The following is a 45,193-nucleotide window of genomic DNA, read 5'->3' on the forward strand; positions in this document are numbered from 1 at the left end:
TAAGGGTAGGTAGTTAGTTTAGTTCGACTACGTCCGAACTTAAGTTTGGTTAAGGGTAAAAAGGTTAAAAAGTTTAAAAGTTTTAAGTTTTGGTAGGACGTAACCTTAACCTACCGTAACGGTACGGACCGGACCGGTCCGTACCCGGACCCGGGCCGACCAACCAAAACCCAAAACCCCACCCTAGTCGTCGGGTGGGTTGTTTTTTTTGTCCGTGCCGTTTGCAAACATCGGCTTGAGGCAGCGATGGCCTGGTGTGCCGATGGCGGAAGACGCTGCGCTTTTCCGCCCTACTGACTACCCCGCGACCCAATCCCCGGACTTGCCGCCGTGCTTTTCCAGCACCCGCACATCGGTCATCACCATGCCGCGATCGACCGCCTTGCACATGTCATAGATAGTCAACAGGCCGACCTGGACTGCGGTCAGCGCTTCCATTTCGACCCCGGTCTTGCCGCAGGTTTCAACTTGCGCGCGGCAGTGGACGCTGGCGGCTGCGGCGTCGATGCTGAATTCGACCGCGACGCGGGTCAGCGCCAGCGGGTGGCACAGCGGGATCAGGTCGCTGGTGCGCTTGGCGGCCATGATGGCGGCGATGCGGGCGATGCCGAGCACGTCGCCTTTCTTGGCATTGCCGCCCTGGATGATGGCCAGCGTGGCCGGCTGCATGCGGATGGTGCCGGCGGCGACGGCGATGCGGTGGGTTGCATCCTTGGCGCCGACATCGACCATGTGGGCCTGGCCGGCGGCATCGAAATGGGTCAGGCCGGCGGGGGTGTCTGGTATGCGGTTCATGGGCGTGGAACGATTGTTGGGAGCGGGTATCATAGCATCGTGAAAACAAAACACCATGGCCCGAAAATGAAGCTGCTGCCACGCTTATTGACGCTGGCGCTGATCGCCGCCACCTGCGCCGCGCCCCTTGCGCCGCTGCCGCTTGCCGCGCAAGGCTTGCCGACGCTGGGCGATGCCGATAGCGATGCGCTGTCGCCGCTGATGGAGCGCAAGCTGGGCGAGGAAATCATGCGCGATATCCGGCGCGATCCCGATTACCTGGACGATGCGCCGGTGCTGGAGTATCTGAATGCGTTCGGCTCCAGCCTGGTGGCGGCGCGGCCGGAAGTGCGCGGCGAGGCCGGTTTTGACTTTTCCTTTTTCGCGGTGCGCGATGCCACGCTGAATGCGTTTGCCTTGCCGGGCGGCTTTGTCGCGGTGCATTCCGGCCTGGTGCTGGCGGCGCAGAGCGAGTCGGAGCTGGCGTCGGTGATGGCGCACGAGATCGGCCATGTGGCGCAGCGTCATATCGCCCGCATGCTGGGGCAGCAAAAACAGGATGCGCTGATCCCGCTGGCGGCGATTCTGCTGGGCGTGCTGGCTGCGCGCAGCCACAACGCGGGCGATGCGCCGATGGCGCTGGCGGTGGGCGGCCAGGGCTTGGCGATCCAGCGCCAGTTGAGTTTTAGCCGGAATGCCGAGCGCGAGGCGGATCGGATCGGTTTGCAGATCTTGCAGGCGACCAACTTCGATACCAGCGGCATGGTGGCCTTTTTCGGCCGCATGCAAAAGGCTACACACGGGTATTCCGATGCGGTGCCGGCGTTCTTGCTGACCCATCCGCTGACTACCGAGCGCATCGCCGATATCGAGGCGCGCATCCGCGACCAGCCGCACGTGCCGCGCCCCGACAGCCTGGCTTTTCATTTGATCAAGGCGCGCCTGCGGGTGCTGCAGGACGGCAGCGCGCAGGGCTTGCGCGAGGCCGGCGAATGGTTCGATAAGCAGTTGCAGCAAAAGGCGCGGATGCAAACCGCCGCCGCCAGATACGGCCTGGCCTTGATTGCGCTGAAACAGGGCGCACCGGCCAGGGCGAAAGCATTGCTGGCCGAGGCGCGGGTGGCGTCGCTGGCGCCGCAGGACGCGATCATGGCCAGTCTGGAAACCGACATCGCGCTGGCGTCCAAGGCGTCGCCGGAAATGGCGCAACCGGCGCAGCAGGCAGTCAAGCTGGCCGCTGCGGCGCGCGCGCAATTCCCGCTGTCGCGCGGGATTGCGCGCCAGTATGCGCAGGCGCTGATCGCGGCGGCGCGCTTCGATGATGCGGTGGCTTACCTGCGCGACCAGGCGCAACTGTATCGCAGCGAGCCGCAGTTGCAGCAAGTGCTGGCCGAGGCTTATGCGGCGCAGGGCAGGCAGGCGCTGCAGCATATCGCGCTGGCCGAATCGTATGCGCTGAACGGCAGCCTGCCGGACGCACTGCAGCAACTGACGATTGCGCGCCGGGCGCCGGATGCGTCGTTCTACGACCAGGCCGTGATCGACGCCCGCGAGCGCGAACTGCAGGCGCGCTGGCGCGATGTGTTGAAGGAGCAGGGCAAGAAGCCGCAGTAGTACAAATGCAAGCTAAGCCGCCTGCGGCGCGCTGACGAAGCCGAAGTGCTGCGCCAGCGCAGCCTGGGCAATGCGCTGCACCGGCAACTGCCGGCCATCGTGCAGCAGATGCAACGGCCGCGCTGTTGCACCGGTTTGGTTGTCGATCCAGTCCAGCAACGCGCTGTCGCTGACAATGCTATCGTCGATGCGCAATCGTTCGATGCACTGGGCCAGATCGCGGTCGTCGAGCGCGGCGATCTTGCCTTGGCTGCGCAGGATCAGGCATCCGCTGTCGGTCAGCCAGACCGCATCGATGCCGGCCAGCGGCTCGTCGGTCTGGGTGACGAAACCGCGCTGCGGATCGCTGCGCACGATGTAGGGCGTCAGTTCCAGGTTGACGTATACCCGTTGCGGCCCGTTCTGGAAGAACCAGCGGCCGCGCTCGTCGGCCAGGTAGTTGCGGCGGATGAAGCCGAGCAGGGCCGGATGCGCGATGCGCTCGCCAGGCAAGTCCTGCTGCTGCGCGCGCTCGTCGCGCATGCGCCAGGCGCCGCGCGCATCCAGCGCCAGCCAGCCGTAGCAATGCGGTACGTCCGGCCATTTGGCGATGGCCTGCTTGACGATTTCGTCCATTTCTATATCCAATTTATTGGAGTATGTTGAAAAATATGCTGTTCCCGCATTTATTTATTGTGGTAGCACTTTATACGGTAGCAAGTATATATCTGCCTGACGAAGCTGGTCAGGCCGTCCCATCAAGAAAACCCAGCATCCGTTGCGGCAGCCAGTCGATGTTGCCGGGCAGCGCGCCGGCGGCAAAGCCGATGTGGCCGCCCTGTTCCGGATATTCCAGCACCACCGCTGCCGCCGCCTGCTGCGGCAGGTGCTGCGCCGGCAGGAAGGGGTCGTTGCGGGCGTTGAGTACCAGCGTCGGCAGCGTGATGTCGCCCAGCACATGCCTGGCGCTGGCGCGATCCCAGTAATCGTCGGTGTCGCGGTAGCCGTGCAAGGGCGCTGTAACGATATTGTCGAAGTCGTACAGATTGTTTGCCCGCAGCATTTTTTCGCGGTCGAACAGACCGGGGAACTGCTCCAGCTTTTGCAGGCATTTCGGCTTCATGGTCTTGAGGAACATGCGCGTGTAGATGCGGTTGATGCCGTGCGACAGCGCTGCGCCGCCCTGCGCCAAGTCGAGCGGCGCCGATACCGCGCAGGCGGCGTCGATGATTTCGGCCTGATGCTGCGATTCGCCCAGCCAGCGCAGCAGCACGTTGCCGCCCAGCGATGCGCCGGCGGCGTAGAAACGGCTGGCTTGCTGCTTTTCTGCGTGCAGGCGGCGGATGATCCAGTCCAGTTCGGCGGTGTCGCCTGAATGATAGAAGCGCGGCGTCCGGTTCGGCTCGCCCGAGCAGCCGCGGAAATGCGGCACCGCACCCGACCAGCCGCGCGCCGCGACCTGCGCCATCAGCGCACGCGCGTAGTGGCTGTCGGATGAACTTTCCAGTCCGTGAAACAGCACCACGAACGGCTGGCCGGGCGATCCATCGACGAAATCGATATCGATGAAGTCGCCGTCCGGCGCATCCCAGCGCTGGCGGCGGTAGGCCACCGGCGGCTTGGCGATGCAAGTCGCGGGGTAGATGGTTTGCAGGTGGCCGTTCGGCAACCATGACGGCGCGGAGTATTTCATGCAGATTATTCTGTACCCGATTGCCGCGTGATTGTCTGCGCAAGCGCAATAATTTTAATAATCTAACAAGCTTTTCCGGGAAATGCGCCACGCTAACCGATCCAGGCTATTTCCTTGAAACGGGTTTTAATGTCCCTTGATCACGGCGCCCGGCTTGAGCCGGTACACGGTGCCGCAATACGGGCAGGTTGCGCTGCCGCCGTGCGACAGGTCGAGGAAGATGCGCGGGTGGGACGACCAGAGCGGCATCGCTACGTTGGGGCAATGCGCGGGCAAATCGTTGCCGTCGAGTTCCACGATGGCGCCGACCTTGGCTGGATTTGTTGCTTTCGTTGCTTGCATGTGATTCTCCGTTGCCGGGCGGCACCGGCCGCCCGAAATTGATTCTGAAATTGATTCAGAAGGATTAACTGAATTACACCAGCGTCAGCCAGTGCTGATATTGCGGTGCGCGTCCGGCGACCACTTCAAAGAACAGCGCTTGCAGTTTTTCGGTGATCGGCCCACGCTGGCCGGCGCCGATCTGGCGGTTGTCGAGCTCGCGGATCGGCGTGACTTCGGCGGCGGTGCCGGTGAAGAAGGCTTCGTCGCAACAATACATCTCGTCGCGGGTGATGCGTTTTTCGATCACTTCAATGCCAAGGTCGCGCGCCATGACGACCACCGAATCGCGCGTGATGCCGTCCAGGCAGGATGCCAGGTCGGGAGTGTAAAGCTTGCCGTTCTTGACGATGAAGACGTTTTCGCCCGAGCCTTCGGAGACGTAGCCTTCGGTGTCCAGCAGCAGCGCTTCGTCGTAGCCGTCGGTCAGCGCCTCCTGGTTGGCCAGGATCGAGTTGATGTAATAGCCGGAAGCCTTGGCGCGCACCATCGAGACATTCACGTGGTGGCGGGTGAAGGACGAAGTCTTGACGCGGATGCCCTTGGCGATGCCTTCCTCGCCCAGATACGCGCCCCACGGCCAGGCGGCGATGGCGGTGTGGATGGTGTTGCCGCGGGCCGAGATGCCGAGCTTTTCGGAGCCGATCCAGATCAGCGGGCGCAGATAGCAGGATTCGAGCTGATTCTCGCGCACCACCTGTTTTTGCGCGTCCATCAGGGTTGCCAGATCGTACGGGACCTTCATCTGGAAAATCTTGGCCGAGTTCAGCAGGCGCTGGGTATGTTCCTTCAGCCGGAAAATCGCCGTGCCCTGCTGCGTGTTGTAGGCGCGCACGCCTTCGAATACGGCCATGCCGTAGTGCAGCGAGTGGGTCAGCACGTGGATCTTGGCAGCGCGCCAGTCGATCAGTGTGCCGTCTTGCCAAATCTTGCCGTCGCGGTCGTCCATGGACATGGCGCAATCTCCCAAAATGTCAAAGCAATCAAAGTTATTAACCGGAATAAACCACGATTTTAACGGATTCGGGCAGCCCGGAAGCGGTATCGGTAGAATGGCCGGTTGATATATTTGCAGCCAACGCACCCATAATCGCATCCGGACCGGTATGCAGTGCCAACAAGGTGAAATAAAGCAGTATGGAAAACACAGGCGCCAATGGCGCGCATGCGCTGCCGCCGGAACAGGCCGCATTCCGTGAGGGTTTCAGGACTTCTTTGGCCAGCATGCCGGGCATCTTGGCCTGGGGGCTGGTGTCCGGCATGGCGATGATCAAGGCCGGCCTGACGCTGTGGCAGGCGCTCGGCATGACGTTTCTGGTGTTTGCCGGTTCGGCGCAGCTGGCGGCGCTGCCGTTGATGATGGCCAATGCGCCGGTGATCGTGATATTCGCCACCGCGATGGTGGTGAACTTGCGTTTCGTGATTTTCGGCGCCGCTCTCGGCCCGCATTTTTCGCATTTGCCGTGGTATCAACGTCTCTGGTACGGTTATTTCAATGGCGATATTGCGGCGGGATTGTTCCCGCTGCGGTTTCCTGCGGAAACGTTGTACCGGCCAGCCGGCAAAGCGGGTTTTTACATGGGCATCGGCTACAGCAACTGGCTGGCATGGCAGGTCGGTGCGGTAGCCGGAATTTTTCTGGCGGGCCGGATTCCCGAGTCCTGGAACATCGGTTTTGCCGGTACTCTGGCCTTGCTGGCGATCATGATTCCATTGATTATCAACGCGGCGGCACTGGGCGGCGTGGTAATTTCCGGTATCGTCGCGGTAATTGCGGCCAACTTGCCCTATCGGCTTGGATTGCTGCTGGCGATGGTGCTCGGCATGGCGGCCGCGATGCTGATCGATGCCTGGCTCGAAAAGAAAAAAACATGAGCGACTTTGACACCTGGGTCACCATCATCCTGCTGACCGTTGCCACCATTTTGACGCGCAGTTCATTCTTTTTGCTTGGCAATGCGATCAAGTTCCCACCCGCAGTCCAGCATGCGCTGCGCTACGCGCCGGCGGCCGCGCTGGCTGCGATCGTGGTGCCGGACTTGCTGCTGTCGGGCGGCGCCGTTACCGTTTCGCTGGTCAATCCGAAGCTGCTGGCCGGTATCGGCGCCGCGGTATTTTTTGTGGCGACCGGGCGCCTGCTGGGAACGATCGTGGTCGGCATGGGGCTATTTACCCTGGTTCGTTTTCTGCTCTGAAATTTGCCGTCAATCGTGCCAGCGTCTCCGTTGGTATAAAACGGTTTTGGATCGCGTTCGCTGCGGTAAAATAACGGCTTTTCCTTCGACCGCATCAGGACAGACATGCAATTCAATCGATTGAGCGACCTTATCGCCGCCAATGCGCTGGCAGGCAAGCGCGTATTTATCCGCGCAGATATGAACGTGCCGCAGGACGATGCAGGCAAGATCACAGAAGATACCCGCATTCGCGCGTCGGTACCGGCGATTCGGCAGGTGCTCGATGCCGGTGCGGCGGTGATGGTCACGTCGCACCTCGGCCGCCCGACCGAGGGCGAATTCAAGCCGGCGGATTCGCTGGCGCCGGTCGCGCAGCGCCTGTCGGAACTGCTCGGGCGGCCGGTGCCGCTGCTGCAGAACTGGCTGGATGGGGTGGCGGTGGCGCCGGGCCAGGTGGTGCTGCTGGAAAATTGCCGCGTAAACAAGGGCGAGAAAAAAAATAGCGACGCGCTGGCGCAAAAAATGGCCAAGTTGTGCGATATCTACGTCAACGACGCGTTCGGCACCGCCCATCGGGCCGAGGCGAGCACCCACGGCATCGCCAAGTTCGCGCCGATTGCCTGCGCCGGCCCCTTGCTGGCGGCTGAATTGGATGCGCTGGGCCAGGCGCTGCACCAGCCGGCGCGGCCGATGGTGGCGATCGTGGCCGGCTCCAAGGTGTCGAGCAAGCTGACCATCCTGAAGGCGCTGGCCGACAAGGTCGATAACCTGATCGTCGGCGGCGGCATTGCCAACACCTTCATGCTGGCTGCTGGACTAAAGATCGGCAAATCGCTGGTCGAGGCGGATTTGCTGGAAGAAGCGCGCGCCATCATGGCGATGATGGCGCAACGCGGCGCATCGGTGCCGATCCCGGTCGATGTGGTGTGCGCGAAAGAGTTTTCCGCCACCGCAGCAGCGACCGTCAAGGATGTGGCTGACGTGGCCGCCGACGACATGATCCTGGATATCGGGCCGAAAACCGCCGCCATGCTGGCGCAACAACTGGCCGGCGCCGGCACCATCGTCTGGAACGGGCCGGTCGGCGTGTTCGAGTTCGACCAGTTCGGCAGCGGCACCCGCACGCTGGCCATGGCGATCGCCGGCTCGAAGGCGTTTTCGATCGCCGGCGGCGGCGACACCCTGGCGGCGATTGCCAAGTACGGCATCACCGACAGGATCGGCTACATCTCGACCGGCGGCGGCGCGTTCCTGGAGTTTCTGGAAGGCAAGACGCTGCCGGCGGTGGAAATTCTGATGCAGCGCAAAACCTGACCGCTGCCGCGTGCAGGTTTTGGCGCATGTCTGGCAATAGCCTGAGTATATTTTCACTCCGCAATAAAACTGTGCGGTAAATAGCATGAAAATCATCATACCCCTTGTTTTTGTGTAATTGATAGGCGGCCCGCTTAGGGGCCCGTTGCAAATTCAGATTCCGCCATTCCGGCCTTCGCGGGGATGGCGGGTTTTTAAATTTGGACGGGTGCAATCCGCGCAGTTTTGCCGAGCGAAAAACGCGGGCGTCACCCGCTCTACTGACGAATATCAACCAAGGAAAGCCCCTATGTTTCGAGCAACCAAAATCGTCGCCACCATTGGCCCGGCATCGAGCGAACTGGAAATTCTGGTGCGTATGATCGAGGCCGGAGTGGATGTGGTGCGCTTGAATTTTTCGCATGGCAAGGCGCAGGATCACATCGAGCGGGCCAACCTGGTGCGCCAGGCTGCCGCCCAATGCGGGCGCGAAGTTGCCATCATGGCCGATCTGCAGGGGCCGAAGATCCGGGTCGGCAAGTTCGAGCACGGCAAGATCCATCTCGCCAACGGCGATGCATTCATTCTCGATGCCGACTGCGAGCTGGGCAATCAGGAGCGGGTCGGGCTCGATTACAAGGCGCTGCCGCGCGACCTGAAGCCGGCCGATGTGCTGCTGCTCAACGACGGCCTGATCGTGCTGGTGGTGGAGCGGATTATCGGCAGTGAAATCCATACCACGGTGAAAATCGGCGGCGAGCTGTCCAACAACAAGGGCATCAACCGCCAGGGCGGCGGCCTGTCGGCGCCGGCGCTGACTGCCAAGGACATGGAAGACATCAAGACCGCGATGCGTTTCCAGGCCGATTACGTCGCGGTGTCGTTCCCGAAGAACGCGACCGACATGGAAATGTCGCGCCAACTGGCCAACATCGCCGGCGAGCCCTACGGCCACAAGCCGATGATGATCGCCAAGATCGAGCGCGCCGAGGCGATTCCGGCATTGCAGTCGATTCTCGATGCGTCCGACGGCATCATGGTGGCGCGCGGCGATCTGGCGGTGGAAGTCGGCAACGCCGCGGTGCCGGGGCTGCAAAAGCGCATGATCAAGATGGCGCGCGCTTCAAATAAGATCGCCATTACCGCCACCCAGATGATGGAATCGATGATCGTCAACGCGGTGCCGACCCGGGCCGAAGTGTCCGACGTGGCCAATGCGGTGCTGGACGGCACCGACGCGGTGATGACGTCGGCCGAGACCGCGTCCGGCAAATATCCGCTCGAGACCGTGGAGGCGATGGCGGCAATCTGCCTGGAGGCGGAAAAGTCCGATATTTACAAGCTCGATGCCGATTTCCTGAATGTGCAATTTTCCCGGATCGACCAGTCGATCGCCTACGGCGCGCTGTTCACCGCCCATCATTTGGGTGCAAAGGCGATCGCCACCCTGACCGAATCCGGCTCGACCGCGCTCTGGATGAGCCGCTACAACATCAACATGCCGATCATGGCGCTGACCCCGAGCATCGGCACCCAGCGCAAGCTTGCGTTATATCGCAATGTGCGTGCACTGAGTCTGGCAAAATCGGACGTTACCAAGACGGCGCTGCGAGCGGCGGAAGACTTGCTGGTGGCCAGCGGCATCGTGCAGAAGAACGATACCGTGGTCGTTACCTGGGGCGAACCGATGGGGCAGGTCGGCGGCACCAATGCACTGAAGATCGTCAAGGCCGGCGAATATTAATTTTTGTTCTTTTTGGGAGTATTACCATGTCACTCGTATCCATGCGTCAATTGCTGGACCATGCGGCTGAAAACGGCTACGGCTTGCCGGCCTTTAACGTCAACAACCTGGAGCAGGTCACCGCGATCATGATGGCCGCCGATGCAGTCGGCTCGCCGGTGATCATGCAGGCTTCCGCCGGCGCGCGCAAATACGCGGGCGAAGCGTTCCTGCGCCACCTGATTTCGGCGGCGGTCGAAGCCTATCCGCACATTCCGGTGGTAATGCACCAGGATCACGGCCAGAGCCCGGCGGTCTGCATGGCGGCCATCAAGTCCGGCTTCACCTCGGTGATGATGGACGGCTCGCTGCTGGAAGACGGCAAGAACGTCGCCAGCTACGAATACAACCTCGACGTGTCGCGCGAAGTGGTCAAGTTCTCGCACGCGATCGGCGTCACGGTCGAAGCCGAGCTGGGCGTGCTGGGCTCGCTTGAAACCATGATGGGCGACAAGGAAGACGGCCACGGCGCCGACGGCAAGATGACCCGCGAGCAATTGCTGACCGACGTTGCGCAAGCCGCCGACTTCGTTGCCCGCACCCAGTGCGATGCGCTGGCGATCGCGATCGGCACCTCGCACGGCGCCTACAAGTTCTCGCGCAAGCCGACCGGCGACATCCTGGCGATCGACCGCATCAAGGAAATCCACGCCCGCATCCCGAACACCCATCTGGTGATGCACGGTTCCAGCTCGGTGCCGCAGGAACTGCTGGCCGAGATTCGCCAGTTCGGCGGCGACATGAAGGAAACCTACGGCGTGCCGGTCGAGGAAATCCAGGAAGGCATCAAGCACGGCGTGCGCAAGATCAACATCGACACCGACATCCGGCTGGCGATGACCGGCGCGATCCGCCGCTACCTGTTCGAGAACCCGTCCAAGTTCGATCCGCGCGACTACCTGAAGCCGGCCCGCGAAGCCGCGATGGAAGTCTGCAAGGCGCGTTTCCTGGCGTTCGGTTGCGAAGGCCGCGCTGCCGCCATCAAGCCGATCCCGCTGGAAAAAATGGCCGAACGCTACAAGAAAGGCGAACTTGCCCAAATCGTGAAATAATTCGGCATTGAAGCGGAGGGCACCGAAAATTCCGGTGCCCTTCTTTATTGCTGACGTGAATTAGGTGAATGAAAATGGCTGAAAAAACACTGGTTGGTATTGTCATGGGCTCCACTTCCGATTGGGACGTGATGAAGGAAGCGGCGCAAGTCTGCAAGGATTTCGGCATCAGCTTTGAAGCGCGCGCACTGTCCGCGCACCGTACCCCGACCGAAGTGGAAGAATGGGTCGCCGACATGGAAGCGCGCGGCTGCCAGGCCTTCATCGCCGGCGCCGGCGGCGCCGCCCATCTGGCCGGCGTGGTCGCATCGAAAACCATCCTGCCGATGTTTGCGGTGCCGATCCCGTCCAAATATCTGAAAGGCCTGGATTCGCTGCTGGCTACCGTGCAGATGCCCAAGGGCATCCCGGTGCCAACCCTGGCCATCGGCGAAGCAGGCGCCGGCAACGCCGGTCTGGCGGTGGTGGCGATGCTGGCGCTGCACGATGCCGGCCTGAAGGCCAAGCTGGTCGCCTTCCGCGCCGCGCAGGCGGAAAAAGTACGCAATGCCAAATTGCCTGAATTGAACTGAATAAGGAAGAATCATGTCCGGCCTATTGGAAACAAACATCAAATCCCTGCCTTTCCTGCATCGCGGCAAAGTGCGCGACATTTACGCGGTCGGCGACGACAAGCTGCTGGTGATCCAGACTGATCGCCTGTCGGCGTTCGACGTCATCCTGGACGACCCGATCCCGAACAAGGGCCGCGTCCTGACCGCGATGTCGGATTTCTGGTTCAAGAAGTTCGGCCATCTGATGCCGAACCACGAAACCGGCATCGACCCGGTCACTGTGGTGACGCCGGAAGAGCGCGCGCAGGTCGAGGGCCGCGCGATCGTGGTCAAGAAATTCAAGCCGCTGGCGATCGAAGCGATCGTGCGCGGCTACATCATCGGTTCCGGCTGGAAGGATTACCAGAAGACCGGCGCGATCTGCGGCATCGCCTTGCCGGCCGGCCTGAAGGAAGCGCAGAAGCTGCCGGAGACGATTTTCACGCCGTCGACCAAGGCGCCGATGGGCGCCCACGACGAGAACATCTCGTATGCCGAAGCCGAGAAAATCGTCGGCGCCGACATCGCCCGCCAGGTGCGCGACGCCGCCATTAACCTGTACACCCAGGCGGCCGAATACGCGGCCACCAAGGGCATCATCATCGCCGACACCAAGTTCGAGTTCGGCCTCGACGAGCACGGCACCGTGCATCTGATCGATGAAATCCTGACTCCGGATTCGTCGCGCTTCTGGCCTGCAGCCAGCTATCAGGTCGGCATGTCGCCGCCGTCGTTCGACAAGCAGTTCGTGCGCGACTGGCTGGAAACCCAGCCGTGGGACAAGAAGGCGCCGGCGCCGCGCCTGCCGGCCGAAGTGGCCGAGAAAACCGGGCAGAAATACGCGGAAGCCTTGCGCTTGCTGACCGCCTGAGCGCTTCTTGAATCAAGATGCGGATGGAGTATAGTTAATTTAACTGCTTTTTTCGCATGTATATCGAGGGCATCAAAAAATACCGTGTTGGGTATATTTTGATGCCCTGAATTTTTTGACACTGAATAATGCACCGATGAGCGCTTTTTCCACCGATATCCGCCAGGCTGTTGCGATCCTTGAGGCCGGCGGCCTGGTCGCCTTTCCGACCGAGACTGTCTACGGGCTGGGCGCCGACGCGGAAAACCCGGCGGCGGTCGCCAGCATCTATGCGGCCAAGGGCCGGCCGTCAGACCATCCGGTGATCGTGCACGTGGCGCCGGAGGCCGATATCGGCTATTGGGCCGCATCGATACCGGCCGAAGCGCAGGCGCTGATGCAGGCGTTCTGGCCCGGTCCGCTGACCCTGATCCTGAAGCGCGCGCCGCAGATTCCCGCTGCGGTGTCGGGCGGGCAGGATTCGATCGGCCTGCGCTGCCCGTCGCATCCGGTAGCGCTTGCGCTGCTGCGGGCGTTCAAGGGCGGCAAGGGCGGTCTGGCGGCGCCGTCGGCCAACAAGTTCGGCCGCGTCAGCCCGACCACCGCGCAGCATGTGCAGGATGAATTTGGCGACGAACCGCTGTTACAAGCGATACTGGAAGGCGGTCAGAGCGCAGTCGGCATCGAGTCGACCATCCTGGACTTGTCGCGCCTGGCCACGCACGGCCCGGTGCTGCTGCGCCCCGGCCACATCAGCGCGGCCCAGATTGCCGATGTCATCGGCGTCATGCCCAGCCTGCCGGACGCCGCCGCGCCGCGCGCATCCGGCACGCTGGCGGCCCATTACGCACCCCGCACGGCGGTGGCGCTGGTGGCGCCCGCCCAGCTGACCGCCACAGTGCAACGGCTGCATCAGGCTGGGCGGCGCATTGCCTTGATACGCTACGGCATGGCGCCGAGCGCGCTGGCAACCGACCAGTCGGAGCTGCCCGATACGCCGGATGGCTATGCCTACGGCCTGTACGCGGCCTTGCGCGCGATGGATGCGGCCGGCGCCGACCTGATCCTGATCGAATCCCCGCCTCTGGGCCACGCATGGCAAGGCGTCAACGACCGGTTGCGTCGCGCCGCCCACGACTCGGCCGGCATCCTGGAGCGCATGCTCTAAAACCTGCGGTACCTTTGGCCCGTTCAGGGCTTGGCGGCGGTGGGCGTTTATTGTTTCCAGAGGTTTCGGGAGCAGGCGTCCACCCATGTCTGCGGTTCGGTAGCGCTCAGCTTCGAATTCTGACGCAATGTAATGCATCCTGTCGCGCAGGTGAACATTGCATTCAGGCTTTGTTCATCTTCCTCTTGCAAAACTGTCGGTACGGTTCTCGTGAACCGCTTCAGACTGAAAGAGGAGACATCATGACTTCGACATTTTTCCTGACCCTCATAGCCTCGGCTGCAGTCATCGCGAGCGCAGCTGCGGTGGCTGGGCCCGATCAAGCCCAAGCTGGCGACGGCCATCGGGCGAGCCCGATGCTGCAGGTGGTGCCCAACAGCAGCCGGCCGCAAGACGCGGCGTACGGTTGGCAGTATTTTTCGGATTCGCGCGCTGTGCATGCGGTTGTCATCAGCCCGTCGGGTGAATATTTTCTCAGCCTGGGCGACGGACTGCGACAGATCACCGGGCCTGCCGGCCAGGTATTGACGGTTCAGTGAGCGCACAGCTGGTGCTGCAGGCTGCCTTGATCACGGCGTCCGCTACGCATGGCCATTGTTTTAGGGTCGATCGATATCACATGGCCTGCCCATCGGCGCTGGTTCAGCCGTGGCGGATTTTCATCAGCAGGATGAACAGGGCCAGCAGCAGGGTGATGCTGTTGGCTGCAATCATCGGCCAGGAACCGAGCAGCACGCCGTACGCCAGCCATAGCATTACCCCTACTGTGAATATGCTGTACATGCCGAGCGACACGCCATCGGCGCGCCGGGTTCGCCATGTCAGCCACGCTTGCGGGACGAAGGCGGCAGTGGTCAGGATGGCGGCAGCGTAGCCGATCAGTTCCGAATATGGCATTGGACGTTATTACATCGAAGGTTCAGGAGGCAGCATGAAAAAACAATTGCAAGGCGCGATTATAGTACTGGCATTCGCCGCAGCGGCGACAGCCAGCGGCACGGCACTGGCCCAAAGCGCCGGCGTCTGGTTGCTCAAGGCCGGCGTCAATCAGATCACGCCGAAAGTCAAAAGCGGCGACATGAGCGCACCGGCCTTGCCCGGAACCAAAGCCGATGTGCGCAGCGACACCTAGGCCATCATCGCCGCCAGTTACATGTTTACAGATAATCTCTCGGCGGAATTCCATCTCGGCATCCCGTACACTCACGAACTCGAAGGCGCCGGCTCCATCCAGGGCGCGGGCAAGCTGGGTACGGTTGAATCACTGCCGCCGACCCTGTTCGTGCAATGGCGCTTTCTGGAGCCGAAAGCCTTGTTTCGCCCCTACGTCGGCCTCGGTTTGACCTATGCCTGCTGGAAGCCGGCCCCGAAGACCGCAGCGCGTTCATTCATACGCCGATCGGCATCGCAGCATTGCTGCAGACCAGAACACTGGTACTTCAATACCGAGCCGGAACCGGAACTCAACGGCCGCCGCCCGCGGTGCCCGCGTGCTGTTCGGCGGCGCGGTGCGGGTGGATGATTGCATGGTGCAGTACGCGCATGGCGGCCTGCCATTTGGCGGCGCCAACCATTCCTGCATCGGCAGTGCGCATGACCGCTACGGCTTCAAGGCATTCTCGCACCAGTGCCCGGTGCTTCGCAGCCGGCTGCTGATGGCGTGCATGTTCTTCCCGCCCTACGGCAAGCTGACGCGCCGCATCTTGAATTTCATGTTGTGGCTGCTGTAAATCCGAATGTGAAATATAGGGGGTATATGTTTAAATATATACTTTGTGGCAATTTATGGGTGCGGGTATAAATAATACGATGGCGAGTATTAGTCTTCTGCCGGTTGCGTCGTAACAAACTTGCCGTTATGAAATACCAGCGCAGGCTGAGGATATGCTGCGCACCGTTCGACCTCGCCGACAAAAATCACGTGGTCGCCTTCCGGGTAGCGGCTGCGGTTATGGCATTCGAACCAGGCTGAGACGCCTTTCAGGATCGGATGTCCGGTACGCGACAACTCGTACTCAACGCCTTCGAAGCGGTTTTTGATCGGCCTGGAGAAACGCTCTGCCAGCGGGGCCTGGTCGAGCGCCAGCACATTGATCACGTAATGCGAGTTGCCGGCGAATGCTTCCATGCTGCTGGCACGATTGCCCAGACTCCACAACACCAGCGGCGGTTCGAGCGAAACCGAATTGAACGAGCTGGCGGTCAGGCCCAGCAAGGTGCCGTCGGCCAAGCGCGTGGTGATAATCGTCACGCCGGTGGCAAACTGTGATAATGCATGCCGAAAATGCGGCGTGTCAAATTCACGCGACAGGGCGCGTGCGGAGCGTGTATGCATTGGTGATCCAGAAAGTTTTAAACATTATCCTGGAAACGGCGCAGAAGTGCTTGTCATGCGGGTGAAGGAATGCAAGCGTTCTAGAACCGTTTGCGCTAAAGTCATGCTGTGAGGCATCAAAGAGGAGATTGATTATGGCAATTGAAATCGCAACGCTGGGCGGTGGTTGCTTCTGGTGCCTGGAAGCCGTGTATCAGGAGTTGAGCGGCGTGCAGCAGGTCGAGTCCGGTTATAGCGGCGGCCAGCTGCCGAACCCGACCTATGCGCAAGTATGCGAAGGCAGCACCGGTCACGCCGAAGTGGTGCGGCTGACGTTCGATGACACGATCGTCAGTTATCGCCAAATATTGGAGATATTTTTTATCATCCATGATCCGACCACGCTGAACCGGCAAGGCAACGATTGCGGCAGCCAATATCGTTCGGTCATTTATTATCATTCTGCGCAACAGAAGGATACCGCCCAGCACGTCATCAAGGAGATGGCGAATGTATGGGATGCGCCGATCGTCACCGAACTGTGCCCGGAACAGCCCTATTACAAGGCCGAAGACTGTCACCAGAATTATTTCCGCAAGCATCCGGAGCAGGGTTATTGCGCCTTTGTGGTGGCGCCGAAACTGGAGAAATTCAGGAGTATTTTCGCCGGCAAGAGCAAGGGCTGAGAGTTACGGCCAAGAACAAGGGGTTGCAGTCGATGAGGGCGTCATGACGACCATTTTTGAAAAAATACTGCTGGGCGAAATTCCCAGCGCAAAAGTTTATGAAGATGACTGGGTGTTTGCTTTCATGGATGCCGGTCAGGTCAATCCGGGCCATGTTCTGGTGGCGACGAAAAAACCTTACGAAACCTTGCTGGATGCCGACGAGGAATCCGCCGTGGCGCTGATGCGGGCCGCGCATAAAATCGCCAAGGCGATACAGCGCGCCTTTGCGCCGGAAGGCATCACCCTGCTGCAAACGAACAAACCAGCCGGTTGGCAGACCGTGCCGCATCTGCATATGCATGTAGTGCCGCGTTACCTTGATGATGGCGCAAGCCTGATCTGGCCGCGCAATGAACCGGGCCTCGCGAAGATGCGGGAATACGCGGAAAAGATAAAAGTGGTTTGACGCGGTTATTCGCCAACTTATCTGTAAATGTATTTGCGCGACCACGGGTGTGCGGAGGCATCCCGGCCGGCCTTGCTGCATATCACTTGATACAGGGATATCCAGTCGTGCGTGAAAGCGTGGGCGCAGCCTGCCAGATAGACGCGCCAGATGCGGTAATGGCGGTCGTCGGTCATCATCTTGATCCGATCGGCATGGGTTTCGAAATTGTCGATCCAGATGCTGCAGGTACGGGCGTAATGGCGCCGCAGGTTTTCGATATCGAGCGCTTCCAGCCCGCCTTCCTGCATGGTTTTCAGCACCAGCCCGATATGCGGCAATTCGCCGTGCGGAAACACATATTTATCGATGAACTCGCCGCCGCCATACGCGGTTTCGCCGCTATCGGGGTCGGTTGAAGTAATGCCGTGGTTCATGACCAGCCCGTCTTCTGTCAGCAGGCTGCGGATTTTGGCGAAATAATCCGGCAGGTGATTCAGACCGACATGCTCGAACATGCCGACGCTGGTGATGCGGTCGAAACTGCCGTTGATGTCGCGGTAATCCTGCAGGCGGATTTCAACCCGGTCTGCCAGACCGGCCTGTTCGACCCGTTTTCTGGCAAATTCGTACTGCTTCTCGGACAAAGTGATGCCGACGCAATTGGCGCCAAATTGTTGTGCGGCGCGCAGCACCAGCGCCCCCCAGCCGCAGCCGATATCGAGCAGGGTGTGGCCGGGCTCGAGCCGGATCTTGGTCAGGATGTGATCGATCTTCTTCAGTTGCGCGGTGGCCAGATCTTCCTCGCCATTTTCGAAGTAGGCGCAGGAATACACCAAATTCTCGTCCAGCCAGGCTTGATAAAACGCATTCGAGACATCGTAGTGATAGCGGATCGCCTCGGCATCGCGCTGCTTGTTGTGGCGGATGGTCCTGGCGATGCGGGCAAGCTTGCCGGCGTGCGCTTGGCCGGCCAGTGCGCTGCCGATGCGGATTATCTGCGTTGCGCGGCCTTCGATTTCGATTTTTCCTTCGACATAGGCTTCGCCCAGGCTTGCCAGCGATGGCGTCAACAGGTAGTGCACCGCGGAAGAGTGCGGCACCCGGATGGTGACATCAGGCTGCCCCGAGCCGAAATCGAACTGCTGCCCGTTCCATAACTCCAGCCGCAGCGGCAGCGCGGAGTGTTTGCGGATATCCGCAATCCATTGCGTCAGTTTCTTTTCCCAAAACACGATCACCTCCGTGCAGCTGAGTCAGTACTGCCTGTTGCGCACCCGTCAAAACATCAGGCCAATGCCTACGGTTGCAGTCGTAACCGGGCCCAGCTGCCATCGGCTTGCAGCTTGAAAGCGATCCTGTCATGCAGACGGGAGCTGCGGCCTTGCCAGAATTCGAGATAGTCCGGAATCAAGCGGTAGCCGCCCCAGTGCGCCGGGCGCAGAGGATGTGCGCCATGTTTTGCTTCGGCATCGGCATAGCGCGTTTCCAGCACTTCACGGCTGGCAACCGGCTCGCTTTGGGATGATGCAATTGCACCGATCCGGCTGCCTAGCGGCCGGCTCTGGAAATAGGCATCATTTTCTTCTGCGGAAATGGGTTCGACGCGGCCCTCGATACGCACTTGCCGCTCCAGTTCGATCCAATGGAACAACAGCGCCGCGTGCTGGTTCTGGTGCAACTCATGTCCCTTGCGGCTTTCGTAATTGGTGTACCAGGAAAATCCGCGCTGATCGAAATCCTTGATCAGCACGATACGTGACGAAGGGCGCCCATTGGCAGCCACCGTTGCCAGGCTCATCGCATTGGCTTCCGGCACTTTTGCCGCGAGTGCTTCATCAAACCATTTCTTGAACTGTGTCATCGGGTCCGCTGCAACATCCGATTCCGACAGGCTGGCGTGCATGTATTCTTTCCTTAAATCTGCTATCGACATCTTCATTCCTGGTTATTTATTGTGTAATTGCACGACGCAAGCGCATCGCTTCGCCTAACTGCGCCATTTGCGCCGCACTGAACAGGCGCAATGCCATCGGTGCGATCCGGGTTTCTTCCTTTTGCATATGACCGGCATATAGTTCGGCGAAAAGGCTGACGTCGCGTTCCTCTAAGAGCAGGCTGTTGGTGCCGGCTTTTTCACCTGCGGCAATGCGCTGCAATTGCCGGTCGAGCACTTGCCACGCAGCATCCATTTGCTGATGTTCCTGCAGAATCAGCGGCAATAACTCTGCCAGCGATGCTGCATCGTCTCCTTGCGCCGAGGTTTGCAGCATCGGCAGCAGGTCTTCCTCTTCATCCGCATGATGATTGTGCGCCGCTTTATTAAAATACTGCAGTATGGATTTTGCGGCTTGTTGTGCGTCAACATCCGCGCCATGTTGCGGCAGATGTGACAACAATCTTTGCATCGTGCCGATTTGTTTGCGGATGCGGTCGTGGCAGTGCTTGAGCACCGCAATCGGCTGATCGAAGCCGGGAACCGGCGTAAATAATGCATTTTGCATGGCGCTACCTCGTTTAACTGTAACCTTGCTCAGTATACATAAAGCATTGGCGCTGATTTTATTGCAGTTTCACTTAAAATGGCGCCATGAACACAATAACGGAACTTGCAACACCGATGCTCCCGGAAGACATCGATTTCGACCGTCGTTTCGGCGGCGTCGCGCGCTTGTATGGCGCTGCAGCGCTGCAGCGCTTTCGGGCCGCACGGGTCTGCGTGGTCGGCGTCGGCGGCGTTGGCTCCTGGGCGGTGGAGGCTTTGGCGCGCAGCGCAATCGGGCATCTGACCCTGATCGATCTCGATAACGTGGCGGAATCGAATGTCAACCGCCAGATCCAGGCATTGTCGGCGACTCTGGGCCAGGCCAAGGTGACTGCGCTGGCGCAGCGCATCGGACAGATCAATCCGTATTGCCGCGTCACCGAGGTCGAGGATTTCGTCGCGCCCGACAACCTTGATGCAATGATCGGCGCGCATGACTTCGATTACGTGATTGATGCCATCGACAGCGTGCGGGCCAAGTCGGCGCTGATTGCCTATTGCAGTGCGCATGCGATACCGCTGATTACTATCGGCAGTGCCGGCGGCCAGATCGATCCGACCAGGATCGAGGTGCGCGATCTGGCCAGAACCGAGCAGGAACCGTTGCTGGCGAAAGTGCGGAAACTGTTGCGCGCCCAGCATGGCTTTCCGCGCGGCGCCAAAAACAAATTCGGCATCGATGCGGTGTTCTCGACCGAGCCTTTGCGTTCTCCCGAAGGTGCCGAGGTCTGCGAGGTGGACGCAGGCGACAGCGCCGGCATCACCGGGCTCAATTGCGCCGGTTTCGGCTCGGCGATGGTGGTTACCGCCTCTTTCGGTCTGGTGGCAGCCGCGCAAGTGTTGCGCAAGCTTGCCGCAGCCGAGCCGCCTGTCGCAAGCAAAGTGGCAGTAACGGCGGATTGATTATTTTCAGACACCTTCAAGCCGGCGCGATGCCAGCAGGCGATAGCGGGGTGCGCTGCCAGTGGTGGTCGATTGCACCAGGGCGACGTGATCGGCGCGCCAGACGATCGCAGTGATCTCCGGCGCGGGAGGCACTACCGCATTCCGAGCCAGTGTGATGTGGGGCTTGAAGTGTGCACCTTGGTCGACCGCGATATTTTGCTCCACCAGCGCTGCAAGCAGGGCCTGTCGAAGCGCCTCCAGCGTGGCGGGCGGATGCTGGCTGCCCGCCCAGGCAATTCTACTCTTGGGAAAATGCCCCAGGCAATCGACGTTCAGCATGATTGCCGCTGCCGGCAGTTCGGCCAGCAATGCCTGCAGTGCCGGCAGCGACGCGGTCGGTTGTGTTCCCAGGAAAACGAGCGTCAGATGCAGGTCCTCGGGGGGCGTTATGCGCCCCTGCAGCGGTGTCTGCAGCTTGATCAGCGCCGAGCGGGTAGCGTCGTCTGGCCATAACGCGTAAAAAAGACGCTGAACGGACTTTTGTGTCTTCATCGCCTTTTAGTCTATTATTCGCCAAGCATCTTATTGCCTTGTGTTTGCAACATGCTGGATATGACAGGCTGTTGAGTTACATCAGGATAATGTCGTACTGTTCCTGCTGATAGACGGTTTCGACCTGCAGTGAAATCGGCTTGCCGATGAAGTCGCCCAGCATCGCCAGGTGCTGGGATTCTTCTTCCAGGAACATGTCGATCACGACTTGCGCGGCCAGAACGCGGAATTCGCGCGGGTTGAATTGTTTTGCTTCGCGCAGCAGTTCACGCAGAATTTCGTAGCAAATGGTGCGCGCGGTCTTGACTTCGCCCTTGCCGCCGCAGGCCGGGCAGGATTCGCATAAAATATGCGCCAGCGATTCACGGGTGCGCTTGCGCGTCATCTCGACTAAGCCCAGCGCGGAGAAGGTGCTGACCGAAACCTTGGTGCGGTCGCGCGACAGGGTTTTCTTGAGTTCGGCCAGCACCGCATTGCGATGTTCAAGGTTTTCCATGTCGATGAAATCGAGGACGATGATGCCGCCCAGATTGCGCAGGCGCAACTGGCGCGCGATCGCATGCGCGGCTTCCAGGTTGGTCTTGAAAATGGTGTCGTCGAAGTTGCGGCCGCCGACATAGCCGCCGGTATTGACGTCGATGGTGGTCATCGCCTCGGTCTGGTCGACGATCAGGTAGCCGCCGGATTTCAGGTCGACGCGGCGCCCCAGTGCACGCTCGATTTCCTCTTCGACGCCATACAGGTCGAACAGCGGGCGCTCGCCGGTGTAGTGCTGCATCCGGCCCAAGACGCTGGGCGTGTAGACGGTGGCGAAATCGTGCAGCCGGATGAAGTTCTCGCGCGAGTCGATCTGGATGTTGGCGGTGTCGTCATGCACAAAATCGCGCAGTACGCGCTGCGCCAGGCTCAGGTCCTGATACAGCAATTGCGGCGCTGCTTTGGTGCGCGACGCATCGGTGATTGCGCTCCATGTTTTGCGCAGATATTCGATATCTGCCTGCAGATCGGCATCCGATGCTTCCTCAGCCATGGTGCGCACGATGTAGCCGCCTTTTTCCTCCGCCGGCAGCAGGCTCTGGACCCGGTTGCGCAGCAGCTCGCGTCCCGCTTCGTTCTCAATCCGCTGCGAGATGCCGATATGCGGATCTTGCGGCAGATATACCAGCATGCGGCCGGCAATCGAAACCTGGGTCGATAAGCGGGCGCCCTTGGTGCCGATCGGATCCTTGACGACTTGTACCGTCAGAGCCTGGCCGTCATGCAGGATTTTTTCGATGGCGGTCGGCGCGGCGCTGGCGCCGTCGTGCGGGCGCGCTTCCCAGATATCGGCAACGTGCAGGAAAGCTGCGCGTTCCAGTCCGATATCGATGAAAGCCGATTGCATGCCCGGCAAAACGCGCACCACTTTCCCCGAATAGACGTTGCCGACCCGGCCGCGCGACAGCGTGCGTTCGATATGCAGTTCCTGGACCGCGCCTTGCAGGATCAGGGCTACCCGAGTTTCCTGGGGCGTAATGTTGATAAGGATGTTTTCACTCATGGAGGCTCATAGTGGCCGGATGCCGGCTTCTTGTAATAGTTGTGTGGTTTCAAACAGCGGCAGCCCCATGATGCCGGAATAGCTGCCGGAGATATGCCGGATGAAAACTGCGGCCAGGCCCTGGATTCCATAGCCGCCCGCCTTGTCGTATGGTTCATGGGTGGCGCAGTAGCGGTCAATCGTTGATTCGGACAAGTCGGCGAACGTCACTTCGGATATCTGGGTCAGTTGCCATGACTGCGCATTGTGGTGCAGCGCAATACTGGTCATCACTTGATGGGTGCGCCCGGATAGCTGCCGCATCATTTCAATCGCTTCGGCGGTACATGCAGGTTTGCCGAGGATCTTGCCGTCGATCACGACCGTGGTATCGGCCGCCAGCACCGGGCGCGAGGGTAGCCGGCGCTTCTGTATCATTTGCCAAGCAAAAGATGCCTTTTCGCCGCATACCCTTGCCACGTATTCGTGCGGCAATTCGTCCGGACGGACGGCTTCACTCACGTCCGGGCCGCGCGCAGTGTGATCGCGCAACTGCAGTATTTCAAATTCGACGCCGATTTGACGTAGCAACTCGCGCCTGCGCGGGCTTTTTGATGCCAGGTAGATTTTCCGTTCGGGTAGCTTCATGGAGTGCTCAGACGCGGTGGTAGGGATGGTTTTGGGTGATCGACCAGGCTCGGTATAGTTGCTCGGCTAGTATGACGCGTACCATGCCGTGCGGCAAGGTCAGGCTGGAGATGCGGATCAGCATCTCGGCGCCGGCCTTGAATTGGGCATCGAGACCATCGGCGCCGCCGATGACCAGGGCGACATCTCGGCCGTCTTGCTGCCATTGCGTCAAATATTGGGATAACTGCACCGAAGTCAGGTCGCGGCCGCGCTCGTCGAGCGCAATGATGCGCGCCCCTTTCGGGAGCGCCGCTTCGATCCTGCTGCGCTCCAGCGCCATCGCGGTCTCGGCCGTCTTGCTGCCGGAACGCTCGACCGGTTTGATTTCCTTCAGATGGATGCGGATTTCGGGCGGCATGCGCTTGCTGTATTCAGTAAAGCCGGCCTCGATCCACGCAGGCATCTTGTGCCCGACGGCTGCGATGACGAGTTGCATGACGCCCGCTGTTTAGCTGGCAGCTTTGGCCCGGGGGGCGCGTTTGGCCGGAGCTTTCTTGGCGCTGGCTGCACTCTTGCTGGCCGCGACCTTGACGGTTTTGCCGACCGGGGGCTTGGCCGCGCGTTTTTTTGCAGGTTCTGCGCCGGTTTTTGCGGCCGGCTTGCGAGTGGATGGCTTTTTGGCCGCCGGCGCATCGTCGACGGTGGTTTGCGATGCCGCCAGATGGCGGGAAACCGCGCGCTTGGGCGCTTCTGCGGCATCGTCGGTTTTTTTCGCGGTGCGCTTGGCGGCGCCGAACTTGACTTCCTTGTCGCCCCAGATTTCCTCCAGCCGGTAGTAGGCGCGGATGGTCGGCTGCATGATGTGGACGATGATGTCGCCCAAGTCGACCAGTACCCACTCGCCGGTGTCTTCGCCCTCCATGCTCAGGACTTCGCCGCCGGCGGCCTTGACCTTGTCGCGCACCGACGCGGCCAGCGCCTTGGTCTGGCGATTCGAGGTGCCGGAGGCGATTACGATGCGGTCGAACAGGCTGGTCAGATGGACGGTATCGAAGACATTGATGTCTTGCGCCTTGACGTCTTCCAGAGCGTCAATGACGAGGGTTTGCAGTTTTTTGAGTTCCATTTAGTTCTTATATAGATGATGTTGTTGAATATAGTCTAGCACTACGGCGGGAATCAGCGAGTTGGGCTGGTCCCCATGTTGCAGCGCGTGCCGGATTTCAGTGGCAGAGATGTCGACTGCCAGGTCCGATGCCAGGCAGGTCAAACCGCACGCAGCATTGCGAATTTGCTCCGGGGTGCCGATGCGCTGGGCGAATTCTGTCGTGACTTCCAGCGGCAGATCCGTCATGTTCAGCGTAAAACCCGGTCTGGATGCAACGCAGATATGGGCATAATCAAACAATTTCTGCCAGTTGTGCCAAGTATGCAATCCCAGCAGCTGATCGGCCCCCATCAGAAACGCAATCGAGCTATCCGGCCCCAGTTCGTCGCGCAGCAGGCGCAGCGTATCGAGCGTGTAACTGGCCTCGCCGCTGACGCTGGTGCGGCGAATTTCCTGCTCGTCGATGACGACCGGCATGTTGGCTGCCGCAAAGGCGAGCCGCACCATTTCGACCCGGTCCTGTGCCGAGGCTTTTAGGCCCTGGGTTTTTTGCCACGGGTTGCCGGCCGGCAGAATGCGCAATTCATCCGGTTCCAGCAGGCGCGAAAAACATGCGGCCAGCGCGATGTGGCCCTGATGGATCGGATCGAAACTGCCGCCCAGCACAACCACGCAGCGCCGCCCCGGCTGGGGGCGCATCAGATCCATTCCCGCGCGATCAGAAATTCGGTGCATAGCCTGGCCTCGACGCTGCCGGCTTGCGGTTTCCAGTCGTAGCGCCATTTGGCCACCGGCGGCATCGACATCAGGATAGCTTCGGTGCGTCCGCCCGATTGCAGGCCGAACAGGGTACCACGATCGAACACTAGATTGAATTCGACGTAACGGCCGCGGCGGTAAGCCTGGAAGTCGCGTTCGGTTTCGCCGTACCGCATATCCTTGCGCCTTGCCAGCAGCGGCAGGTAGGCGTCAATGAAATGATCGCCGACGCTTTGCGTCATGGCAAAGCTTTGGGCGAAATCGAGCCGGTTGAAGTCATCGAAAAAGATGCCGCCGATGCCGCGTGCTTCCTTGCGATGCCTCAGGTAAAAATAGTCGTCGCACCATTTCTTGAATTCCGCATGCAAGCCGCCGTCTTCGCTGTAGCCGACCAGCGCTTGCTTGCAAGTCCGGTGGAAATGGACCGCATCTTCCTCGAAGCCGTAATACGGGGTCAGATCCATGCCGCCGCCGAACCACCAGACCGCCTCCTTGCCTTCTTCCGTGGTAATGAAGAAACGCACGTTCATGTGCACGGTCGGTGCGTATGGGTTGCGCGGATGCAATACCAGCGATACGCCCATCGCTTCCCAATTGCGTCCCGCCAGTTCCGGGCGCGCCGCTGCAGCCGATGGCGGCAGGCTTGTGCCGGTCACATGGGAGAAATTGACGCCGCCGCGCTCGAATACCCGGCCTTCTTCAATCACACGCGAGATGCCGCCACCGCCTTCCGGGCGTTGCCACGCGTCGGAGAGGAACGGCTTGCCGTCGATTTCTTCGAGCGCTGCGACAATACGGCTCTGCAGTTCGAGAAAATAGGTTTTGACGCGTGAAGATGAAGTGGGTGCTGGCATCGGCAGGTAGTAGGAAAAAACACACCGGCGGATTGTACCTTGCCGTGACTTCATGTGAGTGCAAAACGTGCGAGGGCAGCGGCCCGGGTCTCGAGCCGCTGCTCTGCGCGCAATCAGCTAGGGTGGCGGATGGCGCGCCAGCCGATGTCGCTGCGATGCTGGGCGCCGTCGAAATGGATTTTCTCGATTGTGTCGTACGCCTGTTTTTGCGCCATCTTGACGCTATCGCCCAAGCCCACCACGCACAGCACGCGTCCGCCGGCGGTGACCAGCTTGTCATCGCGCAATGCGGTGCCGGCGTGAAACGTAATGCAGTCGGGCGTCTCCGCGGGGATGCCGCTGATCAGATCGCCTGCGCGCGGCGCCTCAGGGTAGCCGGCGGCGGCCAGCACCACGCCCAGCGCGGTGCGGCGATCCCATACCAGCTCTACCGTGCCGAGCGTGCCGTCGGTGGCGTGCTCCATCACCGTGGCCAGATCGCTCTTCAGGCGCGCCATGATCGGCTGGGTTTCCGGGTCGCCCATGCGGCAGTTGAATTCCAGGGTTTTCGGATTGCCTTGCGCATCGATCATCAGGCCGGCGTACAGGAAGCCGGAAAACGGAATGCCGTCCCTGGCCATGCCCTGCACGGTGGGCGTGATGATTTCGCGCATCACGCGCGCGTGCAGCTCGGGTGTGACGATCGGCGCCGGCGAATAGGCGCCCATGCCGCCGGTGTTCGGGCCTTCGTCGCGGTCTTTCAGGCGCTTGTGGTCCTGGCTGCTGGCCAGCGGCAGGATGTCCTTGCCGTCGACCATGACGATGAAGCTGGCTTCTTCGCCGGCCAGGAATTCCTCGATCACGACCCGTGCGCCGGCGTCGCCGAAGGCATTGTCTGCCAGCATCATGTCGACTGCGGCATGCGCCTCTTCTATCGACATCGCGACCACCACGCCCTTGCCGGCGGCCAGGCCGTCGGCCTTGATGACGATCGGCGCCCCTTTGCTGTTTACGTAGTCATGCGCGGCGACGATGTCGGTAAAGGTCTGGTATTCGGCGGTCGGGATCGCGTGGCGCTGCATGAAGGCCTTGGCGAAGTCCTTCGAACTTTCGAGTTGGGCGGCTTCCTTGGTGGGGCCGAAGATTTTCAGCCCGTGCTGGCGAAAGATATTCACGATGCCGCCAGCCAGCGGGGTTTCCGGGCCGACCACGGTCAGTTCGATATGCTCTTTCTGCGCGAATTCCGCCAGCGCCAGCGGGTCGGTCAGCGCAATGTTCTGCAGTCGCGCGTCGAGCGCGGTGCCGCCGTTGCCGGGCGCGACATACACCACTTGCACGCGTTCGGATTGGGCCAGTTTCCATGCCAGCGCATGTTCGCGGCCACCGGAGCCAACTACCAGGATTTTCATAAGTGTTATCGCCAAAAAGTTAAGTGCAGTATATTCGCCGTGCGCGAAACAGGCATTATTCCCCGTCGATGACCGCGTTGGTATACACCTCTTGCACGTCGTCCAGATTTTCCAGCGCGTCGAGCAATTTCTGCATTTTGACCGCATCGTCGCCGGTAAACACGATCTCGGTCGACGGCTTCATGACGATTTCAGCCACTTCGGCCTTGAAGCCGGCTTTCTCCAGCGCATCCTTGACGCTGGCAAACTCGAACGGCGGGCACAATACCTCAATCCCGCCTTCTTCGTCGGTGAGCACGTCTTCGGCGCCGGCGTCGAGCGCCGCTTCCATCAGCGCATCTTCATCGGTGCCGGGGGCGAACAGGAGTTGGCCGCAGTGCTGGAACAGGAATGCGACCGAACCTTCGGTGCCCATGTTGCCGCCGAACTTGGAAAATGCGTGGCGCACTTCGGCCACCGTGCGCACCCGGTTGTCGGTCATGCAATCGACGATGATGGCGGCGCCGTTGATGCCGTAGCCTTCGTAGCGGATTTCCTCGTAGCTGGCGCCTTCCAGGCTGCCGCTGCCGCGCTGGATCGCGCGCGTGACGTTTTCCTTCGGCATGTTGGCGTCGGCCGCCTTGTCCACCGCCAGCCGCAGGCGCGGATTGGTGGCGATGTCGGCGCCGCCCATGCGCGCGCCGACCGTGATTTCCTTGATCAGACGGGTCCAGACCTTGCCGCGCTTGGCATCGGTGGCGGCCTTCTTATGCTTGATATTGGCCCATTTGCTATGTCCTGCCATGGCGTATCTTTCTAAGGCGAGTTCGCTATAATGAATCGAATATTTTATCATACCGGTTCCCGGTCAAATCCCGCCTCACCGCCCTCGAAAAAGCGCCGAACAATGCCAAATCCTCTCCCGATCGCCAAAGATACCCATAGCAAGCCTGCGGTTGATATCGGCCTGCTGCCGAACTTGGTGAATCGGCACGGCTGCATCACCGGCGCCACCGGCACCGGCAAGACGGTGACCTTGCAGGTGATCGCGCAAGCCTTGTCGGACCTCGGCGTGCCGGTCTTCATGTCGGACGTGAAGGGCGATTTGTCCGGCCTGGCCAAGGCCGGCGCGCCTTCCGACAAGATGCGGCAGCGGCTGCAGATGCTGGGCATTGAGGAGCCAGCCTGGTCGGCCTGCCCGGTGACGTTCTGGGACGTGTTCGGCGCAGCAGGCCATCCTGTGCGCGCCACCATTTCCGACCTCGGCCCGCTGCTGCTGGCGCGCATGCTGAACCTGAACGAAACCCAGGAAGGGGTGCTGCAGCTGGTGTTCAAGATCGCCGACGATAACGGCCTGCTGCTGCTGGACGCCAAGGATTTGCGGGCGATGCTGCAGGAGGTCGGCGACAATGCGGCCAGCTTCCAGACCGAATACGGCAATATTTCAGCCGCCAGCATCGGTGCCATCCAGCGCGGCCTGATCGCCATCGAAGAGCAGGGCGGCGACCGCTTCTTCGGCGAACCGATGCTGAATATCGACGATCTGCTGCAAACGGATGCCAACGGCCGCGGCGTCGTGAATATCCTGGCGGCCGACAAGCTGATGAATTCGCCGCGCCTGTATGCGATTTTCTTGCTTTGGCTGTTGTCGGAGCTGTTCGAGAACCTGCCGGAAGTCGGCGACCTGGACCAGCCGAAGCTGGTGTTCTTCTTCGACGAGGCGCATTTGCTGTTCGACGAGGCACCCAAGCCGCTGCTGCAAAAAATCGAGCAGGTGGTGCGCCTGATCCGCTCCAAGGGCGTCGGCGTGTTCTTCGTCACGCAAAACCCGCTCGACATTCCCGATACCGTACTGGGCCAGCTCGGCAACCGGGTCCAGCACGCCTTGCGCGCCTACACGCCGCGCGACCAGAAGGCGGTCAAGGCGGCGGCCGACACGTTCCGCCCGAATCCGGCGCTCGACACCGCGCAAATCATCACCGAACTCGGCGTGGGCGAGGCGCTGGTGTCGTTTCTGGACGAAAAGGGCCGGCCGAACGTGGTCGAGCGCGCGTTCATCCTGCCGCCGGCGTCGCAGATCGGCCCGATCAGCGCGGCCGAGCGGCAGGCGGTGATGGCGGCCTCGGTGGTGGCCGGAGTGTATGAAAAAACGCTCGATCGCGCCTCGGCTTACGAAAGCATCAGGAACCGGGTGGCAGCTGCGGGAGCCTCGCCGCGTGGTGCACCGGCCGAGGCCGCGACCGACGGTGGCGGCCTCGGCGGCTTGCTGGGCGGCCTGTTGGGCGGCGGCAGCGGCGCGAATCGCCGGTCGAGGCGATGGTGAAATCAGCGGCGCGCAGTATCGGTTCGCAGGTGGGGCGCGAGATCATTCGCGGCGTACTGGGTTCGCTGTTCAAGCGCTAGCCCCGCGCTAACCCCACGCTAACCCCGCGTCAAGCCGGCATGGATGTGGCAAGGAGCCGTGCGCGGCTGCTCTGCAGTAATTTCGAATTGTATTTATACTGCTATTGGTATTTTTAATTGTGGCAATACAATATTGCGGTAATCCGATAATTTATTTGCATACCCCGTCTATTTACGTGGCATCACAATGACCGGGCAGCATGCATGCGAGCATGCGCGGCGTCATCTGGAAATATTTTGAACATGACCACCTCCCCTTTGCAGCAGGCGGCGCGCAAGGAATTCCTGATCGGCCTGGCGATTGCGGTTGCCGGCGCGGTGCTTTTTTCCGGCAAGGCGATCGTCGCCAAGCTGATCTACCGCTATCCGGTCGATGCGATTACCCTGCTGGCGTTCCGGATGCTGTTCTCGGTGCCGGTGTTCGCCGCCGTCGCGCTCTGGCAGGGCTGGTCGGCGGCGCCGTTGTCGGATGCCGATCGGGCCCGCGTCGCGGTGCTGGGCTTGCTCGGCTACTACCTGGCCAGCTTTCTCGACTTCCTCGGCCTGCAGCACATCAGCGCCGGGCTGGAGCGGCTGATCCTGTTCCTGACCCCGACTTTCGTGCTGCTGTTGTCGGTGTTTATCTTCAAGAAGCGCATTTCCCGCTTCGAGTGGGGCGCGCTGGCAGTGTCGTACCTGGGCACGGTATTCGTGTTCATGCACGACGTCAGCCGCGGCGGCAGCAACGTCTGGCTGGGCGGCGCGTTCGTGCTCGGCAGCGCGGTGTCGTATGCGCTGTACCTGATTTTTTCCGGCGAGCTGCTGCAGCGCGTCGGCACCCTGCGCCTGGTGGCGTACGCGATGTGCGTCTCCAGCGTAGCCTGCATCGGCCAATTCTTCCTGCTGCGGCCGCTCTCGATGCTGCTGCAGCCGCTGCCGGTGTACGGGCTGTCGCTGGTGAATGCGCTGTTTTGCACCGTGCTGCCGGTATTCATGACGATGATTGCGGTGGCGCGTGTCGGCGCCGGCACCGCTTCGCTGGCGGGCATGGTGGGGCCGGTATCGACGCTGTTTCTGGCGGCCGTCATTCTGGGCGAGCCGGTGACCGGGATTCAGCTGACCGGCACCGCGCTGGTGCTGTGCGGGATGTACCTGTTATCACGAAAGAAATCTTAGGAGGCATCATGTCAAAAGCGATTCGCATCAGTACCACAGGCGGCCCGGAGGTGATGGAATACATCGAGGTCGAGGTCGGCGCACCCGGCCCGGGCGAGGCGCGGGTGCGCAATGTCGCCTGCGGCCTGAATTTCATCGATGTGTATTTCCGCACCGGTCTGTATCCGCAACCGTTGCCGGCCGGCCTCGGGATGGAAGGCGCCGGCGTGGTGGAGGCGGTCGGCGCCGGCGTTACCGACATAAAAGTCGGCGACCGCGTCGCCTACGCTGGCCGCCCGATCGGCGCCTATGCCGAAGTGCGCCTGATGCCGGCGGCGGCGCTGGTCCGGCTGCCGGACGCGATCGACTTCGAGACTGCCGCGGCGATGATGCTGCAGGGCTTGACGGTGCAATACCTGTTTCGCCGCACCTACCGGCTGCAGGGCGGTGAAACCATCCTGTTCCATGCGGCCGCCGGCGGGGTCGGCCTGATCGCTTGCCAGTGGGCGCGTGCGCTGGGCGTGACCATGATCGGCACCGTCGGCTCGGACGCAAAAGGCGCGCTGGCCAAGGCGCACGGCTGCGCCCACGTGATCAATTACAACACCGAGAATTTCGCCCTTCGGGTCAGGGAAATCACCGGCGGCAAAGGCGTGCCGGTAGTCTACGACTCGATCGGCAACGATACCTTCATCGGCTCGCTCGATTGCCTGTCGCCGCTGGGGATGATGGTCAGTTTCGGCAACGCCTCCGGGCCGGTGCCGCCGTTCAGCCTGAACGAACTGGCATCGCGCGGCTCGCTCTTCATCACCCGCCCGTCGCTGATGAATTACACTGCCAAGCGCGAGGATTTGCTGGCGATGGCAGGCGAACTGTTTGCAATGGTTGAAAGCGGTAAAGTGAAGATCGAGATTAATCAGCGTTATGCGCTGAAAGATGTCGTGCAAGCCCACATAGACCTGGAGTCGCGCAAGACGACAGGTTCGAGTATTTTGATCCCCTAAGGAAAACATGACATCCCCCGCAGAGAATCCGCAGCAAACCCCGGAACAGCCACCGCAAGAACGCTCGGCTGATAGCCCGGGAGCAGCCGCCATGGCGCGCTTATTTGTCGTCAGTATTGTCGTGGTGGCGCTGACCCTGATCGTCACCGTGGCCGGGCAGATCTATTACGGCTAGATTGCAACATAACCCGGAGCTTGCACAGGCCGGGTATGCCCGGGTATACCATAAAACATTGAATTTTCTGCATGTTTTATATGCGGCAATGAAAAATACAGCGCAATGTATGTATTTTTCTGAAATCTTTTCCCGGAAAAAATCCACTTGCCGATGAAGCGCGACGTTGCGGCGACCCTGTGCCGGCGCAACAGTCGGGCCGCATTTCAGCAAGCATTGCGCGGCGATTGGTAAAATGCCGTTTTGCATCTCTTCCATTGGATGATTTCCCCATGCGAACCAATACTCCCAATACAATTTTCCGCGCGGATTACGCTGCGCCTGGTTATACCGTCAGCACCGTGGAAATGGGCTTCGACCTCGATCCGCACGCCACCCGCGTTGCCACCCGCATCACGATGACGCGCAATCCCGCGGCGGCCGGCAAGAATCTGGTGCTGCATGGCGAGGGGCTGGAGCTGCTGTCGCTGCGCATGAACGGGGAATTGCTGAGCAAGCGCGCCAAGGGCGGCTACACGCTGTCCGGCGCGATTTTGCAAATTGCCGATGCGCCGGATCAGGTCACGCTGGAAATCGAAACCCTGATCCATCCGGACCGGAACACCACGATGATGGGACTGTATGTCTCGAACGGCAATTTCTTCACCCAATGCGAAGCGGAAGGCTTTCGCAAGATCACCTACTTCCCGGATCGCCCGGACGTGATGGCGCAATACACGGTGATGCTGCGCGCCGACAAGAAGAAATATCCGGTGCTGCTGTCGAACGGCAATCTGGTCGAACAGGGCGACCTGGGCGGCGGTCGCCACTATGCGAAGTGGCAAGACCCGTTCAAGAAACCGTCCTACCTGTTCGCGCTGGTGGCCGGCAAGCTGGTCTGCCAGGAAGAGAAATTCAAGCTCCAATCCGGCCGCAGGGCCTTGCTGCAAGTATGGGTCGAGCCGGGCAACCTGGACAAGACCCAGCACGCGATGGACTCGCTGAAACACAGCATCCGCTGGGATCAGCAGCGCTTCGGCCTGGAGCTGGACCTGGACCGCTTCATGATCGTCGCCGTCGGCGATTTCAACATGGGCGCGATGGAAAACAAGGGCCTGAACATTTTCAACACCAAGTACGTGCTGGCCAATCCGAGCATCGCCACCGACGCCGACTACGCGAATATCGAGTCGGTGGTCGGCCACGAGTATTTCCACAACTGGACCGGCAACCGCGTCACCTGCCGCGACTGGTTCCAGCTGTCGCTGAAGGAAGGTTTGACGGTGTTCCGCGACCAGGAATTCTCGGCCGACATGATCGGCTCCGACAGCGGCCGCGCGGTCAAGCGCATCGAGGACGTGCGGGTGCTGCGCCAGGTGCAGTTTTCCGAGGACGCCGGCCCGATGGCGCATCCGGTGCGGCCCGACAGCTATGTCGAGATCAATAATTTCTATACGGTCACGATCTACGAAAAAGGCGCGGAAGTGGTGCGCATGTACCAGACGCTGCTGGGGCGCGAGGGTTTCCGCAAGGGCATGGATCTGTATTTCGCGCGGCACGACGGCCAGGCGGTATCCTGCGACGATTTCCGCGCCGCGATGGCCGACGCCAACGGCCGCGACCTGTCCCAGTTCGAGCGCTGGTACAGCCAGGCCGGTACGCCGCGGGTGAAGGTGCAGACCAAATACGATGCCGATGCGCAAACCTATGAGGTGACGCTGGCGCAATCCTGCCCGGCCACGCCCGGCCAAGGCAAGAAGCAGCCGTTCCACATCCCGTTTGCGATCGGCTTGCTGGACGCGCATGGCAGGGATATGCCGCTGCATCTGGAAATTGCACAGAAAAAAGGACGGGCGCCGCTGGCAAACGATCAAACCTGCCAAGCCGGCCACACCACCTGCGTGCTGGAATTCACCAAGACGCGTCAGACTTTCCGCTTCACCCGGGTAGGCGAACAACCGGTTCCGTCGCTGCTGCGCAATTTCTCGGCGCCGGTGCTGCTCGATTACGCATATTCGGACCAGGAACTGGCGCACTTGCTGGCGTTCGACAGCGATCCGTTCAACCGCTGGGAAGCCGGCCAGCGCCTGGCGATGCAGCGCCTGCTGGCACTGACTGCGACGCTGCAAGCCGCAGCCGAGCCAGCGCTGGAACTGGATGCACTGTTCATCGAATCGATGCGCGCGGTGCTGAACGACAGTACGCTCGATCCGGCCTTCCGCGAACTGGTGCTGACGCTGCCGTCGGAGTCATTGCTGGCCGAGCAGTGCGCAGTGGTCGATCCGCACGCGATACATGCGGCACGCCGCTTCATGCGCACCAGCCTGGCGCAAGCGCTGAAGGCGGACTTTCTGGCCGCTTATGAAGAAAATCTCGGCAGCGGCAAATACAGTCCTGATGCAGCTTCGGCCGGCAAGCGCGCGCTGAAAAATCTGGCGCTGTCGTACCTGCTGGACTGGAATGACGACAGCGCGCTGCAGCTGGCGCACGCGCAGGATGCTGGCGCCGACAACATGACCGATCGCCTGGCTGCTCTGATCTGCCTGGTCAATTCCGGCAGCAAGAGCGCCGCCAAGCCCTTGCAGCGTTTTTACAAGGATTTCAAGAAGGAAGCGCTGGTGATCGACAAATGGTTCAGCCTGCAAGCCACCGCGCGCACCACCGATGTCGCCGCAGTCAGGAAGCTGATCGCGCATCCGGCATTCACTATCGCCAATCCGAACCGCGCGCGCAGCCTGATTTTCAGTTTCTGCAACGGCAATCCGGCGCAATTCCATGCGCCCGACGGCAGCGGCTACGCGTTCTGGGCCGAGCAGGTGATCGCGCTCAATGCGATCAACCCGCAAGTGGCGGCACGCCTGGCGCGCACGCTGGACCACTGGAAGAAATACCGGCCGGCGCTGCGCCTGCAGATGCAGGTCGCGCTGCAGAAAGTCGCAAAGGCCAAGAAACTGTCGAAGGACGTGGCCGAAGTGGTGTCGAAGGCGCTGGCGGCTTGATATGCATTTGCCCCGCTCCCGCTTGCGGGAGCGGGGCGGTACCATAGTTAGAAAGGAAATTCATGAAACGCATCAGCCTGACACAATACCTGGTGGAAGAACAGCGCCAGAACAACACCATCCCGGCCGAATTGCGGCTCTTGATCGAAGTCGTCGCGCGCGCCTGCAAGACCATCAGCCATGCGGTCGGCAAGGGCGCTTTGGGCGAAGTCATGGGCAGCGCAGAGACGGAGAACGTGCAGGGCGAAGTGCAGAAAAAGCTCGACATCATTTCCAACGAAATCCTGCTCGAAGCCAATGAATGGGGCGGCCATCTGGCGGCGATGGCGTCGGAAGAGATGGAAACCATTCACCCGATCCCGAACCGCTATCCGAAGGGCGAATACCTGCTGCTGTTCGATCCGCTCGACGGCTCTTCCAACATCGACGTCAATGTCTCGATCGGCACCATCTTCTCGGTGCTGAAAGCGGCGGAAGGCATGGGCGAACCGACCGAACAGGATTTCCTGCAGCCGGGCAGCCAGCAGGTTGCCGCCGGCTATGCGGTGTACGGCCCGCAAACCGTGCTGGTACTGACCACCGGCAACGGCGTCAACTGCTTCACGCTGGACCGCGAGATGGGCTCCTGGGTGCTGACCCAGCGCAACATGCAGATCCCGGCTGAAACGCGTGAATTCGCGATCAACGCCTCCAACGCCCGCCACTGGTTCCCGCCGGTGACGCGCTATGTGAACGAATTGCTGGCCGGCGACGCCGGTCCGCGCGGCAGCAATTTCAACATGCGCTGGATCGCCTCGATGGTGGCCGACGTGCACCGCATCCTCAACCGCGGCGGCGTCTTCATGTACCCGGCCGACGCGCGCGAACCGGGCAAGCCCGGCAAGCTGCGCCTGATGTACGAAGCCAATCCGATGGCGTTCATCGTCGAGCAGGCCGGCGGCGCGGCCACCAACGGCGCCCGGCGCATCATGGACGTCCAGCCGGAAAAACTGCACCAGCGGGTGCCGGTGTTCCTGGGATCGAAGAGCGAGGTGGAGCGGGTCACGTCCTACCATCAAGCATAAGTACAGTCCATCGCGCATCTGGTGCATGATTGGCAGTATTTGTTGAGTCGCTTGTTTTATATGCGGGAATGGCAGGGTTTATAACGATACCCTGCCATTTTTTTAATCCAGATCGATCAGGCGCCCGTCGACGGTGATCAACGCCGATTTCAGGGGCTTGTCGCCGAACACCATTGCGCCCGCAGCGCGGTAGCCGGCCAGCTGCGCCCGATAGGCGGCGCGCTCAACGTCGAGGTAGTTGCGCTTGTAGTCGAGAATCCAGATTTCCTCCTCGAAGATGACCACCCGGTCCAGCCTGAGCACGCTTGCGCGGTGCAGGATTTCCATTTCGTTGCGGGCGCTGTGATGCTGGCCTGGGTCGAAAAAGCGCGCCAGATGCGGCTGCGCCAGGATGGTTTCGGCCTGAGTGCGGATGGTCGCCGCCAGCGCGGCGGGGCAGCGCAGCCAGCCGGCGATGGCGTCCGCCGCGGGGATTTCGACCGGCCACGCGCTAGCGTGGGTCAGGCGTTCCAGCAGCGCGTGCAGCGCGATGCCTTCCGCAATCGCATCGCCTGCGGTGCTGGCCGTTGGTGCGCTGCCGGGGGCGGCCAGCAGCGGCGGATCGTACAGCGGCAGCGTGAAGCTGTCGGCGGTCATTTGATCCGGCGCGGCTGCGAGTGCAGAAAACGCATAGTCCGGGATTTCCGGCGCGTGGCGCAGCCGGTCGTACCAGCTGCCGGGCGCGCTGCCGTCGGCTTGCGCGCTTTTGGCAGCTGCCACGCCGCTGACGATCAGGATCTGCTTGGCGCGGGTGGCGGCGACATACAGCAGATTCCAGTCTTCCTGCTGCTTGAAGCTTTCCTCTGCGGCGAACAGATGGTCGCGCGCCGCGCCGCGCTCGCCTTGGCGGCCGAACACCGAGAAGTGGGTCGGGGCCCGAGATTCCTGCGGCCAGTCGCACAGCACGCCGCTATCGTCGCGGGCCGGTTCGCTGTGGTTGGCATCGAGCAAGACCACGATCTGCGCTTCCAGCCCCTTGGCGCTGTGGATGGTCATGATGCGCACCGCGTCCAGCCCGGCATCGATCCCGGCTTCGTCGGGCGCATCGTTGCCCGCCTGGTTTTGCAAGGTGCGCAGCGCATCGATGAATTTCGGCAGGCTCGGATAGCGACCGGCATCGAGGTTCAGCGCCAGCTCGACGAACGCTTCGATATTGCCGATCACCTGGCTGCGCACCAGCGGCTGCGCGGCTTGCGCGGTGCGTGCGATCAGATCGCCCTGATGCAGGATCAGGTCGAGCAGGTCGTGCACCGGCAATTGCGGCGCGGCCAGCAGCCAGTGCGCCAGCAGACGTTCGGCGCGCGCCAGCGGCTGTGATGCGCCAGCGTCTGCGGCAGCCTGCAGGCGGGCCCACCAGCCGTGTTCGGTGCGCTGCGCAAGCGCAATCAGGTCGGCGTCGCCGGCATCGAACAAGGGCGACTTCAACACCTGCGCCAGCGCCAGATCGTCGCCGGGCGTGATCAGGAAATTCAGCAGCGCAATCAGATCGAGGATTTCCAGTGCGCTGAGCAGGCCGCCGCGGCGGTCGGACGCGAACGGAATTCCGGCCGCACGCAACGCGCCCTCGTAGGCGCCCAGATGGGTGCGCTTCTTGACCAGCAGCATCACGTCCGACCAGCGCACCGGCGCATTGGTCTGCGTGCTCAGCGCGTGCCGGGCGTGCAGGATTGCCTGCGCCACTGCATGCCCCTCGTCGCGCCGGCGCGCATCTTCCTGTTCGTCGCGCGCGGTGGCGAGCGGGTTGCGGATCATCGATGCCGCTGCCACATCTGCCGCACCTGCGGCGGGCTTGTCGTCGGCTGCTGACCGGATCAGCGGCAGGCGCCAGACCGTGCCGGCTTGCGCGGCCAGCGTGGTTTGCGGCTGGAAGATCGGGTTCGGCGCGAAGCTGGCATTGAGCGCCTCGACGATGGCTGCCGCATTGCGCCGGGTCTGGTTGGTGCGCAGCAGCGCCGCGCCTTGCGCGGCCAGATGGGCGCTGGCGGCCTGGAACACGCGCGGCTCGGCGCGGCGGAAACGGTAAATCGATTGCTTGGGGTCGCCGACGATGAAGATGCCGGGCTTGCCGGCGTCGTCGCCGTAGGCGTTCAGCCAGCCTTGCACGATGTGCCATTGCAGCGGATTGGTGTCCTGGAATTCGTCCAGCAGGATCTGCTTGTAGCGCGCATCGAGCCGGCTTTGCAGGTACGCCGCGTGTTCTTCGTTGGACAGCAGCCGGTACGCCTGCCATTCCAGATCGGCGAAATCGAACACGCGCCGTTCGGCCTTGATCGCCTGATAGCGCTCCAGGTAGGCGGCGCCGACGGTAAACAGCGCGGCGTTCACTGCCAGCACCTGCGGCTCGCAACTGCGGCGCTGCAGTTGCAGCAATGTTTCGCCCAGGGTGGTGAATTCGCGCTCGAAGGCGTCGCCGCCGTCTTCTCCCAGATTGGCTTCGATCGCCTTGAACAATTGCCCGCGTCGGTGGTCGTTGCCGCGTGGCGCGCCCTTGTCGTCGCAGAACTGGCCCAGCAGTTGGGCAAAATTTTCCAGGCCGGCGCCGGCAGTCAGCGCGCTCTCGATGCTGGTGGCGCGTTCCTGATTGCGTTTTGCGCCTTGCCCCAGCAGCCATGCGATGTTCAGCAGGCGTTTTTGCAGAGCTGCGTCATTCCACAGCGCCAGCCGCGCGTCATTTTCGGCATCGTCGCCGCACAGTTCTCGCAGCCATGCCAGCGGCAGTGGCTCTTGCGATGAATCTTCACGCTGGGTGCTGGCCCACCATTCGGCGCGCTTGCCGATGAAGGCGTCCAGCAGTTTCCTGGTGTTGAAGTCGCCGATGCTGTCGTACAAAACCAGCAGCGCAGCCTTCAGTTCGGCATTGCCGTCATCGTTGATCGATTGCATGAAGGTGCTGTAAGCCTCGGACAGCAGTTCGCCGGTGGCTTCGGTCAGCGTGTAGCCGTGCGGCACGCCGGAGGCCAGCGGCGCAATCCGGATCAGCTTGGCAAACCAGCTGTGGAAGGTGTCGATCGACAGCGCTTGCGGGCTGGACAGGACCCGTTCATACAGGCCGCGCGCGGTCGGCAGCGCGTGCGCCATGTCCTGCGGCGGCACGCCGCGCTCTTCCAGCAGCGTGCGGATTTGCGCTTCCGGCAGCAAGGCCAGGTCGCGCAGCAGCAGCAGCAGGCGCTCGCGCATTTCCTGCGCGGCCTTGCGGGTGAAGGTAATGGCCAGCAATTCGGCCGGTTCGGTGCCGGCCAGCAGCAGGCGCAGCATGCGCGCTACCAGCAGCCAGGTCTTGCCGCTGCCGGCGCAGGCTTCCACCACCACCGATAGTCTTGGGTCGCAGGCGCTGGCGATGAAGGCTTGCGCGCCGACCGGCTGCCGGTTGATTTCGTAGGCGTGCGGGGCTGGTTCGGGATTCATGCGTTCCATTACCAGGCTCCCTTGCGGCACAGACCGCGCACATCGCAGTACTGGCAAACCGATTCGACGCCGTTGGCCGGCAGCGGCGTGCCGCCGGCTATCGCTTGCATATTCATGACGATGTGTGTTTCCAGTGCGGTTTTCCAGTTGGCGTAGTCGGGTGCGGCAGCGGCGCCAGTTTTGCCGCCTTTCCCTTTGTCTGCTTCCAGCGCGACATACTGCGCGCTGGCCACCGGCGCGTCCGACAACATGCCGTAGAACGGCAATTGCAGGTCTTCGCCGCCTTTCAGCCTGGCCTTCAGGCTGGCGGCGTCGCTGGTCTTGTAGTCGAGTATCGCCCGCGCGCCGTCTGCGGCTTCATCGATGCGGTCGATGCGGCCCTGCAGCAATACTTCTCCTTGAATTTCACCCTGCTGCCAGCGCAGGGTTTTCTCGAACCATTGTTCGCCGACCACGAACTGCCAGCCTTCGGCCTCGTGCGCATTGGCCCATTCCAGATACGCGGGAATCACCTTTTGCCAGCGCGTGTAATAGCCGAGCGCGGCGGCGTTCTTGCCGAGAATGGCATCGAACGCTTGCGCGGAAATGCTGCGCAACAAGTTTTCGCGCCCGGGCAGCGGGCAAGGCTGGTCGCGCAGCGTGTCGTGATAGGTTTTCAGGATCGCATGCAGCCAGCCGCCGTAATCGCGCTTTTCCGGCATGTCGGACAGTTCATCCAGTGCGGAAAGGCGCAGCATGCGGGCGGCGAAGAACTGGTACGGGCAGGCCAGCAGGCTGTTGTAGCCGCTGGCCGAGAGTTTTTGCGGCGCCAGTTGCGGCGCTGATGGCGCCGGCATGCGCGGCAGCGCAGGCTGCAATTGCCGGGTCGCCAGCGCGCTGTGGTGCGCCGGCAACGGCGGCAGACCGTGCCGCGCCAGCGTCAGCTGCAGCCGTTCGATCCAGGGGCTGAGCGGATTCGGTTCGCCGTCCGTATGCGCCTGCCACGACAGCACCACCTCCGGATTGGCGCTCAGCAGCTCGGCAAAGTCGCGCAATTGCTGGCGCTGGCGGCTTTCGCGGGTTTCCAGCCCGAGTTCGCGCCGCACCGCATTGGCGAAGAACAGGGTTTCCTGCGGCTGCGAGGGCAGGTGCTTGGCGTCGGCACCGACCAGCAGCACCGCATCGAAGCTGCGCAGGCGCGTGCCGTTGAGCGGCAGCATCACGACCCGGGCATCAAGATTGGCGGCCACGAACGGCGCCGCTTCCAGCTGCATGTCGAGGAAGGCGCGCCATTCGGCAAATGCAAAGGTTTCGGTCAGCGCCGCGCATTCCGCCTGCAGCGCTTCCAGCACCGCCAGCACCTGTTGCCCGGCAGCGTCGGCCGCCAGCGCGGCCTGCATGTCGAGCGCAGCCAGCATGCCGCCGGTGGCGGCCAGCCAAGCGGCCAGCGTCTTGCGCCCGCCAAATGCCGCGGCCTGCTGCGCGATGCGGCGCACGCTGGCCTGCTCAGTCGGACTTCCGGCCAGCGCCGCGCCGGCCGCGTCCCAGCCGGCCAGCACATTGGCGCGCCGCAGCGTGCGCTCGATCGTCATCAGTTGCGCCGGCTTGTCCGCCAGCGGCGCGAACACGTAGGGCGACTTCAGGAAGTCCAGCAGGGCGGCGGTCTCGGCCCGCGACGACACCACTTCGAACCACGCCGCCAGCGCCGCTGCAGCGCGGGTGGTGGAGAGCTTCCAGCCGGTTTCGTCGCTGACGAAGACTTGGGCGCGCTCCAGCAGCGCCCGGATGCGCCGCGCCACGACCCGGTCCTGCGCGACGATGGCCAGGCGGGATTTGCCTTGCTGCAGCCAGTCGACGATGGTCTGGGCCGCGTGCAGCGCTTCGTCTTCCAGTCCGCTGGCGCCGTAGAGCGCCACGGGTTGTCGCCCGGAAAATATACTGGATTGACTGGCATCGTTTTCCGCATGTATTTCGTGCCATGCGACTGCATACTCCTTGCTTATTGCCGAGGTGCGCCAGTCGAGCAGGAGCGGCAAGACCGGCTGGCGTGCGGCGTAAGCGCTCAGGAATGCCGCTTGCTGCGGATCGGGCGCAACCGGGCTGATCCAGACCAAAGGCCCGCGTGCCTGCTCCGCAAAACGCTGCAGCTGCAGCATGCGGGCGGCGCTGGCATCGTTCTGCTCGAGCTGGCTCTGCCAGATCGTCCACACCAGCTGGGTTTCGTCCGACAACAGCTGGCGTGCCGGCGGCGACAGTTCTGCCAGTGCGGCCTGCCAGCTTTGCTCCAGCGCCTCCGGTGCCAGCTGGAGCGCCGGCAGCAGCGCCTGCGTCAGTTCATCCGACAGCGACAGCAGGGTTTGCGCCAAGGGCAGCAGATCGGTATTGCGCTTGGCGGTGAACAGTTTTTTCAGCCACGCATGCTGGCGCAGCCCCGCGTACAGCGCCATCAGCCGTTCGCTGTCGTGCGCAATCGCGCTGCCGCCGCTCTCCGGCGGCAACAATTCGAGCCAGGTGGCTGGCGTGGTGATGCGCGGCGGAATGAATGCGCATTGCAGCGCTTCTGCCAGCGCAGCCTTGAGCTGGAGCGCATGGCCGTAGGTCGGCACCATCACGCACAGCGCCGAAAAATCGGGTGCTTGCGATGGCGTCCGCTGCGGCAGCAGCGCGTCTTCTTGCAGCCGGCGCAGCAGCGCGCGCGCCGCATCGCACCAGAAAGTGGCGGAAGGGGGAATCAGGATAGGCGAAAGCGGCATCTGGTATGGGCTGATTGCGACGGGGAAGAAGGGTCGGCTTTGCGTGAAAACCACGCCGATCATGCATTTTATGCGAGCGGCGCAGGCGCCTGCAGATAAAATCGAAGCCGCTGCACAACATTTCGCGCAAAAATAGGTTATGATTTACCGCATCCCCGCCGCATTGTTTCTTGCCGCACATTTCAAAAACATTGAATTAAAGCACAGCGCCTCAACTTCATTGAGGTCACAATGGAGGCGCTGTCAAGCAGGCAACGAGTATTGCAGGCAAGTCTGAACGAATTCCGTAGGCAGCGCCATTTACCCTTTTATCCCCTCACTCCGAGGAATCCATGAGCGAAAACATCAAACATATTACCGATGCATCCTTTGAAGCGGATGTACTGAAGTCCGACAAACCCGTGCTGGTCGATTTCTGGGCGGAGTGGTGCGGCCCCTGCAAAATGATCGCGCCGATCCTGGAAGAAATCGCCAAGGAATACGACGGCAAGATCACCATCGCCAAAATGGACGTCGACGCCAATCAGGCGGTACCGGCAAAATTCGGCATTCGCGGCATTCCGACCCTGATCCTGTTCAAGAACGGTGTCGCTGCGGCGCAAAAAGTAGGCGCGATGGCAAAAGGCCAACTGACCTCGTTTGTGGACAGCAACATTTAATGCAAGCAGCGGCGCAGCGCTCGCAGTGCCGCTGATTCATATAAATATTCTTCAGATTATCCCGCTTGATACTCAATACCCGATTACAAGCACACCTCGCGGTTCCCACCCCCACCTATATTCATCCCGTCTCGGGACACTCTCACCATGCATTTATCTGAATTAAAGGCGTTACACGTCTCGGCCCTGCTGGAAATGGCAATCGGACTCGACATCGATAACGCCGCCCGCTTGCGCAAACAGGAATTGATGTTTGCCATCCTGAAAAAACGCGCCAAGCAAGGCGAACAAATTTTCGGCGACGGCGCCCTTGAAGTGCTGCCGGACGGCTTCGGCTTCCTGCGCTCGCCGGATGCCAGCTACATGGCGTCGACCGACGACATCTATATCTCGCCGTCGCAAATCCGCCGCTTCAACCTGCATACCGGCGATTCGATCGAAGGCGAAGTCCGTACCCCGAAAGACGGCGAACGCTATTTCGCACTGGTGAAGGTGGACAAGGTCAACGGCGAGGCCCCCGAGGCATCCAAGCACCGCATCATGTTTGAAAACCTGACGCCGCTGCACCCGAACAAGGTGTTGCACCTCGAGCGCGAGATGAACGGCCAGGAAAACATCACCGGCCGCATCATCGACATGATCGCGCCGATCGGCAAGGGCCAGCGCGGCTTGCTGGTGGCGTCGCCCAAATCCGGCAAGTCGGTGATCCTGCAGCATATTGCGCACGCGATTACCGCCAACCATCCGGATGTGACGCTGATCGTGCTGCTGATCGACGAGCGGCCGGAAGAAGTGACCGAGATGCAGCGCTCGGTGCGCGGCGAAGTGGTGGCGTCGACCTTCGACGAACCGGCCACGCGCCACGTGCAGGTGGCCGAGATGGTGCTGGAAAAAGCCAAGCGCTTAGTCGAAATGAAGAAGGACGTGGTGATCCTGCTGGATTCGATCACCCGCCTGGCGCGCGCCTACAACACCGTGATCCCGGCCTCCGGCAAGGTGCTGACCGGCGGTGTCGATGCCAATGCGCTGCAGCGCCCGAAACGCTTCTTCGGCGCCGCCCGCAACATCGAGGAAGGCGGCTCGCTGACCATCATCGCCACCGCGCTGATCGAAACCGGCAGCCGGATGGATGACGTGATCTTCGAGGAATTCAAGGGCACCGGCAACATGGAAGTGCATCTGGAGCGCCGCCTGGCCGAAAAGCGCGTCTACCCGGCCATCAACCTGAACAAGTCCGGCACCCGCCGCGAAGAGTTGCTGATCAAGCCGGACCAGTTGCAGAAAATCTGGATCCTGCGCAAGTTGCTTTACAGCATGGACGAAATCGAAGCGATGGAATTCATTCTCGACAAGATGAAGGCCACCAAGACCAACGCCGAGTTTTTCGACATGATGCGGCGCGGCGGCTAATTCTGCTTAAATCGCCGGATCAGGTTCGGTGGCGGGCAAAGGAGGGCGTAGGCTGCGGCAGGCGCCCTTCTTGTATTCAGGCCGGCAGTTTCAGATCGAAGCGCACTGCCAGCAGGCGCATTACGAAGGTGACCAGGATGCTGGAAAGAAGCGCAAGCGTCTGGTGAACATCAAGCAGATTGAGGATCAGATACACCCAGCAGCCGACGAAGGCGCAGGTGGCGTAGAGTTGCCCGCGGCGAAATACCAGCGGTATCTCATTGCATATCACATCGCGCAATACGCCGCCAAAAATGGCGGTGATGACGCCCATCATCACGCAGATGAAAAGCGGCATTTGCATTTCCTGCGCAACCGAGGCGCCCACGGCGCTGAACAAACCCAGTCCCAGTGCATCGGCAAAAATGATCGCGCGTTCGGCAGTTGAGGATTGAAGGTAGTGCGAGAGCGGCAGCACAACCAGGGCCAGCACGAATATCAACAGCGTGTATTCCTGATGCTGCACCCAGAACAGCGGACGGCGGTCCAGCAGGATGTCGCGCAAGGTGCCGCCGCCGAAAGCCGTGATGAAAGCCACGGTGAAAACGCCGATCAGATCCATTTTCTTGCGGCGCGCCTCGATGAAGCCCGAGCTGGCGAAGGCGATGATGCCAAATACTTCAATGGCCCGCAAAGCCGTACTCATCCCTGAATTAATGCCGATTGCCACGTTTCTTGCTCCTGTTCTGGTTCGACATTTTATTCCAATTTGGCCATAGTGCCTGATTGCATTGTATAATCTCCGGCTGCGATTTTAAGCAGCGGCATTCAACCACAGGCAAGTGATCGACAATCGGGCCAAGAGGCGGCACGGCCGACGAAGTGACGATTGGCTACCAAACTACTAGAGGCACACATGAAAGACGGCATTCACCCAGATTATCGCGAAGTTTTGTTCCACGACTTGTCCTGCGATTTCAAATTCGTTACTCGCTCAACTATCCAGACCCGCGACAAGATGGAATTTGAAGGCAAGGAATATCCACTCGTGAAGATCGAGGTATCTTCCGAATCGCATCCGTTTTACACCGGCAAACACAAGATCGTCGATACCGCCGGTCGGGTGGAAAAATTCCGCCAGAAATTCGGCACTGTTGGTTCAAAAACCCAAGTGGCGGAGTAATTTCGCTGCTTCACAACAAAANAAG

47 protein-coding genes and 1 pseudogene are annotated in these 45,193 nt (G+C 61.3%); 25 read left to right on the forward strand and 23 right to left on the reverse strand.

Features of this window, described 5'->3' with window-relative positions; genetic code table 11:
- Positions 1–297: 297 nt before the first annotated feature.
- On the reverse strand, positions 298–795 hold the full coding sequence (moaC, locus tag HMCN_RS0106410) for a cyclic pyranopterin monophosphate synthase MoaC (protein ID WP_025916603.1): 498 nt from the start codon (positions 793–795) through the stop codon (positions 298–300).
- A 66-nt stretch (positions 796–861) separates the two neighbouring features.
- Here moaC and HMCN_RS0106415 point away from each other — a divergent pair, with 66 nt between their 5' ends.
- Positions 862–2,388: a M48 family metalloprotease gene (locus HMCN_RS0106415; RefSeq protein WP_051566812.1), complete on the forward strand. Its 1,527-nt coding sequence runs from the start codon at positions 862–864 to the stop codon at positions 2,386–2,388.
- A gap of 12 nt (positions 2,389–2,400) precedes the next feature.
- Here the strand turns inward: HMCN_RS0106415 and HMCN_RS0106420 are convergent, their stop codons facing one another.
- The 5 genes from HMCN_RS0106420 to HMCN_RS19540 form a co-directional block, all read right to left on the reverse strand.
- Complete coding sequence (locus HMCN_RS0106420; protein ID WP_025916605.1) at positions 2,401–3,003, reverse strand: DUF2946 family protein; 603 nt, start codon at positions 3,001–3,003, stop codon at positions 2,401–2,403.
- A 109-nt stretch (positions 3,004–3,112) separates the two neighbouring features.
- A complete protein-coding gene (locus tag HMCN_RS0106425; protein ID WP_025916606.1) occupies positions 3,113–4,060 on the reverse strand; it encodes a YheT family hydrolase in 948 nt (315 codons plus the stop codon).
- A gap of 126 nt (positions 4,061–4,186) precedes the next feature.
- Positions 4,187–4,402, reverse strand: a complete 216-nt coding sequence (locus tag HMCN_RS0106430) for a zinc-finger domain-containing protein (protein WP_025916607.1) — start codon at positions 4,400–4,402, stop codon at positions 4,187–4,189.
- 73 nt (positions 4,403–4,475) lie between these two features.
- Complete coding sequence (locus HMCN_RS0106435; protein ID WP_025916608.1) at positions 4,476–5,396, reverse strand: branched-chain amino acid transaminase; 921 nt, start codon at positions 5,394–5,396, stop codon at positions 4,476–4,478.
- A 37-nt stretch (positions 5,397–5,433) separates the two neighbouring features.
- Entirely contained in the window at positions 5,434–5,667 is a 234-nt protein-coding gene (locus HMCN_RS19540; protein WP_162174119.1) for a hypothetical protein, read from the reverse strand.
- Here HMCN_RS19540 and HMCN_RS0106440 point away from each other — a divergent pair.
- The 9 genes from HMCN_RS0106440 (at position 5,666) to HMCN_RS18240 (ending at position 13,896) form a co-directional block, all read left to right on the forward strand.
- The gene (locus HMCN_RS0106440) at positions 5,666–6,316 is read left to right on the forward strand and encodes an AzlC family ABC transporter permease (protein ID WP_369792138.1); all 651 of its coding nucleotides are present in this window, start codon (positions 5,666–5,668) and stop codon (positions 6,314–6,316) included. The genes HMCN_RS19540 and HMCN_RS0106440 overlap by 2 nt on opposite strands.
- Positions 6,313–6,636 carry an AzlD domain-containing protein gene (locus HMCN_RS0106445; protein WP_025916610.1) on the forward strand — a complete coding sequence of 108 codons (324 nt, stop codon included), beginning with the start codon at positions 6,313–6,315 and terminating at the stop codon, positions 6,634–6,636. Before HMCN_RS0106440 ends, HMCN_RS0106445 begins: the two co-directional genes overlap by 4 nt.
- Before the next feature lie 105 nt (positions 6,637–6,741).
- Positions 6,742–7,932 carry a phosphoglycerate kinase gene (locus HMCN_RS0106450; RefSeq protein WP_025916611.1) on the forward strand — a complete coding sequence of 397 codons (1,191 nt, stop codon included), beginning with the start codon at positions 6,742–6,744 and terminating at the stop codon, positions 7,930–7,932.
- Positions 7,933–8,221: 289 nt separating this feature from the next.
- Positions 8,222–9,655 (forward strand): pyruvate kinase, encoded by a 1,434-nt coding sequence (gene pyk, locus HMCN_RS0106455; RefSeq protein WP_025916612.1) that lies wholly within the window; start codon positions 8,222–8,224, stop codon positions 9,653–9,655.
- Between the two features lie 26 nt (positions 9,656–9,681).
- Entirely contained in the window at positions 9,682–10,746 is a 1,065-nt protein-coding gene (gene fba, locus HMCN_RS0106460) for a class II fructose-bisphosphate aldolase (protein WP_025916613.1), read from the forward strand.
- A 74-nt stretch (positions 10,747–10,820) separates the two neighbouring features.
- Positions 10,821–11,318: a 5-(carboxyamino)imidazole ribonucleotide mutase gene (gene purE, locus HMCN_RS0106465; RefSeq protein ID WP_025916614.1), complete on the forward strand. Its 498-nt coding sequence runs from the start codon at positions 10,821–10,823 to the stop codon at positions 11,316–11,318.
- Between the two features lie 10 nt (positions 11,319–11,328).
- Complete coding sequence (locus HMCN_RS0106470) at positions 11,329–12,210, forward strand: phosphoribosylaminoimidazolesuccinocarboxamide synthase (protein WP_025916615.1); 882 nt, start codon at positions 11,329–11,331, stop codon at positions 12,208–12,210.
- A gap of 136 nt (positions 12,211–12,346) precedes the next feature.
- Positions 12,347–13,357 (forward strand): L-threonylcarbamoyladenylate synthase, encoded by a 1,011-nt coding sequence (locus tag HMCN_RS0106475; RefSeq protein WP_035626112.1) that lies wholly within the window; start codon positions 12,347–12,349, stop codon positions 13,355–13,357.
- A gap of 242 nt (positions 13,358–13,599) precedes the next feature.
- Positions 13,600–13,896 carry a hypothetical protein gene (locus HMCN_RS18240; RefSeq protein ID WP_025916617.1) on the forward strand — a complete coding sequence of 99 codons (297 nt, stop codon included), beginning with the start codon at positions 13,600–13,602 and terminating at the stop codon, positions 13,894–13,896.
- A 103-nt stretch (positions 13,897–13,999) separates the two neighbouring features.
- Here HMCN_RS18240 and HMCN_RS0106485 read toward each other — a convergent pair whose 3' ends face one another.
- Complete coding sequence (locus HMCN_RS0106485; protein ID WP_025916618.1) at positions 14,000–14,254, reverse strand: SemiSWEET transporter; 255 nt, start codon at positions 14,252–14,254, stop codon at positions 14,000–14,002.
- A gap of 34 nt (positions 14,255–14,288) precedes the next feature.
- Here HMCN_RS0106485 and HMCN_RS19760 point away from each other — a divergent pair, with 34 nt between their 5' ends.
- From HMCN_RS19760 to HMCN_RS0106500, 3 genes are read left to right on the forward strand one after another with little or no spacing between them, the layout of a single operon-like run.
- Complete coding sequence (locus HMCN_RS19760; RefSeq protein ID WP_025916619.1) at positions 14,289–14,489, forward strand: hypothetical protein; 201 nt, start codon at positions 14,289–14,291, stop codon at positions 14,487–14,489.
- Positions 14,490–14,495: 6 nt separating this feature from the next.
- Positions 14,496–14,879, forward strand: coding sequence for an OmpW family protein (locus HMCN_RS19765; RefSeq protein ID WP_255342425.1), 384 nt, complete (start codon positions 14,496–14,498; stop codon positions 14,877–14,879).
- Between the two features lie 4 nt (positions 14,880–14,883).
- Entirely contained in the window at positions 14,884–15,087 is a 204-nt protein-coding gene (locus HMCN_RS0106500) for a hypothetical protein (RefSeq protein ID WP_155837441.1), read from the forward strand.
- Between the two features lie 89 nt (positions 15,088–15,176).
- Here the strand turns inward: HMCN_RS0106500 and HMCN_RS0106505 are convergent, their stop codons facing one another.
- A complete protein-coding gene (locus HMCN_RS0106505; protein ID WP_025916622.1) occupies positions 15,177–15,692 on the reverse strand; it encodes a flavin reductase family protein in 516 nt (171 codons plus the stop codon).
- A gap of 134 nt (positions 15,693–15,826) precedes the next feature.
- Here HMCN_RS0106505 and msrA point away from each other — a divergent pair, with 134 nt between their 5' ends.
- Entirely contained in the window at positions 15,827–16,357 is a 531-nt protein-coding gene (gene msrA / locus HMCN_RS0106510) for a peptide-methionine (S)-S-oxide reductase MsrA (RefSeq protein WP_025916623.1), read from the forward strand.
- A 43-nt stretch (positions 16,358–16,400) separates the two neighbouring features.
- Positions 16,401–16,805, forward strand: a complete 405-nt coding sequence (locus HMCN_RS0106515) for an HIT family protein (protein ID WP_025916624.1) — start codon at positions 16,401–16,403, stop codon at positions 16,803–16,805.
- A gap of 17 nt (positions 16,806–16,822) precedes the next feature.
- Here HMCN_RS0106515 and HMCN_RS0106520 read toward each other — a convergent pair whose 3' ends face one another.
- From HMCN_RS0106520 to HMCN_RS0106530, 3 genes are all read right to left on the reverse strand, one after another.
- A complete protein-coding gene (locus tag HMCN_RS0106520) occupies positions 16,823–18,019 on the reverse strand; it encodes a cyclopropane-fatty-acyl-phospholipid synthase family protein (RefSeq protein WP_025916625.1) in 1,197 nt (398 codons plus the stop codon).
- Between the two features lie 65 nt (positions 18,020–18,084).
- Complete coding sequence (pdxH, locus tag HMCN_RS0106525) at positions 18,085–18,720, reverse strand: pyridoxamine 5'-phosphate oxidase (RefSeq protein WP_025916626.1); 636 nt, start codon at positions 18,718–18,720, stop codon at positions 18,085–18,087.
- A 16-nt stretch (positions 18,721–18,736) separates the two neighbouring features.
- Complete coding sequence (locus HMCN_RS0106530; protein WP_025916627.1) at positions 18,737–19,288, reverse strand: hemerythrin domain-containing protein; 552 nt, start codon at positions 19,286–19,288, stop codon at positions 18,737–18,739.
- An 86-nt stretch (positions 19,289–19,374) separates the two neighbouring features.
- On the opposite strand from HMCN_RS0106530, the gene tcdA reads away from it, so the two are divergent.
- Positions 19,375–20,232, forward strand: a complete 858-nt coding sequence (gene tcdA / locus HMCN_RS0106535) for a tRNA cyclic N6-threonylcarbamoyladenosine(37) synthase TcdA (RefSeq protein WP_025916628.1) — start codon at positions 19,375–19,377, stop codon at positions 20,230–20,232.
- A gap of 6 nt (positions 20,233–20,238) precedes the next feature.
- Here tcdA and thpR read toward each other — a convergent pair whose 3' ends face one another.
- From thpR to HMCN_RS0106580, 9 genes are all read right to left on the reverse strand, one after another.
- Positions 20,239–20,766 carry an RNA 2',3'-cyclic phosphodiesterase gene (gene thpR, locus HMCN_RS0106540; protein ID WP_025916629.1) on the reverse strand — a complete coding sequence of 176 codons (528 nt, stop codon included), beginning with the start codon at positions 20,764–20,766 and terminating at the stop codon, positions 20,239–20,241.
- A 76-nt stretch (positions 20,767–20,842) separates the two neighbouring features.
- Positions 20,843–22,306, reverse strand: coding sequence for a ribonuclease G (rng, locus tag HMCN_RS0106545; RefSeq protein ID WP_025916630.1), 1,464 nt, complete (start codon positions 22,304–22,306; stop codon positions 20,843–20,845).
- Positions 22,307–22,312: 6 nt separating this feature from the next.
- Complete coding sequence (locus HMCN_RS0106550; RefSeq protein ID WP_025916631.1) at positions 22,313–22,933, reverse strand: nucleoside triphosphate pyrophosphatase; 621 nt, start codon at positions 22,931–22,933, stop codon at positions 22,313–22,315.
- Positions 22,934–22,940: 7 nt separating this feature from the next.
- Entirely contained in the window at positions 22,941–23,411 is a 471-nt protein-coding gene (gene rlmH, locus HMCN_RS0106555) for a 23S rRNA (pseudouridine(1915)-N(3))-methyltransferase RlmH (RefSeq protein ID WP_025916632.1), read from the reverse strand.
- 12 nt (positions 23,412–23,423) lie between these two features.
- On the reverse strand, positions 23,424–24,041 hold the full coding sequence (gene rsfS / locus HMCN_RS0106560) for a ribosome silencing factor (protein WP_025916633.1): 618 nt from the start codon (positions 24,039–24,041) through the stop codon (positions 23,424–23,426).
- Positions 24,042–24,722 (reverse strand): nicotinate-nucleotide adenylyltransferase, encoded by a 681-nt coding sequence (locus HMCN_RS0106565; RefSeq protein WP_025916634.1) that lies wholly within the window; start codon positions 24,720–24,722, stop codon positions 24,042–24,044. It abuts the gene before it with no gap.
- Positions 24,722–25,636, reverse strand: a complete 915-nt coding sequence (hemF, locus tag HMCN_RS0106570) for an oxygen-dependent coproporphyrinogen oxidase (protein WP_025916635.1) — start codon at positions 25,634–25,636, stop codon at positions 24,722–24,724. Before hemF ends, HMCN_RS0106565 begins: the two co-directional genes overlap by 1 nt.
- Positions 25,637–25,749: 113 nt before the next feature.
- On the reverse strand, positions 25,750–27,024 hold the full coding sequence (gene purD / locus HMCN_RS0106575; RefSeq protein WP_025916636.1) for a phosphoribosylamine--glycine ligase: 1,275 nt from the start codon (positions 27,022–27,024) through the stop codon (positions 25,750–25,752).
- A gap of 55 nt (positions 27,025–27,079) precedes the next feature.
- Complete coding sequence (locus tag HMCN_RS0106580) at positions 27,080–27,808, reverse strand: YebC/PmpR family DNA-binding transcriptional regulator (protein WP_025916637.1); 729 nt, start codon at positions 27,806–27,808, stop codon at positions 27,080–27,082.
- A gap of 102 nt (positions 27,809–27,910) precedes the next feature.
- Here HMCN_RS0106580 and HMCN_RS17410 point away from each other — a divergent pair.
- The 6 genes and pseudogenes from HMCN_RS17410 (at position 27,911) to HMCN_RS0106615 (ending at position 35,761) form a co-directional block, all read left to right on the forward strand.
- A pseudogene (locus tag HMCN_RS17410) lies at positions 27,911–29,406 on the forward strand (helicase HerA-like C-terminal domain-containing protein).
- A 243-nt stretch (positions 29,407–29,649) separates the two neighbouring features.
- On the forward strand, positions 29,650–30,561 hold the full coding sequence (locus HMCN_RS0106590) for a DMT family transporter (protein WP_025916638.1): 912 nt from the start codon (positions 29,650–29,652) through the stop codon (positions 30,559–30,561).
- An 8-nt stretch (positions 30,562–30,569) separates the two neighbouring features.
- On the forward strand, positions 30,570–31,544 hold the full coding sequence (locus HMCN_RS0106595; RefSeq protein WP_025916639.1) for a quinone oxidoreductase: 975 nt from the start codon (positions 30,570–30,572) through the stop codon (positions 31,542–31,544).
- 7 nt (positions 31,545–31,551) lie between these two features.
- Positions 31,552–31,719, forward strand: a complete 168-nt coding sequence (locus tag HMCN_RS19175) for a hypothetical protein (protein ID WP_155837443.1) — start codon at positions 31,552–31,554, stop codon at positions 31,717–31,719.
- A gap of 272 nt (positions 31,720–31,991) precedes the next feature.
- Positions 31,992–34,697, forward strand: a complete 2,706-nt coding sequence (gene pepN, locus HMCN_RS0106610; protein ID WP_025916640.1) for an aminopeptidase N — start codon at positions 31,992–31,994, stop codon at positions 34,695–34,697.
- 62 nt (positions 34,698–34,759) lie between these two features.
- On the forward strand, positions 34,760–35,761 hold the full coding sequence (locus tag HMCN_RS0106615) for a class 1 fructose-bisphosphatase (protein ID WP_025916641.1): 1,002 nt from the start codon (positions 34,760–34,762) through the stop codon (positions 35,759–35,761).
- A gap of 102 nt (positions 35,762–35,863) precedes the next feature.
- Here the strand turns inward: HMCN_RS0106615 and HMCN_RS0106620 are convergent, their stop codons facing one another.
- A complete protein-coding gene (locus HMCN_RS0106620; RefSeq protein ID WP_025916642.1) occupies positions 35,864–39,214 on the reverse strand; it encodes a UvrD-helicase domain-containing protein in 3,351 nt (1,116 codons plus the stop codon).
- Positions 39,214–41,937 carry a PD-(D/E)XK nuclease family protein gene (locus HMCN_RS0106625; RefSeq protein ID WP_025916643.1) on the reverse strand — a complete coding sequence of 908 codons (2,724 nt, stop codon included), beginning with the start codon at positions 41,935–41,937 and terminating at the stop codon, positions 39,214–39,216. The genes HMCN_RS0106620 and HMCN_RS0106625 overlap by 1 nt, the downstream gene beginning before the upstream one ends.
- A 332-nt stretch (positions 41,938–42,269) precedes the next feature.
- On the opposite strand from HMCN_RS0106625, the gene trxA reads away from it, so the two are divergent.
- Together trxA and rho are read left to right on the forward strand one after the other, a co-directional pair.
- Entirely contained in the window at positions 42,270–42,596 is a 327-nt protein-coding gene (gene trxA / locus HMCN_RS0106635; protein WP_025916644.1) for a thioredoxin TrxA, read from the forward strand.
- Positions 42,597–42,743: 147 nt separating this feature from the next.
- The gene (gene rho, locus HMCN_RS0106640) at positions 42,744–44,006 is read left to right on the forward strand and encodes a transcription termination factor Rho (protein ID WP_025916645.1); all 1,263 of its coding nucleotides are present in this window, start codon (positions 42,744–42,746) and stop codon (positions 44,004–44,006) included.
- A 76-nt stretch (positions 44,007–44,082) separates the two neighbouring features.
- On the opposite strand, the gene HMCN_RS0106645 is transcribed toward rho, so the two are convergent.
- Positions 44,083–44,691 (reverse strand): trimeric intracellular cation channel family protein, encoded by a 609-nt coding sequence (locus HMCN_RS0106645; protein WP_035626121.1) that lies wholly within the window; start codon positions 44,689–44,691, stop codon positions 44,083–44,085.
- Between the two features lie 210 nt (positions 44,692–44,901).
- On the opposite strand from HMCN_RS0106645, the gene HMCN_RS0106650 reads away from it, so the two are divergent.
- Complete coding sequence (locus HMCN_RS0106650) at positions 44,902–45,168, forward strand: type B 50S ribosomal protein L31 (protein WP_025916647.1); 267 nt, start codon at positions 44,902–44,904, stop codon at positions 45,166–45,168.
- Positions 45,169–45,193 lie beyond the last annotated feature (25 nt).

The organism is Herminiimonas sp. CN (genome assembly GCF_000622895.1).
GTDB lineage: Bacteria > Pseudomonadota > Gammaproteobacteria > Burkholderiales > Burkholderiaceae_D > AVCC01.

Bases quoted from the DNA above. Each gene is read 5' to 3' on its own strand.
- rsfS (WP_025916633.1), bottom strand. From the start codon at position 24,041: ATGGAACTCAAAAAACTGCAAACCCTCGTCATTGACGCTCTGGAAGAC.
- trxA (WP_025916644.1), top strand. From the start codon at position 42,270: ATGAGCGAAAACATCAAACATATTACCGATGCATCCTTTGAAGCGGAT.
- rng (WP_025916630.1), bottom strand. From the start codon at position 22,306: ATGAGTGAAAACATCCTTATCAACATTACGCCCCAGGAAACTCGGGTA.
- HMCN_RS19760 (WP_025916619.1), top strand. From the start codon at position 14,289: ATGAAAAAACAATTGCAAGGCGCGATTATAGTACTGGCATTCGCCGCA.
- rlmH (WP_025916632.1), bottom strand. From the start codon at position 23,411: ATGCAACTCGTCATCGCAGCCGTCGGGCACAAGATGCCTGCGTGGATC.
- pdxH (WP_025916626.1), bottom strand. From the start codon at position 18,720: ATGTCGATAGCAGATTTAAGGAAAGAATACATGCACGCCAGCCTGTCG.
- HMCN_RS0106620 (WP_025916642.1), bottom strand. From the start codon at position 39,214: ATGGAACGCATGAATCCCGAACCAGCCCCGCACGCCTACGAAATCAAC.
- HMCN_RS0106500 (WP_155837441.1), top strand. From the start codon at position 14,884: ATGGTGCAGTACGCGCATGGCGGCCTGCCATTTGGCGGCGCCAACCAT.
- thpR (WP_025916629.1), bottom strand. From the start codon at position 20,766: ATGAAGACACAAAAGTCCGTTCAGCGTCTTTTTTACGCGTTATGGCCA.
- msrA (WP_025916623.1), top strand. From the start codon at position 15,827: ATGGCAATTGAAATCGCAACGCTGGGCGGTGGTTGCTTCTGGTGCCTG.
- HMCN_RS0106650 (WP_025916647.1), top strand. From the start codon at position 44,902: ATGAAAGACGGCATTCACCCAGATTATCGCGAAGTTTTGTTCCACGAC.
- HMCN_RS0106440 (WP_369792138.1), top strand. From the start codon at position 5,666: ATGCCGGGCATCTTGGCCTGGGGGCTGGTGTCCGGCATGGCGATGATC.
- HMCN_RS19540 (WP_162174119.1), bottom strand. From the start codon at position 5,667: ATGCTGGCCAAAGAAGTCCTGAAACCCTCACGGAATGCGGCCTGTTCC.
- HMCN_RS0106550 (WP_025916631.1), bottom strand. From the start codon at position 22,933: ATGAAGCTACCCGAACGGAAAATCTACCTGGCATCAAAAAGCCCGCGC.
- HMCN_RS0106475 (WP_035626112.1), top strand. From the start codon at position 12,347: ATGAGCGCTTTTTCCACCGATATCCGCCAGGCTGTTGCGATCCTTGAG.
- tcdA (WP_025916628.1), top strand. From the start codon at position 19,375: ATGAACACAATAACGGAACTTGCAACACCGATGCTCCCGGAAGACATC.
- HMCN_RS0106580 (WP_025916637.1), bottom strand. From the start codon at position 27,808: ATGGCAGGACATAGCAAATGGGCCAATATCAAGCATAAGAAGGCCGCC.
- pyk (WP_025916612.1), top strand. From the start codon at position 8,222: ATGTTTCGAGCAACCAAAATCGTCGCCACCATTGGCCCGGCATCGAGC.
- rho (WP_025916645.1), top strand. From the start codon at position 42,744: ATGCATTTATCTGAATTAAAGGCGTTACACGTCTCGGCCCTGCTGGAA.
- HMCN_RS0106425 (WP_025916606.1), bottom strand. From the start codon at position 4,060: ATGAAATACTCCGCGCCGTCATGGTTGCCGAACGGCCACCTGCAAACC.
- HMCN_RS0106415 (WP_051566812.1), top strand. From the start codon at position 862: ATGAAGCTGCTGCCACGCTTATTGACGCTGGCGCTGATCGCCGCCACC.
- HMCN_RS0106505 (WP_025916622.1), bottom strand. From the start codon at position 15,692: ATGCATACACGCTCCGCACGCGCCCTGTCGCGTGAATTTGACACGCCG.
- purD (WP_025916636.1), bottom strand. From the start codon at position 27,024: ATGAAAATCCTGGTAGTTGGCTCCGGTGGCCGCGAACATGCGCTGGCA.
- HMCN_RS0106430 (WP_025916607.1), bottom strand. From the start codon at position 4,402: ATGCAAGCAACGAAAGCAACAAATCCAGCCAAGGTCGGCGCCATCGTG.
- hemF (WP_025916635.1), bottom strand. From the start codon at position 25,636: ATGCCAGCACCCACTTCATCTTCACGCGTCAAAACCTATTTTCTCGAA.
- HMCN_RS0106625 (WP_025916643.1), bottom strand. From the start codon at position 41,937: ATGCCGCTTTCGCCTATCCTGATTCCCCCTTCCGCCACTTTCTGGTGC.
- purE (WP_025916614.1), top strand. From the start codon at position 10,821: ATGGCTGAAAAAACACTGGTTGGTATTGTCATGGGCTCCACTTCCGAT.
- HMCN_RS0106445 (WP_025916610.1), top strand. From the start codon at position 6,313: ATGAGCGACTTTGACACCTGGGTCACCATCATCCTGCTGACCGTTGCC.
- HMCN_RS19175 (WP_155837443.1), top strand. From the start codon at position 31,552: ATGACATCCCCCGCAGAGAATCCGCAGCAAACCCCGGAACAGCCACCG.
- fba (WP_025916613.1), top strand. From the start codon at position 9,682: ATGTCACTCGTATCCATGCGTCAATTGCTGGACCATGCGGCTGAAAAC.
- HMCN_RS0106595 (WP_025916639.1), top strand. From the start codon at position 30,570: ATGTCAAAAGCGATTCGCATCAGTACCACAGGCGGCCCGGAGGTGATG.
- HMCN_RS0106590 (WP_025916638.1), top strand. From the start codon at position 29,650: ATGACCACCTCCCCTTTGCAGCAGGCGGCGCGCAAGGAATTCCTGATC.
- HMCN_RS0106435 (WP_025916608.1), bottom strand. From the start codon at position 5,396: ATGTCCATGGACGACCGCGACGGCAAGATTTGGCAAGACGGCACACTG.
- HMCN_RS0106450 (WP_025916611.1), top strand. From the start codon at position 6,742: ATGCAATTCAATCGATTGAGCGACCTTATCGCCGCCAATGCGCTGGCA.
- moaC (WP_025916603.1), bottom strand. From the start codon at position 795: ATGAACCGCATACCAGACACCCCCGCCGGCCTGACCCATTTCGATGCC.
- HMCN_RS18240 (WP_025916617.1), top strand. From the start codon at position 13,600: ATGACTTCGACATTTTTCCTGACCCTCATAGCCTCGGCTGCAGTCATC.
- pepN (WP_025916640.1), top strand. From the start codon at position 31,992: ATGCGAACCAATACTCCCAATACAATTTTCCGCGCGGATTACGCTGCG.
- HMCN_RS0106485 (WP_025916618.1), bottom strand. From the start codon at position 14,254: ATGCCATATTCGGAACTGATCGGCTACGCTGCCGCCATCCTGACCACT.
- HMCN_RS0106565 (WP_025916634.1), bottom strand. From the start codon at position 24,722: ATGCGCCCCCAGCCGGGGCGGCGCTGCGTGGTTGTGCTGGGCGGCAGT.
- HMCN_RS0106645 (WP_035626121.1), bottom strand. From the start codon at position 44,691: ATGAGTACGGCTTTGCGGGCCATTGAAGTATTTGGCATCATCGCCTTC.
- HMCN_RS0106515 (WP_025916624.1), top strand. From the start codon at position 16,401: ATGACGACCATTTTTGAAAAAATACTGCTGGGCGAAATTCCCAGCGCA.
- HMCN_RS0106420 (WP_025916605.1), bottom strand. From the start codon at position 3,003: ATGGACGAAATCGTCAAGCAGGCCATCGCCAAATGGCCGGACGTACCG.
- HMCN_RS0106530 (WP_025916627.1), bottom strand. From the start codon at position 19,288: ATGCAAAATGCATTATTTACGCCGGTTCCCGGCTTCGATCAGCCGATT.
- HMCN_RS0106615 (WP_025916641.1), top strand. From the start codon at position 34,760: ATGAAACGCATCAGCCTGACACAATACCTGGTGGAAGAACAGCGCCAG.